Here is a 44,735-nt window from a genome sequence, read left to right as displayed (position 1 = left end):
ATACCGACCTCCAATCGTTAGATTTTTTGGTCTAACTTTTAGGGGTCGGTACACCATCGGAACTGCTTCCCTTTTTTTATGCGGATAACCCACAAAATATTTTCCCGCGTTTATACGATTTTCCTACACCTGTATTCGGTCTGCAATTTCATTTCCCATTGCAAATCTGCTGTCTTTTGCCCCAATAATTACACAGTCACGCATTTTCTGGATGAGCTGTATGCGTTCCCCCTCATCCACAGAGTGGCTATGCAAGAAATCAAGCACTTCCGGCTGACCAAACATCCACTGAATGGTATAGGTTTCACCTGGTGTTGCTTTTGACAATGCCTGCATAGAAATTCCTCCTTTTCTCCTATTGTAGTTTTCACCTGCCCTGTTAGTCAATTGCTATCTTAGTTGCAATCTTCCAACAAATAGTATACGTATATAACAGGAGTAAGATACGGATTTTCTCTTTTATCTTTTTAAAATATCTTCCAAATCCAGACCATAACGTTTGGCAATATCTCTTGCATAACTTAAGCCATCCGGTGTCGTCCGGATGACCCGGTAACTCCGGGTACCCTCTTCTTTACTTTCCATCATTGCCACCAGATTATCGATTTTGCCTTTATTCTCCGGATGCTCATTATAGGTATCCAGCTGTTGTGTCAAATCATGAATATGGGTCACATAAAGGCCACAGCAGCCGATAATTCCGATTCCGGTCAGCACCTCTGATGCTATGTAGCCTGCCTCAAGTCCACTGGTACTGGAAAAAGATTCATCCATCAACAGCATATCCGTATCTGACAGTTGTTTCATGATTTCACTCAGTCTTACACACTCACTTTCCAGTCTGCCCATTCCATAATTATTCTCATCAGAGGATGGAAAATGTGTAAATATTCCAGACACCGGACTCATTACCGCCTCTTCTGCCGGAACAAACAGCCCCAGTTGGAATAACGCCTGCGCCATTCCGATGGAATAGGCAAAAATAGATTTCCCTCCGTGATTTGGGCCGGTTATCAGATAGAATCTTCCTTTTTCATCCAGCTCAAAGGAATTAGACACAATTGTTTCCTCTACGGAATTCACTGCCAGCATGGGATTGTATACATGCTTTAACTCACAGCGTTTCTCCTGCATGGATGCAATCTTCGGTCTGCACATGGCAAATCCCTTTTCTTTCATGGAACGGATAAATTTTACTCCGGCAGTCAGAAAACGGATATCATCCAATAAAGCAATAAACATATTTGTATTAATGTGATAATAATTCTGCACCAGCGGTTCAAACTCCCTCAGCGACTTTGCAAAAATAGTCTGCAAAGCTGCATTCATGGAATAGTCTATAGCATCCTGTTCATCATTGTGCAGCACCCGGCTCAGTGGATAGAGTGCCGACATCAGATGCCATTTATCTTTTTTCCCTTTTTTCAAAAGCCGGTCCATGATAGTTCCTGGATGGAACTGCTCCTCATTGACAGAAATCAGTCCGGCTTCTTTCGGTCTTAAATTGCCATCAAGATTAATACCTACGGTTACGCTTTTGATATGCCCGAAGTTCAGTTCCATTTTCGGAAGTTCCTCATTCAGGCTCTGGTACTCGCTGCTTGCTACGATTGAGTGAATTTCTTTTTTGAAATTCTGCATACCTTCCGAATGAATCTCTGCTTTTTCCAATGCATCCGCAAACAGATTTACAATTTCCTGATACATTTCAAGATATCGCACCGAACGCAGGGCTGAATCCGTCGTAAAATCACTGTTTAATACTCTTCGCATATCATTGATATTATAAATAATGGATACCGCCTTGCAAAATGCCTCGTAAAGTGATGGATTTTCCACCAGATCTTCTACTACGCCCAGACGATACTCTAATACCCGCTCATCTGTAGAGAAGAAATTTTCCAGTGAAAGGTCTGCCACTCCCCGGTAACTTTCCTTAATCAGTATTACCATAGCATCAATTTTTAATGCGTGGATAAATTTATAATCCTTCATGGGAACGGCTTTGTTCCGGTCATAATCCGGTGGATATAATAAATGAAAATCTGTCTGCATTCCACTTACGCTCCTTTTCTCTATTGTGCCCTTCTCTGTCACGCATCTGAACGTGAATATGCATTTTTCATCTGGCTGCTTAATTCAAACAGCACTTTATCCAAAGTATCCTGTGTCTCTTTCTTAAGCATTTCTGCTATCGCATTATTTGCCTGCTGCATCAGTTTCTGTCTATCTGCTGCGTCCGTTTCTTCTGCCAGAAGTGCATCATAGGTATGCAGCAGTTCCCGTCCTTTTGCCATCACATGCATCTGGTAGCGTTCGATGTGAAAAAGGGATCTGTGATAAGAGGCATCTGCCATAGCTGCAATCATACGGCTTGCCCAGTAGAAATTATCTGTAGAAACTTCTCCGGTGGTATTGGATAAATATTCCGGCGTTGTCTCCACTTCCCCGTAAAACGGAACCAACACATTAAATACATTGGATGCAAATGCTACCCACTGTATGATGCTTCCTGTATTTTCGGTAATGTCCGCCTGCTCCGGCCGCATTTCAATCACAGAAAGAAAATCATTCCGGTTAACTCCAATGGAACGGAATGCGCCTTTCATGGATTTTTCCCCATAAGAACCATATGGGTCATACGGTGTTCCCTGAAAATGTGCGGATAATACATATTTTACATCTTCGATCGTTACCTTTTTCTCCGGTTTTAAGCACCATGGAATATCATCGGATGCCGGCGTATAATCAGCCTGCTCCCCATCCCATTTATAGGTATGTGGGTTGAGATAACGCTCCATAAACCAGGCTCTTGGTGTATTGTATACATGATCGGAATCATCATGGGAACCAAATGCATCTCTTGGATTTAAGCTGCCATCCAAAGAAAGATTCAGATGATTTTTCTCAATAAATTCCCGCAAATCCTTTGAGCACATATAGTCCTTCTGTGTAGTAAGGGCATCCTCTAAATCAAAGGTGTCAAGTCCCAGCTGGTTTGGCATTACCACATAGACATCATCCGGCACTCTTCCTGCCATCCAGTGATGTCCGCCAATGGTCTCAAGCCACCAGATTTCATCCTTATCCTGAAATGCAATTCCATTCATCTCATAGGTTCCATACTGCTCCAGCAAACTGCCCAGGCGAATGACACCCTCTCTTGCACTGTGAATGTACGGAAGCACAATGTATACAATATCCTCTTCTCCAATGCCGCCGATAATCTCTTCCCTGCCATTTTCTGCCGGATGGTAGGTCACCAGAGGATCTGCTCCTAAGACGCGGGGATTGGAAGTTATGGTCTCTGTTGCAGTCATGGCAACTTTTGCCTCATTGACTCCACAGGCAGCCCAGACACCTTCCCCGTCTACCGCATTCGGCATTGCCGTGTAACGCATCGGATGCTCCGGCAATTCTATTTTCACATGAGATAATACAGACTGATAGATTGTCGGCTGTTCTTCCGGATGAATTACCACATATTTCTTAGGTGTAAAATGTCCGGCACCGGAATCATCATTTCGTGCAATTATGGTTGCTCCATTATAAGAAGCTTTTTTCCCTACTAAAATAGTTGTACATGGCATATCTGTTCTACCCCTTTTCCTGTTTCATTGAATGTTATTTCTAACGATAGCCCATCTTCGTCTCATAGTTCACGATGGTATCCTCATTGGTTCTCTCTATTTCCGATAACATATCTTCTTTGAAATCGTCCGGTTCAATGGTTCCGTTGTACCAGGATTTTCCATTGAAATATTCCTGCAGTCCTTCATCTAAGAATTTTCTTCCATGTCTTGCATAGATTTCATTTCTGGCAATCCGGAGGTCCTCCTGGGTCAGATTCTCCAAATCAGCTTCCGTTAATAATCGGCTGGCACTCTCCGGAAGAATATATTCTGCTTCCTCTTCTCCAACTGCTCCGTCTGTTCCCATGTCCTCATTTCCAGTTGTATCTTCTTTATTTATTACTTCGGAAGTTTTCTCAGATGCTTCCTGCTGTCCGCTTACATCTTTCCTATCTGTCTGCTCTGTAGACATTTCCGTCTCTGTGGTCTGCTCCGTTGTAACCACCGGCTTATCGGTAATATCATCCTGCTTTGCCGGCTGATTGCCCTTGATAAATAACAATACAATAATTGCAATCAGAATAATAATAATGACTGCTGCACCGATTAATAAATATACCATGGCACCGGAGCCGGATTTCTTCTCAGTTTCATTCTTATTTTTATTTGATATTTTTTCACTGTTCTTTGTTTTTGTTACTTTCTCATTCTTTTTTTGTTGTGGCTGTGGTGCCGGACTTGCCTGTCTTACCGGGGTCTGCTGCTGTGTCGGTGCCTGTTGCGGTACTGAGTTTCTCTGTGGTACCGGAGTCGGTTGATTTACCGGTGCTTTCTGCGGTGTCGGATTTGGCTGGATTGCTCCCGGCTGAAAAGCTTCTACTTTCGTTCCGCATTTGGTACAGAATTTTGCATTTACCGGTAATTCATTTCCACATTTTGTACAAAACATTTTTTTCCTCTTTTCTGCTATTTTATGTTTCTTTTGTTTCAAATTTTCAAATTATTTTTATTATAGATTCTATTGTACAAAAATGCGGGACACCAATTCCGTATCCCGCATTATCTTTTTTATTTTTTAAATTTCTTCCCGTCCTGTTCTGGAACGAATTACGAATAATACGCCAATTAATACCACGATACAAACCGGAAGTGCCAGCCATGAAATTCCTGCCAGTCCTGCTGCCTGCAGGATACCAATCAGGAAATAGCCCAGTAAGCAGACTGCTGCAACTGTCAATGCATACGGAAGCTGGGTTGCTACATGGTTAACATGCTCACAGTGGCCACCGGCAGATGCCATAATTGTGGTATCTGAAATCGGTGAGCAATGGTCTCCACAAACTGCTCCTGCCAGACAGGACGCAATGGAGATTACCATCATCTGTCCGCTTGGGAATACACCAAGGACAATCGGAATCAGAATACTGAAGGTTCCCCAGGAGGTTCCGGTTGCAAATGCTAAGAACGCTGCTACCAGGAAGATAATCATTGGCAGGAAGCCCTGCATTGCATTTGCTGAATTTGCTACCAGATCAGCCACGAATACTTTTGCTCCTAAGAGATTGGTCATTCCGGATAAGGTCCATGCCATAGTCAGAATCAGAATCGGAGCAATCATCGCCTTAAATCCTTCCGGAATACATTCGGTAAATTCCTTAAAGGATAAAACATCACGCAACATGTAATAGATAAAAGTAAATACCAGTGTTACTGCGCCGCCAAGAACCAGTCCGACGGAAGCATCACAGCCAGAGAATGCCTCTACAAAGGAAGTTCCGCTGAAGAAGCCACCGGTATAAATCATGGCTACGATACAGCTTACAATCAACACAGCTACCGGAAGAATCAAATCCAGTACGTGAGAGTTTTCTTTTACAACTTCCTCTTCATTATCTTCATACGGTCTTCCCGGTGTGGTAAACAAATCACCTTTGATTGCATTCATTTCATGGGTTTTCATCGGTCCGAAATCCACGCGCAAAAGAGTAATTCCAATTAACATTACCAATGTCAGCAATGCATATAAGTTATATGGAATTGTCTGGATAAATACCGCAAATCCATTGATTCCGGAATCTGCCGGAACAGAAGAAGTAACTGCTGCTGCCCAGGAGCTGATTGGTGCGATGATACATACCGGTGCTGCCGTTGCATCAATAATATAAGATAATTTTGCACGGGACACCTTGTGCCGGTCTGTAACCGGACGCATTACACTTCCTACGGTCAGACAGTTAAAATAATCATCCACGAAAATCAATACACCAAGAATCATAACGGAAATCTGCGCTCCGATTCTGGTTTTAATATGCCGGGATGCCCACTTTCCAAATGCGGCAGAACCACCTGCACGGTTAAGAAGGGATACCAAAATGCCAAGCATGACAAGGAATACTAAAATTCCCACATTCCATGCATTCGCAAGCTTGTATACCATACCGCCCTCTTCTTGGAAGAAAATGGTATTTATCATCAACTCAAGGTTGAAGTTGGAATACAGCAAACCTCCTGCAATAATTCCTGCCAGAAGTGAGGTATATACTTCCTTGGTAATCAGTGCCAGTCCGATTGCAATAACCGGCGGAAGCAATGATAAAATTGTCGCATAAGCTTTACACTGATAGCTGTCAGCATCAGCAATTGTTCCAGGTGTCTGGCTTGTTACGACCATAAGTATCACGATAATCGCAATAAATACCAGCATACCAATCTGTTTTCTTTTCATTTTCACTGTTTTCGTCTCCATCTCATTGTATTTTCAAAATAACCTACTCTGCCTTAATTGCCCAGCGCATCTTAGTAGAACGTGCCCGTCCGTTCTGCGCACACTCCTGTGCAGATGGGCGGATTACATCTTTGGCATAATCGGCATAAATGCCTGCCCGATAGCCTTCTTTTAATGCTTTCTTTACTAACTTGTCTTCGCCGGAATGGAAAGTTAAAATTGCAGCTCTTCCGCCCGGTTTCAATGCATCCGGCAGTTTCTCCATGAATTCATACAGTACTTCAAATTCACGGTTCACATCAATACGAAGTGCCTGGAAGGTTCGCTGGCAGGTCTTTTTTATCGTATCCTTCTTCTCTTTTTCCGGTAGAAAATCAAGCGTCTTTTCAATGATATTCCTTAACTTTGTGGTGGTATCAATCCGGTTGCCTTTTCGAATCTCATCGGTAATCGCTTTTGCCAGTTCTTCACAGTATGGCTCATCCGAATTTTCATAAAGCATTCCCGCCAGTTCATCCTTTGTAATGGCAGCCAGGCGTTCTGCTGCACTGATTCCGGCTTCCTGGTTCAGCCGTAAATCCAGTGGGCCATCCACTTTAAAAGAAAATCCACGCTTCGGATTATCAATCTGCATGGAAGATACACCCAGGTCCGCAAGAATAAAATCAAATCCGCCGGCTTCTTTTGCAATTTCATCTATCGTACAGAAATTCTGTAATCGTATTGTCAGAATATCTTCTCCAAAACCGGCCTCTTCTAACCGCTTTCTTGTCCTGGCTGATTCCTCCGGGTCTACATCCGTTGCATAGATGTGTCCCTGCCCTTTTAAGCACTGCAGCATGGCTTTCGTATGACCGCCATATCCCAAGGTCGCATCAAAGCCTGTTTCTCCCGGCTGGATTTTTAAGAAATCCAGAATTTCATTTACCATTATGGAAATATGCATTCCGGCAGGTGTGTTTCCTTTTTTTATTACATGCTCAATCGTATCTTTATATTTTTCCGGCTGAAGTTCTTTATATTTTTCTTCAAATTTCTTCGGATATTTTCCACTGTAACGCACCCGGCGTTTGTGGGTTGTCTGGTTTTCCTCTGCCATAATTAAAGAGCCTTCTTGATTGCTTCCATTAATTCATCATAAGTCTCAAATGCAGGCAGTTCCGGATGATCTTTCTTAATCTGCTCGGTGCTGCGGAATAAGAATCCTGCTTTACTCGCCTCAATCATGCCTAGGTCATTGTGGCTGTCTCCGCTGGCAATCGTCTCATAACCAATGGACTGTAATGCTTTTACTGTAGTCAGCTTGGAATTTTCAATTCTCATCTTAAATCCGGTAATCTCACCGTCCTCTGCCACCTCCAGAGAATTGCAGAAAATGGTAGGCCAGCCTAATTTCTTCATCAGAGGTCCTGCAAACTGGGTAAAGGTATCACTGATGATGATAACCTGTGTCATGGAACGAAGTTCATCTAAGAACTCTTTTGCTCCCGGCATCGGGTCGATTTTTGCGATGGTTTCCTGAATCTCTTTTAATCCAAGTCCATGTTCTTTTAAGATGCCAAGTCTCCATTTCATCAATTTATCGTAATCCGGTTCGTCTCTTGTAGTTCTCTTTAATTCAGGGATTCCGCTTGCTTCTGCAAATGCAATCCAGATTTCCGGTACCAATACTCCTTCCAGATCAAGGCATACAATGTTCATGTCCATAATTAATCCTCCATACAAACATATTTAATTCAACAAATTACTTCCCTAAAGTATACCTTATTATGAATAAAAGTACAAGAAAGAACCTCATTTTTCAGAAAGCTAAAGCTTTTCTCATAGCCAATATGTGACAAGCTATGTTAATCTTACCAGAGGTATCGGTACACCATACAAACATTCCGCCATCCGGCTCAATACACTTTATCGCCTTTGGAAGCTTTTCCCTGATTAATTTGCACATATATTCGCTCTTTTTCGCATAGAAAGCGGATACCTCTGCAATATGTTTCTTAATATCATAATTCTTATAATACTCATAAACAATCATCTGTGCAAGAATATTTGTATGTACATCGGTAAACTGTTTTAACAGTGTTCCATGTTCTATAATCTTCTTGTTGGCAATCATAAATCCCACACGAAGCCCCGGTGCCACAACCTTGGAAAAGCTGCTGGAATAACATACAATTACCTCTGTTGGAAATGTAAGCTTCAGTCTTGCGCTGATTTTCCTGAGTGCAACTCTTTCTTATATTTCCTTAAAGAATCTCGACTTTATTTATGATTATTTCTTTCTGGTAATTGTCAAAATGATTCTGATTCCGGTTGGTGTTGCAGCCGTGGTATCACATTTCCTTACTCCGACCGAAACAACCATTCTTACCCTGATGGCATGTATGCCAGCCATGTCCGCCATTCCGATGATGGCAGAAAACTACCATTCCGATGCGGAATTTGCTTCAAAGACCTGCTTTGTCATGACACTTTGCTCCGTCTTTACGATTCCGCTAGTCTTCTTCCTCTTAGAGCTTCTCGGCATCCATATCGGCTGATGATTTATCTTCTTTCTGAAGTGTGATATAATGAGATGATAGTGCGAAGCACGTACATCTTGAAAATCTTCGATTTTCAAGATGCACTGCGTACTAACTTAATAGTGACTTATCAAATGCTTATTTTAACTTTAAGAAATCCTTCAGAAAGGAGTCTCCATGAGTATCTTATCCAACCTATCCAGTAAAAAACGTACCTTTGAAGTAACAGAACCGGACCGGAAATACCTGGCACAGGGCATCTTCTTCATTGCCCTTGGAACCATTCTTATTTCCTGCATTACCGTTACAGAGCTTGATCTGATGCCTCGTTATCTGCTGCTGGCTGCCGGTATTATCCTTGGCATCTTCGGCTGTTTCCGATTATTGAAATTCCATAAAGACGCCAAAGCTTTCCGCGACTACGAACCTGCCTGGGACAAAGGCAGAGGCATGTATGACCGGTTTGCCAAAGAATATAACCAGTGGAACGAAGATGAAACTCCTCCGGTAAGCTGTGATGGTGATATTACATATTTTCTGAAATTACAGCAGGAACGTCTTAAGGAAAAGGGACTTCATATGGAAAACCGTGTCATTCCGGGAAAGGGAAATACTTTTGGTACTGCCTGTCTCACCCACAAGAGTGCCTGGTATACCTCGGATACAACTTATGAAGAAATCCGCCATAAGTTCTCTTTTTCCAACACTTCCGGTGAACTCTATTCCCGTGATACCGAGCAGGTTATGTATGAAACAATTGTACACAGCCCTAACGAACAGCAGCTTCCCTTTATTACCGCAACCTGTCCAAGCTGTGGTGCCGTTAATCTGGTTTCCAATCTGACGGAAGGCTGTCCTTACTGCGGTACAAAATTTCGCATAACGGATTTATTTCCCCGTGTCATGAATTTATCCTTTGTAATAAATCCATCCTCTAACCGGAATATGCAGGTATTTCACAATACCATTTTACTTACCATGCTGACATTTTTTGCTGGATTCTTCCCATTCTTTCTCATTGAAAAACAGGAAATTCTTCCTCTGGCACTGTTCTCTGCTTATCTTGCCGCACTAATTGGTGGCGGATTCTTAGGCTTGCTGTTAGGAGATTTGCTGCTTCTTATGGGGCTTGGCAACCGGGATGGCATGAAACATATTTCGGCTTTTGGCTTTCTGCGTACAAAACGGAAGTTAAAGGATACGATGCTTCGTTATGATCCGAATTTCTCTTATGAAAAGTTTGAAAGCCAGATGATTTCTCTTGTACGCATGGCGGTATTTTCCAATGACCCATCCACGCTTTCTTCCTATCGTGGTGGTACATTAGACGAGCGTTTCAAAGATATCATTGAAATGACTTATACCAGTGGCATGACACTGAGAAATCTGTCCGTGGAAAACAATCAGCTGCATATGACCTTACGAACCTGGTGGATAAATTACAGCGAAAAAAATGGAAATATTTCCAAAACCGGTGACTGTATTGATGTCACTCTTTTGCGAAATATTTCCACTCCGGAACCACCTGGATTCTCCATCAGTTCCGTTATCTGTAATAGCTGCGGTGCCAGCTTTGATGCAGTACGACAGCGGTATTGTCCATTCTGTCACAGCGAATATCATATGGAAGATAAGACTTTTATTATCGAAGATATGAAATTAATCCGATGAACTATTCTTTTTCTTCAAAACCATGCTGCAGAAATTCATTCCATGCAGCATTGGTTTTTTCTAATTCTTTTTTCTGCATAATCGCATTCCGGTCACTTAAAATGGCAAGCATTTCATCTACAATTTCACCCTCCGGCAGATATTCATAGTGTGATAAATACCATAACATCCTCTGTGCCGTAAAATCCGTATTCAGATTCCGGGTAATGACATCACAGAATTCTTCCGGATACCCTCGCTCTGTCATGATATGATAAAGCTCTATACTCTTTTCCGACTTCGGTTTCATTTTCCATTCCTGCCCTTCGTCTCTTAGAATTCATATTTTAATATGGCACAGTTCTTCACGCCAAATGCAGCATATTCTTCATTGGTCATTTCATAAAAATAGGACTGCACAACTCTTGATATGCCATTGTGTGCCACCAGAATATAAGTCTTATCGGAAGCTGTTACTTCATCCAGAAGATTGTAAATTCTCTGTGCCAGATGCAGCATAGATTCTCCGCCGTCATAGCGGGTGATAAACTGTCCCTTTGCAATCTTAAATTCTGTTCCATCCCGCGGTGTGGATTCAAATCTGCCAAAGTTCTGCTCTTTTAAACGAAGCTCTTCCCTTGCCGGAATTCCGGTAATTTCCGAAATATGCAATGCAGTATCTTTTGCCCGGATTAATGGGGAATATAATATTTCATCCGCCTTTATGCCTTCTTCTAATATTTTCTTTCCGGTCTCAATTGCCTGCTTATGTCCAAGCTCAGTCAGTGCAATATCTGTTGCACCACATATCTTATTTTCTACATTCCATATGGTCTGTCCGTGCCGGACAAAATATACATATCCCATACTGTTATCTCCCTTAATGCCTTATTTATGTTCTTCGTCATTTTAGCGGTTCACCGGAAAAATGTCAATTTTCATATGTTTAAACAAATTTGAGGAATAATCAGTTTCCAAGTCACTTATTGTCTAAATAATTTTGACTTATTTCCCATAAAGTAGTAAAATTATGATAAATATTTAGATTTTCGCTTTTACTTTTACTATTGTATAACGCAATTGGTGCCATAGTGCCATTGTATATAACGAAGGAGGAACGTTATGTTTGAGAATCTTAAAATTAGAAAACGTCTGGGGAAGGCATTCCGTATTATCGTGACATCCTGCTCCATCGCAGCCGTCCTTGGTGTGGTTATGCTGATTGTAACCATGACTCTGTATAAGAATGCCCTGAACAATTATGGTTTTTCACAGGGTGACATCGGCAAAGCAATGGTTGCCTTTACCGATACCCGATCTGCCACCCGTGCTATTATCGGATATGATGATGACAGTCTGATTAGTCAGATGTCCGATACCCATGATGAAAGAAAGGCCACTTTTGAACAGTATTGGGAAATCGTAGATGAAGTTACTACCACCAGCAAAGAGCAGGAAATCTATGATTCCATTGATACCAAGCTGGAAGATTACTGGACTACTGAGCAGAAAGCAATTGATACCGGCAAAACAACTGACCCGGGTCAGAGCGCAAAAGCCCAGAATATAATGGTTGATGAAGTAGCCCCATTATATGATGAAATCTATTCCGGAATGAGGGACTTGATGAATACCAAAGTAACAGAAGGAGATCGTTTAGCAGATACACTTTTTGTTGTTTCCCTTATTTTTATCATTATCATTGCTGTAATTATTATCGTATCCATCCTTGTTTCTTCCAAGATGGGAGCTTCCATTGCAAGGGGAATTTCAAAACCTTTAGTCGCACTGGAGAATCGTCTTAGCACTTTTGCACAGGGTAATTTACATGACCCTTTCCCGGAGGTGAAATCCAACGATGAAGTTGCAAGTATTGTAGCCACTTCTACTGAAATGGCCGAAACACTAAACGCACTCATCACTGATGTAGGTGTTCTGATGGAGGGCATGGCAAATGGTGATTACACCATTCAGTCCGAGCATTCCGACAAATATGTCGGTGACTTCGAACAGTTACTGACCGCAATGCGTGGCATGCGTGATGCAATGGTACATACTATCCAGATGATTGGAGAAGCTTCTTCCCAGGTTTCTGCCGGTTCCATGAACCTTGCAGAATCTTCCCAGAGTATGGCAGAAGGTGCTACTGAGCAGGCCGGTGCCGTACAACAGCTTCAGGCAACAATCACTGATATTACAAGTAATATTGAACAGTCCGCTGATCAGGCTCAGATTGCTTATGATCAGGCAAAGCAGTATGCTGCTGAAGCAGAAGACAGCAGTGCTGAAATGAAAGCCATGGTTGATGCTATGGCACGTATTGATGAAACTTCTAAGAAGATTGGAAATATTATTTCTGAAATCGAAGATATTGCTTCCCAGACCAACTTACTTTCTCTGAATGCTTCTATCGAGGCTGCAAGAGCCGGCGAAGCAGGACGTGGATTCGCCGTTGTTGCTGACCAGATTCGTCAGCTTGCAGAGCAGACAACCAAATCTGCTGTAGATACCAGAGACTTAATCGAAGGTGCCCTTCAGGAGATTGCTGAAGGTAATGCTGCTGCAGACCATGCTGCTGAATCTATCGGAAACGTTGTAAATGGTATCCAGCAGATTGCTGAATCTTCCAAGCACATCAGTGATGTTGCTAAGACTCAGGCAAATGCCATGGATCAGGCAGAACAGGGTGTAAACCAGATTTCTGAGGTAGTTCAGTCCAACTCCGCATCCGCAGAAGAGACCTCTGCTACCAGCCAGGAGTTATCTGCACAGGCAACTTCCTTAGATGAACTTGTTGGAAAATTCATCTTACCGGAAGACACTGAACAGTAAAATATACCAAAGCCCGTGAAATCATAAAACAACTTTGATTCCACGGGCTTTTCTTTTATTCCAATTTCTTTATTTCAATTTTCCCTGTTCTTCTGCCAGGCTTCGCAGTTCTTTATTTAACATATTATAAGGTCCGAAATTCTCGCAGGTGCAAATACAGGTTTCACAGCCTGCAAGTATTTTCTTAGCTTCTTCCAGTTGTGCTTCTTCCATCGGATAAAAAGCTTTTGCAGTAATGACTTTTGATGCCAGTGCCGTTGCAACAGGATATTCTACGTCATTTTCAAATAAGATTCCTGCTGCAAATGGAATATGCTCTCTCTGCAGTCTGTAATAGGTTGGTATTGCAGCACCACCGCCTCCGATTACGAATACATTCGGGGCCGCTTTATTTCCCGGCATCTGCATGATTCCAAGCATGGAATCAAAGTTCTTTTCCTCAATTCCATAAAGCTTCTGTACCAGCGAACCCTGAAAGATTTCTTCCGGTGTTCCTATGTGGCTGACGGTGGTTCCATCTACACAGGCTACCATATCCGATACTTTCTGTACCAAGTCAAGTTCATGCAGTGACATCATTACTGCTATATTCCGTTCCCTTGCCAGTTTCCGGATGCTGTTTAAAATATCAAGCTTATAACGGATATCCAGATAAGAGGTAGGTTCATCCAATACCAGGATTGCTGTATCCTGGCAGATGGCTCTCGCCAACATAACACGCTGTCTCTGTCCGTCACTGATTCTTGTAAATGACTGCTCTGCCACCTCTTCCGCATGAACCATGGTAATTGCCTCATCCACCAGTTTCCAGTCCTGCTTATCTAAGATTCCAAGTCTTCCGGTATAGGGATATCGTCCGGTTGCAACCACATCCCGGCAGGACATCAGCTCCGGATGAATATGCTCTGTCATTACCATGGAAAGGCTCTTTGCAATTTCTGCCTCTTTCATTTCCGAGGTTGCTTTCCCGTTCAGGTATACTACACCATCAAGGGATTTCAACTGCTTTACAATACTCTTTAGAATCGTAGATTTACCGGAACCATTCGGGCCAATCAATGTCAATACCCTTCCCGGCTCTGCCATTAGATTGACATTCGAAAGAATGACCTTTTTTCCATATCCAACTGTGAATTTGTCTGTTACAAGCCCCTGTTTTCTTTCAGAAGATTTCATTTTTCCTGCCATGCATTCTTTCTCTGTGGACTCTTTTTTTCCTGCTATCTGTTTTGTCATCCCCGCTCCTCCTGTCTGCGCAGCATCATTACAATTACCACCGGAACCAAAAAGACCGCTGTAACGGTACTGATACTTACTTCTGTCGGTGCAAAGAGTGTTCTTGCGATTCCATCACAAAACAGTGTCACTACCGCTCCCCCCAGAAAGCAGCCCGGTATCAGCACCAGTGGTTTTGCTGTTCCTGTGGCAGATTTTATCAGATGTGGCACCGCAATTCCTACAAAGGAAATCGGCCCTGCAAACGCTGTTACACAAGCCGACAATAAGCTGGATAACAGAATCAGGCTTACCCGGAGCACCGTTATATTAACACCCATATTTCTGGCATAAGTCTCTCCCATCTGATACGCACCAATCGGCTTTGCAAGAAACATTGCCGCAAGAAAGGACAGCAAGGTCAGGATAAATATCATCAGGATATTCGACCAGTTCATTCCGGAGAAGCTGCCCTGGGACCAGTTGTGCAAATTTACGATATTCGAATCATCTGCAAAAGTAACACAGATGTCTGTAATTGCCGAGCAGATATATCCGATTAGAATTCCGCATACAATCAGAAGAGACATTCTATGTACCTTCATGGAAATTAAAAGTACAAATCCCATTGCCAGAAGTGAGCCGGCAAAGGCTGCTGCTACCATTCCAAAAGAACTGATTGTAATTCCCCTTCCCAGAAGATAAATCATTGCCAGTGCTACCATAAGTTTGGCACCGGAAGAAATTCCAAGCACATACGGACCTGCAATTGGATTTCCAAAAAAGGTCTGCAGTAAAAATCCGGAAATGGACAATGCTCCCCCCAGCATGACAGCAGCAAGAATCCGTGGCAGTCTGATATCCCAGATAATATGATAAGCGGTGCCTTCTTCTGTCTGTTTCAGTAAAATATTCCAAAGTTCATCCCATGAAATCGAAATACTTCCAGAACCAATATTCCAGAAAATTAATCCCACCAGCAATATAATAATTGTTATAAAAGAGACTGCATACCGCTTCATTTTCTTTTACCTCAGCTTCTTTAAATATCCTGCTTCTTCTGTATCTGTATTCTGAAATATTTTATTCAGATCTTCCATAAAATCTCCGATTGCCGTGGATTTCTGGAAGAAATTATTTGTGGTACAATAGACATTTCCATCCTGTACTGCCTGAAAATCTGCAAACAGTGCATTCTTCTGCTTCAATTCCTCCAGCGTACTGATTTCGCCTTCAATTGTACTGTTATATATTAAGATATCGGCATTCTTTGCATCTGCATAGAAATCCTCCATCTGTATGTTCATTGTGGAAAGTGCATTTTCTTCTTCGCCCGCCAGTTGTTCCGGCACATAGGTTCCACCGGAAAGAGCAATCATCTGCGCTACATAATCATTTGATTTCCGCACACTGATTGTTCCGTTTGCTGTCACACTGAAAAATGCTACTGTTACATTGCAGCTTTCTTTCTTCATAATCGGCTCTAATTTTTCTAATTCTGCTTCATAGAAAGAATCTGCTTCTTCCTCTTTATCAAATAATACTCCATATAAACGGATCCATTCCAGTCTGCCCAATGGGTGTGATTCATAGCTGGAACGCTCCACAAGTACAGGGATTCCAAGTTCTTCCAACTTTTCTTTTACTTCCGGGTTATGATAAATCATTGTATTTTCAATTGCCAGATTGCAGCCTTCATCCAGAATGAGCTCATAGTCCGGAGTACTGTATTTTCCTGCATATAAAATGTCTCCTTCCTCCATTGCCTGCCTGGCTTCTTCTACATACCAGCCATCTTCCTTCGTTCCGGAAAGCCGGATATCTGACATGGCATCAATCTGTCTTACTAAATCCATGACAGAAGTGGATACCAGATATGTTTTATCCAGCGGCTGCTGTAAAACTGTAACATCCTCCGGTATATTCAGCGGCACTGCCGCTCCCTCCGGAATAAGCAAAAAACGACCGCCATCCACGATCGTAATCATTTTGTACCCGCCATATTCATCAACACTATACTGTGTTGCATAATTTAATTCCATACTCCCGGTCCTGCTGAGAGAACTAAAATCTACGGTATCTGCTTTTTTCTCCTGCTTCTTTGTACCACAGGCACAAAGAGTCAGAAGAAGTATACAGATAACGCTTACTATCATAATTTGTTTTTTCTGCATTTTATTTTACCAGTTTAAAATTCAATGTATATTCAATTTCATGAGGTGTGCTCATTGCAACAGTATCACCCACTACTGCAATGTCACAGTCAAAGCCGGATACCGGAATCGTAAAGGTGGAATTTCCACCCTTGTTCTCATTCAGATACTTCGTTCCATCTACTAACATGTAATCATAGTTTGGACTGCTCCACACAACGGTTGCAGTGATTTTTCCATCTTTTATCACAACCTTCGCCGGTGAATCCACCGTTGCTCTTCCGGTTCCGCCCTCTAAAGTTACTTCTGCCTCATAAGAGCCATCAGCTAATTTTTTTTTTCAGGATTAGAAACAGATACTTTGTGGTCGTACCATTTTCCCTTTGTTCCAATTAATGCAAGGTCAAAGTCTTCATCCACTGCAGGAACCGGAACATCAAAGCCGTATACTTCTTCGCTGGTTCCATCACTGTATTCTACTGTATCTGTAGTCGGCTCAAGAAGCTTGGCTCCATCCTTCTGTGCATCTGCTGCTGTTCCAGCAAATAAATTTACAATGTTCTTAGATGGAAGCGTGATATGTGCTGTCATTTTTCCATCCTTTACCGTAAGTTCTGCCTTGCCTTCTTTTGCTTCATTTACGTGAAACATTGTGCTGTCTGTGTTGAAGTCTACGGTATAAGTTCCATCCTCTAAGGTTGCAGAGGAATTGGAACCACCTGCTGTTGCAAGTGGCTCTGCCTCTAAAGCAGCCTTTGTATGTGCTACATAAATATCCTGGACTGCTTTAATTCTTCCAAGACCTTCAATCTGTGTATCTACACTGTCAAATGCTTTGGATGCTTCAAACTGGCTCTTCCAGGAATCTTCATCATCTCCAGCCATATCGTTGTTTGCGTGGTCTCCGGCAACAACCATTAACGGACGAAGAATTACTTTTTTGTATCCTGCTTCTTTTACTTTTTCAATAACTGCTTCACATGCGGTATCTTCCGGTTCACCTTCTACGGTTCCAACAAATGCATTTTTATAATTCAGTTTCTCTAACTGGGTCTGCATCTGGTCATATGTTACATTTGCAGTATGGGAAGTACCATGTCCCATAAATACAAATGCTGTTCCATCTTCTGCTGCTGCATCCATGCTGTCATATCCTGCAGCCTTAACTGCTTCTGATGTAATTGCTTCTGCAACGGCAGCTTTATCTTCGTTGATTACAGTTGCGTCGCTTCCAACTTCACCTAACAGAGGTTCTGCGATACGGACTGTTTCGAATTTATCCTGATACTTCTCAATTGCTTCTACCAGTTCATCATATTCTGCACCATGCATTAAGTGGGTCGGCTGTACCACAAGATTCTTAACGCCATTGTCTACCGCACGCTCTAATGCCTGATCCATGTTATCGATTTTTTCGTCATCACGGGCCTGTATATGGTTAATAATAATCTGTGCTGTAAATGCTCTTCTTACAGACCAGTCAGGATTTGCTTCCTGTAATGCTTTTTCAATGCCGCCGATATCTGTTGCGCGGCTGTCATTAAAGGATGTACCAAAGCTTACTACCAAAAGCTCATTTTCTCCAATATCATCCTGATTTAAAGGATCATCCTTTGATGCATCTCCGGTATCTCTTCCAAAGTAATCCGGGTCTGCATTTTCTCCGGATACCAGTTCCTTCTGAGCATCTGTCAGTGCATCCCATGCTTCTTTTGCTGCCTTACACTGTGCATCTGTCTCATCAGTTCTTTCCTGCACATAAATTGCATCAATCAATGCTGCTACTTCATCTGCTTTTGCCTGATCATCCTTTTCATCTTCTGTCGAAACAGCTTCTGTTGTTTCAGTTGTCCCTGTTGTTTTCTTATCACCACATCCCGCAAACATGGTTGCAGCCATAGTAAGTGTAAGAACTACAGTCAATGCTTTCTTTTTCATTTTTTTCTCCTTTTCTCATGTTCTGGTTTCACTTACACATGAAAAAACTCCGTTCCATATTGCTATGAACGAAGTAAATGACATACTAACTACAGGAAATACGCTTTACGGATTTCCCTTGTTATCAAACAGTACAGCCAATTACTCGTGACCCGGAATCTCTTCCCGTACCAGATAAACGGCAGGTTTCCTGACTCAAAGATTAACGCTCCGTAATCACCTTCCCAATGTCTGTGCAGCAGTGGCGCTTTTAAAAGCCTGACTACGTTACTCCCTTCTTACAGTGACGAGTTCGTACAGGATTTACACCTGTTTCCCTTTTACCCTGCATATGAATGAATTTCATTGCAGGCACCGGTTATCTTTCTATGAAATCGCTACTATACTAACACACTTTTTATTTTTTCACAAGCCATAGTTCACCCCGCCTCAACAATCTTCACCCTTAAAAAGTTCTCTAGCCTTTCAGCCGATGGGTCAGTACCTTCATAATGGCATCATAATGTTCTGCCTGATGGGGATATGTGCAGTTGGTACAAATCTTAAGTTTTCTGCCATTTGTCTCTTTGTACTCCGGTGTTCCCGGACAATGCTCCATTTCATACATCGGGCAGTAGCAGAACATACAGTTAATCTGCTCAATGTCCCTATGGCAGGGATAATAAGCGCATGCACGATTCTCAAAAAAGCGGCTGCTGTTATGCACCGGCTCATCTTTGGTCTTTACAATCACGATGGTAAAATATCCGCTGTTTTCCGGTATGTTATCCACACCGGAAAAGACTTTTTCTTCCTCTTTTCCACAATCAGAAACACTATACACTTCTAACGGACGGATAGTGCTTTCCTTTTGCAGCATTTCTTTTAACTGCTTCAGCTTCCTTCCGGACTTCATATAGATTCTGGTGCCGGAAAATTGTCTCGATTCTTCTATCTCATAGGAACCGGGAATAATATGAATCTGCTCTTCCTTTTCTCCCAGCGAAATGCCAAGTCTTGCTGCCACTGCACAAAAAGACGGTACACCGCTGACCATTTCCGTATGGCCACCATGCTCTTCGATTTTCTGTGAAAGATAAGTATAGGTGGAATAAATTGCCGGATCCCCCAGCGTTAAAAAGGCAACCTTTTCTCCCCTTGCAAGATATGCTTCTATATTTTCGCATATCTTATCATGGGCTTCTTCTAACTTTTTCTCATCTCTGGTCATGGGAAAATTCCATGCCACAAGCTGATGTTTCCGGATGTCCGGCACCAGTTTTTCTACAATCTGAAAAGCATTACACTCTTCTATCGGTTCGGACGGCACTACTATGGTATCGCAGCATTCTATCACCTGAACCGCTTTATGGGTCAAAAGCTCCGGCTCCCCCGGACCTACTCCGATTCCATATAAAATTCCGCTCTGTGCTTTTTCTTTCTGCATCTGTCTTCCTCTTATTTTAAATTATCTTTTACTTCTATTTATCTTTTTGCTTCAATTTCGATTGTTGATACAATCCTGCCTGCTGATAGAAATGCTCCACAAAAGAAGGGTTGGACGGATAATAAAGATGAGGAAATCCCCACCAGTGATTTTCTCCTTCCCAGACACACTCCCAGCTTCTGTTTCCGGTCGGTTTCTTTGCCACGCAGTCCGTTCCATTTTCCGTACTGTCAAAATAATGGAATTCGTGTCCCCGGATTCCTTCTTTTTCCGGCAGGAAACAGCTCTCTTTCTCGGTAAGCTCCACATAGCCAAAACGCACCAGCTTTCCCCGGTAATCTGCATCTGCATCAATTACGCCCGCCATGGAATATTGTCTGCCTTCCATATCCTTCAGTGATTTATGAAGATAAAGAAAACCCCCACATTCTGCCAGTGACGGAAGTCCGCCCCGGATGGCTTCCCGGATGGCTGTCTTCATGCTGTCATTTTCGGATAATTCCTTTGCAAAAAGTTCCGGATATCCCCCTCCTAACAGTAATCCGCTGATATGCTCCGGCAATTTCTTATCATGCAGGGGAGAAAACGGCACCAGCTCAAAGCCCCTTTTTGAAAGCAGTTTCAGGTTCTCCTGATAATAAAAACAAAATGCCTCATCTCTTGCGATGGCAAGGCGGAGTTTACTTTCATGGGTGTCATTTTTTTTGATATCTGCTCTCTGGAATACCATATCATTTTCATAGATATCTGCTCTCTGATATGTCACTTTGTTTTCGTGACTATCAACTTTTGGGGCTGCCGCATCCTTTTCTCCGGCTCCCCCAATTGCTAAAATCCGCTCTATCGATACCGTTTCTTTTAAGCTGTCTGCCCCGCGGCATACCTGTTCTTTTAAATCACGCTTTTCTTCTGGAAGTTTTAAGCCTAAGTGGCGGCTCTCCAGATGAAGCTCCTTCTGTTCGGTAAAACAGCCCAGCACTTCTATGGATAATTTGGTTTCGATTAACTCTTTTAATGACGCATAGAACATTTTGCTGACCCGGTTTAGTATCACGCCCTTTATGATTCCGGCTTTGTCATAGGATAAAAGTCCCTGTATCAGTGGAAGTATCGTTCTTCCCATGCCATGTGCATCAATTACCAGAATCACCGGCAGGGAAACAGAATTTGCCAGGTGATAGGTGGAACCTTCTTCTAAAATTCCGCCAAGTCCGTCATAAAGCCCCATGACACCCTCTACCACTGCAAATGCATCTTCCGGTGTCTCTTCCATAAATATCTCTTTTGTCTTTGTTTCGCCGGTAAAATATGTATCCAGATTTCCGCCCGGCACACCTAAAATCGTCCGGTGAAACATCGGGTCTATATAATCCGGTCCGCATTTAAATGCACAGACATTGACTCCTGCTTCTTTCAAGGCTTCGATTAACGCACAGGTAATCAATGTCTTTCCACTGCCGCTTTTGGGTGCTGCAAGAACTACTCCTTTACGCTTCTGCATCCGCTTCTCCTCCCTGCAAATCAAAGGAACATATCATAACCGGATTTTCCGCCTTTGGCATATAATAAGAGCCAAGCTCATGATAACGGCTGACCTGCATCTGAATCAGTTCAAAACCACAGACCGGAAAACGCTCTTTCACCTGCTTGAATTCTGCCACCGTCTCAAGACTTATAGCATTCATTACAACTCTTATTCTTCTCTTTTTTGCTGCCAGTACTTCTAAAATTTCCATCAAATGTCCACCGCTTCCCCCGATGAAAACATGGGTTGGCTCCTCTAATCCATTGCATGCCTCCGGTGCCATTCCCCGGATAATCTCCATATTTGCTACCTGAAACTTCTCTTTATTCTGTGCCAGAAGTGCTAGCGCCTCTTCTTTCTTTTCAATGGCATAGACTTTGATTCCTTTGGATAAATGGGCTGCTTCCACAGCAATCGAACCCGTTCCGCTTCCAATATCATAAAGCACCGAATCTTTCTGAAGCCGCAGGCTGCAAAGGCTGACCTGACGCACTTCCCCTTTGGTCATTGGAACTTTCCCACGAATAAAGGCTTCATCCGGGATTCCCGGTGACAAAGTTGCCGGCTCTTCCTGCGCTTCCTGTTCCCTGCGCTTTCCCTGCTCCGCACATTCTTCATTCGCTTTCTGTTCTTCCTTCTCTATCATGACAACATACAATCCTTCCTGTTCTATCTCCCTGCATGCTTCCGGTGTAAGCACCATCAGCTTCTGCTGCGGATAAGATAACTGGTACCCCACTGTAATTCTGCAATTCTCTTTATCCGAAAAAAGTGCTCCTAATTTCCTGATGTCTTCTGCTCCGGATACCAAAAGAAACAGCTGCCCATTTTCATGCAGCCTGTGCAGCACTTCTGCCTGCCAGCCATCCGTATCTGTTTTGCCATGTATACTGTAAATTCCGGCATTTTCCCAGCTTACGCCACAGGCTGCTGCCATCATCTGAATGGAAGAAATGCCCGGAATGCTTTGCAAGGTTCCATGAAGTATGCCCTTTTGCAGCGCTTCCTGCAGACAGATTCTTACCTTGCTCCAGCCACTATAAAAACCAATATCCCCGGAAAAAAGGATGACTACCTTCAGTTTTTCATGCACCGCATACTGTCTGCTCTTTTCCTGAAGCCATGTAAGGATTTTATCCGGCAGATAAAGTGCCTCTTTTTCAAGCTTCGGTGTCACCGCCTCTATCAGACGTTTCGCACCTAATACAAGGTCCGCTTCTGCCAATGCTTCCTTTAACCGGACGGTCATCATATCTGCATCCCCCGGTCCGATTCCTGCCAGCGTAATCATAAGCTCCGCCGGTCTTAAGGAAAGGTTTACCCCTGTTAATGTTTCGATTTTCTCACAGACTGCATCAAAGGAAAGTCCGTCTTCCTCTGCTGCCTCCCGACGAATGACCAAAAGCGGGATATGATTTTTTAAAGCTGCTTCTTTTTTTTCTAAAAAGCCTCCGGTAATGCCGCCCTGCTTTGTTACCATACATTTTATCCCGTACTGATGAATCAGTGCATCATTGAATTCTTCAGAAAAAGGTCCCTGCAGTGCCAGAATCTGTTGTGGCAGAATTCCTTCCCTCCGGCAGATTTCAAGACTTTCCAGCCCCGGCAGTACCCGGACATAAAGACGTTTTTTTACTTCTTCCGATTCGGTATATACGGAAAGTTCCTTGCTTCCTGTAGTAAGAAGAATGTTTCCCTTGATTTCCTTTAATGCTTCTGCACAGGCCTCATTGCTGTCAAAGAAACGAAGTCCTGCTTCTTCTGACGCATGGATGCTCCGTTTCAGCCGTAAGTAAGTGACCTCAAGTCCATCCTCTTTCATTCCGACAACGCAGCTTTTTATGGTTCTGGTCACTTCCACCGCATAGGGATGAGTGGCATCGATTACAAGGTCAAAGGATTCTTTCCTTAGATATTCTGACATAGCTTCTTTGGAAAGGCGTCCTTCCTGAATCTTCACCTCTGGATGCTCTTTCATGACCAGCTTTCCATAATCGGTTGCCACCGATACAGTGTGGGCTATGCCTGCTGCCGCCATCAGCTCCGATAATTTTCTTCCTTCTGTTGTTCCTGAAAAAATGATTATTTTTTTCATTGCTCTATCTTATAGCCTCTTGGTGTGATTAATTTTCCATCCTGAATTCTGGTTCTGGAATTTCCAACAAAAACGGTAGTAAACATATTTACTGTTTTACTCTGTAATTCTTCTAATGTACAGGTAACTGTGCTTTCTCCGTCTCTTCCGATATTTTCCACATAACCGCATGCGCGCTCCGGTTCTATCTCCTGAAGCAGAATCTTACATGCTCTTTCCAAATAGTCTGCCCGCTTCCGGCTGGACGGATTATAAAGTGCAATAGCAAAATCTCCCCGTGCCGCCATAATCAGCCTCTTTTCAATTAACTCCCATGGTGTCATAAGGTCACTGAGACTGATTACACAGTAGTCATGATTTAATGGTGCTCCAAGAACCGCTGCTCCGCTGTTGGCTGCGGTAATTCCCGGTATCACTTCCAGTGAAATCGCCGGATATTCTTTTCCGATCTCATACATCAGTGATGCCATTCCATAGACACCGGCATCGCCGCTGCATACCATTGCCACGCTTTTGCCTTTTCCGACCTCCTCAAAACACATTCTGCAGCGTTTTTCTTCCTGCCGCATCGGCGTGGAAAGAAATTCCTTGTCTTGAAAACGTTCTCCTAGCAAATCAAGGTATACGGTATATCCGATGATTACGTCCACCTGTTCTAATACTTCGATGGCTCTGCCTGTCATCATCTCTTCTTTTCCCGGTCCCATTCCAACAATCCATATTTTATTCTTCATATAAAGTCAGTCTCCAATCTTCTTTTGCTATAGCCAGTGTCATTCCATTTTCCGCTTTTTTCTGAAGCACCAGCCTTCCATTATCCCGGCAGGCTGCCATGGCTGCCCGCTCGCAGACATTGTCTACGCCCACCTGGCTTTCCACAAATACCGATGAATCAAAGGTACCGGACACACGGCTTAAGGTTTCTGCATCAAAGGTGAGAAATGGAATGCCATGTTCTGCCGCAAGTTTTAGAATTGCATTTTCATCCTTCTTTTTATCAATCGAAGCAATCGCCCGTATCTGTTTCCAGTCTACTCCGGCTTCCTTTAAACAGTTTTCTGCAAATGCCTTAAGTTCCTGTTCTTCTTTATTCCTTCTGCATCCGATTCCAAGAATATATTCTTTGGGGATTAAGGTCAATAATGGTTCCTGCTTCTGCCCATCCTCTGGTGTGCCGATTGCCACATCCACTTTGGCGGCATATTCCGGAGCGATTGTCATGGAAAGCTTCCTTTTTTCCAGCACCTTTGCAGAAACCTTCTTAATGCCTTCTTTTTTATCAATGGATAGGTCATGCTTTTTTGCAAATACATCTATGGCAAAGGCATTATTAATGTCGGTCGCTGTGGTAATTACCGGAACTGCTCCTAATAACTCTGCCAGTAAAAGTGCTATCTCATTTGCGCCTCCTACATGCCCGGATAAAAGAGGAATGACATAATTGCCTGCCTCATCCAGTACCAGCACCGGACTGTCTGTCAGCTTGTCCTTAAGAAATGGGGCAATTGTCCGCACTGCAATTCCGCATGCTCCGATAAAAATGATTGCATTTCTTAGGGAAAACTGCTCCTTTGTCCACGCGTTCAGATTTTCCACCTGTTTTCTGCCATGATAAGTATGAATTTCACAGGGAAGCTGCTGCTCTTTCGAAAGTCTTTTTATCTTTTCGGCAAGCTCTGCTCCCTTTTCGGTAAAGCTGATGACACTCCATTTCAATGACTGCATTTTCTTTCCGCCTTCTTATGATTTTTTTGCTGCCCGGAATTCTGTGGAGAAATCTTCTGCATACAGTCTGGATTTGCTGTATCCGCTCTTGTTAATGACATCTCCAACGAGAACCAGTGCCGTTTTGGTAATTCCATGTTCTGCCGCTGTCTGTGCCAATGTTTCTACCGTGCAGATATATATTTCTTCCTCCGGCCAGCTTACCTTATAAGCCAGTGCCGCAGTGGTATCCTTTGAATAGCCACCCTTTATCAGTCGCTCAGATAACTTCTCCAACATTCCGGTGCTTAAATAGATTGCCATGGAACACTGATGGGCAGCAAATGCCTCAATGCTTTCTTTCTCCGGAACCGCCGTCCGTCCCTCCATTCTGGTAATGATAAGGGACTGGGAAATATCCGGCAGGGTATACTCCAGATTCATGGCTGCCGCTGCTCCAAAGCAGGCACTTACTCCCGGCGTAGAATCATAGGCTAGCTTTCTTGCATCCAGCTCCTGCATCTGCTCCTGAACCGCTCCATATATGCTTGGTTCTCCGGTATGCAGCCGCACCACATCTTTTCCTTCCTGCTCTGCCTCCACCATAATTGCAAGGACTTCTTCCAATGTCATCACTGCACTGTTATATACCTGACAGTCTGCTTTGGCATAGTCTAAAAGCTTGGGATTTACCAGTGAACCGGCATAGATAATCACATCCGCTTTCTCCAAAAGATGCATTCCTCTTACGGTAATCAAATCCGGTGCTCCGCACCCTGCTCCAACAAAATGAATCATTCCTTTTCCTCCAACAGTTCTTTTAATAATGCCTCTGCTCCCGGCGTTACACCTAAAAGTCCGATATCATTACTATAAACCATACATTCTATTTCCAGCCCATCTCCGGCACGATGCTTAAGATGGTCTTCAATTTTTTCCATGACATATTCCATGGCAGGTTCTAAAAGTCCGGCTTTTCGAATCCGGTCTACCGCATCCTCTGTACCAATGCAGTCTAATATTTCCCGAAGCAGTGTCACTTCTGCGCCCGCACGGATTGCTGCCGCCGCCAGAAGCTCCATCCGGCAGTCTGCCTCTTTGGAATGGGTGTTCATAATGCCGCCGGATACCTTTATCAGCTTTCCGATATGACCGGTTAAGAGCATTTTGGAAAATCCAAGTTCTTTTACCATGTCAATGGTCTGTCCGATAAAGTTGCTGCATTTTACACTACGCTCCAAATCATAACCATAGGTCCGTTTCATAAATTCCAATCCGTAGTTGCCCGGTGATATGGCAACAATAGAATGACCTTCTGCCCGTTTCTGTTTCAATTCCACTGCTATGGTATCTAGCAATGCCTTATCACTCATAGGCTCCACAATCCCGCTGGTTCCAAGTATCGAGATTCCGCCCTTTATTCCAAGTCTCGGATTAAAAGTCTGCGCCGCAAGATTTTCTCCTTCCGGCACTGAAATTACGACTTTGATTCCGCCCTGAAAATCAAACAGATGGCAGACCTCTGATACTTCTTTTGCAATCATCTGCCGTGGTACCGTATTAATTGCGGCATTTCCTACCGGCTGGTCTAATCCCGGCCGCGTAACCCTGCCAACACCGATGCCGCCATCTATTTCTATCTGATTGTTATTTTCTTCACAAATGCTCACCGCTGCATAAATCCATGCCCCCGTTGTCACATCCGGGTCATCCCCGCCGTCCTTTTGTACCGCGCAGGAAACTTCTGTTTCCTGAATTTTGATATGCTCCACCTTTGCATGGTAGGGAATTCCCTTTGGTGTCTCAATGGTAATCTCTGTTTTTCTTCTTCCACTCAGCAGCATATAGACTGCTGCCTTTGCTGCGGCTGCGGCACAGCTTCCGGAGGTAAACCCATACTGCATCTTTCTTCCCCCTGATTTTACTATCGTCTTAATTGATACAAAATTGCATTGCAGATAGCTGCGGCAACATTGCTCCCGCCCTTTCTGCCCCGGTTAATGATATACGGTACTTCTGTTTCCATAATCAATTCTTTTGCCGGTACCACATTTACGAAGCCTACCGGAACTCCGATAATAAATGCCGGCTGGTAGCGTCCCTCCGTTATCATTTTATGAAGCTCGATTAACGCCGTCGGTGCATTTCCCACCGCAAAAATAACTGGTTTTTCAATGGCTGCGGCTTTCTCCATGCTGATGGTGGCTCTTGTTACCTGCCGCTCTCTGGCAAGCTGTGCTACATCCAAATCCGCCATAAAGCAATGGGCTTCTCCGCCAAATGATGCCAGTATTTTCTTATTGATTCCGGCAAGTGCCATATTGGTATCCGTTACAATATCGGCGCCCTTAAGAATCAGTTCCTTTGCAATTTCTACTGCATGGTCAGAATAACACATTGTCTCTGCATAATCAAAATCTGCGCTGGTATGTATCACACGCTTGGTAACAGGCTCCTGCTCCTTAGGCAATACAATCTGACGCTTTTCTAATTCCTCTGAAATAATCTCAAAGCTGCGTTTTTCAATCTCTCCCGGCAATACAAATTCGATGGGATTCATTTCTCTGTCACCTCTCTTAATGCGCTTATCAGCCGCTCATTCTCTGCCTGCCCTCTTACTGCAATCCGGTAATATCCTTTGGACAGACCTCTGTAATTTTCACAATTTCGAATCAAAATCTGTTTCTTTAAAAGTAACTCATATAATGGCAGCTCTGTGTAAAATAAAATATAATCTGCCCGGGAAGGATACACCCGGAAGCCTAAGGATATCAGCTCTTTTGTCAGAATACTCCGCTGCTCTTTTATGAGTTTTCTGCTTTCCCCGATAAATTCCGTTTCTTTTGCTGCAGCGCATCCTGCCATCTGGGCAAATACCGATAAGTTCCATTCCGGAAGCTGCCTTGTAATCTTCTGACAGACTTCCCTGTTCCGGCAGATAAGATAACCCAGCCGGACTCCCGGTATGGCAAAGGTCTTGGTAAATGCTCTCACCTGAATCAGATTCCTACATTTCATGCCAGCTTCCATTTCTTCATAAAGCTCTGCTTCTTCACAAAACGGCAGAAAGCATTCATCTACCACCACTATTATATCAAGCTCCTGACACCGCTTTAAAATCCCTTTTAAAATCTCCGGTGGAATTAACTGTCCGGTGGGATTATTGGGATTAGCAAGGTATATAAGCTCCGTTTCTTTATCTAATGCCTCAATAAAGTCCTCTCCCAGCACAAAATTATCCTGTTCCCGCAATGGAAAATAACTTACTTCACACGCTTCCGTTCCGGCAGCCCACTCGTAACCATAAAAAGAAGGAACCGGAATCAGTATTTTCTTTGGTTTTAATGCATGAAGAATTGCAGGAAAAAGTTCAGAAGCTCCATTTCCGCACAATATCTCATCTGCCGCTACCTTATCCATCTCAGCAATGGCTGCCTTCAGCTTCTCCTGCCTGATATCCGGATACCGGCTGCATAAAGACACCGCTTCCCTAAGGGCTGCCTCTACAGATGCCGGTATGCCCAGAGGATTGATATTTACAGAATAATCTAACGATATGCAATTACGGTAGATGTCTCCTCCATGTACCATATTCCTGTTCCTTTCCTGAATTTTCATCCTTTCAATCATATAAAGAATAACAATCCCATCACCAAAAGGCAAATGCCTTCACATAAAAATGCAGTCGCATACAAAAGCCGGTTTGCTCTTCTGATGTCCTCGTATTCCACCGGACGCAGTGCATCTCCGATAAACGGCTTTTTCACCAGTTTGCCAAAATACCAGGCATCCCCTGCCAGCTGTATGGACAGTGCTCCTGCACAAACTGCCTCTGTCTGGGCAGAGTTCGGGCTGGCATGATGATACCGGTCCCTTTTATAAATGTAATATGCATGTTTCCTGTTATATTCCTTTCCAAGGAAATACGTCCCTGCAATCATCAGGTATGCACTGATACGGGATGGGATATAATTGCAGATATCATCGAATTTTGCGGCAGCTCTGCCAAAATGAAGATAACGTTCATTCTTATATCCTACCATGGAATCCATCGTATTGACTGCCTTATAAAAAAAGCCCAGAACCGGTCCGCCAAGTGCGGTATATAGCATCGGTGCAATGACTCCATCCGAAGTATTTTCCGCCACCGTTTCAATGGCAGCCTTTGCCACTCCTGTTTCATCCAGCCGCTCGGTATCTCTGCCTACAATCATGGAAACAGCATGTCTTGCCGCTATAAGGTCATTCTCCTTTAAACAATTATATACCTTCATGCTCTCTACTTTCAGGCATTTTGCAGCAAGAATCTGATAGGTCATAATCATTTCCAAGATAACACCTGCCACCGGATGAATCCGGTACGCAAGAATCAGAAGAAGTGCGGTCACCATAAGAACTGTCAGCAAAACAAGCGTAACCATTCCAATGCCTGCTCTTACAAGGTATTTCTCACTGCACTCCTTTTTATTCATTCTTTTTTCCAATATCCCTATAAAATTTCCAATCACCCGGATGGGATGTGGCAGCCAGTATGGATCTCCCAAAAGAAGGTCCAGGCAAAATCCCAGTCCGAACGCAATCATGTGATAAATCATATTGTAATCTCCTCAAGGGAATCTAATTTCCATTCTTCTCCGCAAAGTCTGAGCTTACAGCAGTAGCCGCCTCCATTTTTCACCTGATAATCAAAATAATTTCCTCCTGCAAGAATGTGAAGCAGTGCCATAATTGTGCCGCCGTGTACAACCGCTGTCACGTTCCGGGGCTGACTTTCTGTTATCGGATTTTCTGTCATTTGACTTTCTGCTATCAGTTTTTCAGGCTCCCGGAGTTCTGTTATCTCATTCGCTGATGACGTCTTTGCAGTATCTGCTACTTCTCTGGCAATCTTTTCCTCTATGATTTTTGTTGCAGTAAGAAGTCCTCTATGGCAGCGTTTTATATATTCCTGCTGGCTCTCGCCTTCCGGAAAAGGCAGTGTGCCATTGCTGTCAATCCATTTCTGATAATAGGCATTATTTTTCAAATCTTCGTAATTTTTTCCCTCATATGCGCCAAAATTCATCTCCCGCCATTCTTCTATCGGATAAGCTTTCTTTCCCGGAAAAAGTATACCAGCACTCTCCTGACAGCGCAGCATCGGACTGATGAAAAGCAGCCATGTTTTTTTTAAAATGTCTTTTTCTGCAAGAATCTCTAACTGCTTTCTACCTTCCCCGGATAAAGCTTCTTCTGTTACACCCAAATACCGGTGTTCCCGATTTGACGGGGTCTTTCCATGACGGATAAGCAATAAATTTATTTTAATCTCTGGCTGATTCCACATACAATGCGTTCTACCCTTTCTGCCTTTTCGGCAATCCGGATCTGTAGTCTTCCGGTCTGCTCCCTGTAATCCCGTTCCAGAGCATCCATCGGTACAATTCCGTTTCCAATCTCATCACAGATGAAAATAAGTCCCGGATATGTTTCCAGCAGTTTATCAGCCAACAGCTCCACATCTGTCTGCTGCTCAAGACATTTCCGAATCCACAGGTGTAAATGGTTGATGACCGGATTCTCAAATTCCTGCAGTTCTTTTATCATTCCATCCCAGTCTGCAGGAAGGTTTTCGCCCTCTATCACCTGACCTTTACATTCCGGGTGAAGCTTTAACACATATTCCTTTTTTCCCTGGTAACATCCGCCCAAAAATAATTCCATGATTTTTCCTTTCTAGCCTGCTATAAAACAAAGAATGTGCCACGGCACATTCTCGCGCCTGCGGCGGTTGCTTGCGGCATCTACCTTATACGCCGCAGTGCGCATACTCGCGGAGCGTTTTTTACTATACAGGAAAGCAATTTCCTGTATAGTGAAAAACAACTACCACTGCAACTGCCATGGCATTTTCGCATAATGACACAAAATATCCTGCGGTATCACCATTGATTCCGCCAAATTCCTTCCGGCTTTTCCAGCTATAATAACCATAACAGAGCAATGCCACAACTACTGCTGCAAGCCCTGCCCACAGGTTTACATAAATCATACATCCACTGTAGACAACTGCCTCTATGATGAGGACTGCCAGCACTCTTTTTTTCTGGGCGCTGTCTGCAAAATAAGCAAGCATACCATCCTTTTTTGCTGCCTTCAGGCTCACCACACCAATTCCGCTTAAGCTTCGTGATAACGCAAAGCCAATTCCCACTACAAGAATTGCAGACAATTCCGTAAGCTCCGCATATGCTGCTCCATAAATAAGATAATATAAAACCAGCATCAATACGGAAAATGCGCCAATATGAGGGTCTTTTAAAATTGCCAGCTTCTTCTCCTTATCCTGATAGGAATGAAATGCATCCATGGTATCCATAAACCCATCCATATGAAAGCCACCGGTAACAAGCAGTGGAATTGCCACCGCTATCAGGGTTTTGCAAAGATGGCTTATCCCGGCTGCATTTCCCAAAAAGAACCAGCCGGCTTCCAATACTCCAATGATAAGACCAATCAATGGGAAGAAGCAGAGGTGATACTGCATATCTTCTTTCTTCCAGTCAAACTGCGGCACCGGTATTTTTGAATATATGGAAAATGCAATGACGAATCCTTTTAAAATTTTCATGTATTCCTCTTCTTTCTTAAATTCCATCCTTTTTTATGAAAATCGGAATTCCTGCTACTACTTCAACGACCTGCTCTGCCCGCTCTGCAATCTGTCGGTTTACATCTCCTAACAACCGGATATAATCCATTGTGGATGCATCATAACGGATTCCGTCTTCAAATATCTGATTCGTGACAATAATCAGTATATCACAGGAATCATGCAATGCCGTTACTCCGTTTATAATTTCACCCGAAAGCTGCCTTATTTTTTCTTTATCCATCACAGCAGACAGATTTTCTTCTGAAAACATTTCGTTGGCAACGAGGTTCGACATACACTCCAATAAAACTGTTTTTCCAACTCCTGCTGCAGCTTTTCCGGCTGGCACTCTTTCGGTTGCCACTTTCTTTGCTGCCTCTTTAAGTCTTCTCGGCTGCTCTATCGTAAGAAAGCCTTTTCCTGCCCGCATTTTCTGGTGACGCTCTACTTTTTTCTTTCCTTCTTCATCATACACCTGCATGGTGGCTACATAATAAAGGCTGCCGTTGCCTGCGGCTTTCACTGCCATTTGTTCTGCATATGCGGATTTTCCGCTGCCGCTTCCACCGATTACCAATGCAATCATTCTTCATACCTCTTGTACTGTTCTATCTCAAAATTTGCAAAGGATGCTCCCTGCAAATACACGCCCAGTGCCACATCCAACAGGGACATCATCATCACTGCACCGGTTCCCTCACCCAGTGCCATATCCGCATCCAGTACCGGATCCAAATGCAGCTTTTTCATAATCGCTGTCTCTGCCAGTTCCCGGCTCTTATGGGATGGTATCATATAATTTACGGCACCCTTGCAAAGGGTCTCTGACAAAAGCGCTGCAACGGCACTGATGACTCCATCGATGACAACCGGCATCTGCTCGATTGCTGCTCCGATAAATACGCCTGTCAATCCGGCTATGTCCAGTCCACCTACCGTCTTTAATATGGTAAATGCATCCGCATCACGAAGGGAATATTTTTCTATCGCTTCTTCAATTACCCTGCATTTTCTTTTTAATGCTTCATCCGTTAATCCGGCGCCCTTGCCGGTCACCTGCTCTACCTCTAAATCCAAAAGTGCTGCTGCAACGGCTGTACTTGTGGTTGTATTTCCGATTCCCATCTCTCCTGTGGCAAGTATCTCATACCCTTCTCTGTGGCATTGCTGCACCAGTTGTACTCCGGTTTCTATTGCCTTTAAGACCTCTTCTTCTGTCATTGCAGGTTCCTTGGCAAAGTTTTTCGTTCCCTTTGCAACTTTTCGTGGCAATACTCCGGGAATCACTTCGTCTGTATCAATTCCAATGTCCACCGGAATTACATCCACGCCTGCCACTGCTGCCATCTTTCCTACAGAAGAATTATTTACTCCCATGGCTTTTGCCACTGCAAAGGTTACTTCTTTTCCACTCTGGCTGACCCGCTCTTCCACCACGCCATTGTCTGCACACATAACAAGAACTGCTTTTTTCTGAATGGATATTCTGGTTGTCTTCTCTATGGCTCCAATCTGTGCAATCAGATGTTCAAACTTTCCAAGTCCATCCAGGGGTTTGGCGATTCCATCCAGCTTCTCTTTTACCCTGCGATACCAACTGTCATCTAAAGGCAAAATCTTTATGCTATCCAATTCTGCTTTTGTCATATTCTGCCTCCTGCAGCATTCCATAAACCGCTTCCATATCAAGATATTTCCGCAGTGTATCCGCCAGCAAATCGTACTGGCTCTCCTTATACTGCTGATAATTCATGCCCTGATTATCTTCATAATGCACTCCCTTTTTCTCCGCTAATGCCCGGATAAAAGTAGATGCGATATCTCCTTCATCAAAAATGCCGTGGACATACGTTCCGTAGACATTTCCCTTCTGCACAACGACTGCATCCTGTATACAGGATTCCTCCTGTGCATGCGCATGAGCTTGGGCTTGAGCCTGTGTCTGCTTTGGTTCCTGTATCTGCTCTGTCTTCTGTGTTCCGCCGGTATGTCCCATATGAATCTCGTAGCCCTTGTATTCTTTGCCGGAAAGGGAAGCTAACATACCGGTGAGAAAGTCTATGGTTCCCGTTACCTGACGGCGTACCTTTTCCCGGCTCATCACCGTCTTAAGCGGCAACAGCTCCATGCCCCGTAAGCTGCCGCCTTCCTCTACCGAATAGGGGTCTTCGAGGCTTTCTCCTAACATCTGGTAACCGCCGCAGATTCCAATAACCGAAGTTTCTGCGGAGAGTTTCTTTATCATAGCTTCCATGCCATTTTCGCGCATCCATTTCAGGTCACCCATTGTATTCTTACTGCCCGGCAGAATAATGGCATCCGGATGATGGATTTCCTGCACCGAAGTCACATAGCGCACCGATACGCCTTCCATATGCTCGAAAACATCAAAATCCGTAAAATTAGATATTCTCGGATAACGGATAACTGCCAGGTCTATCAACGCCTCTTTCCGATGCTTGAATTTTCCGGTCAGGCTGTCTTCATCCTCAAGCTGTACCTTCATATAAGGCACCACTCCGCAGACCGGAATGCCGCCTTTTTCCTCTAACATCTGAATGCCCGGTTCCAATATGGATACATCTCCGCGGAATTTGTTGATGATTAAACCTTTTACACGGGATTTTTCCTGCTCTTCTAAAAGCATCAGCGTTCCTAAAAGCTGTGCAAACACACCACCCCGGTCAATATCTCCTGCCAGAAGAACCGGTGCATTTACCATCTCCGCCATGCCCATATTTACAATGTCATTTTCCTTGAGATTAATTTCTGCCGGACTTCCGGCTCCTTCTATTACAATAATATCCGCCTGCTCTTCCAGTTTGTGAAATGCCTTTAAAATATCCGGGATAAGCTTTTTCTTATAGTTAAAATATTCCCGTGCCGGCATATTACCAATGACCGTACCGTTGACAATCACCTGGGAGCCAATATCATTTGTAGGCTTTAAAAGAATCGGGTTCATACAGACCTGCGGCTCGATTCCTGCTGCCTCCGCCTGCATAACCTGTGCCCGTCCCATTTCAAGCCCTTCTGTTGTAATATAGGAATTCAATGCCATATTCTGCGACTTAAAAGGCGCCACGCGGTATCCATCCTGATGAAAGATACGACATAAGCCTGCTGTAATCAGGCTTTTTCCGGCATTCGACATTGTTCCCTGTATCATAATCACTTTTGCCATGTGATAAGTTCCTCGATTTCTTTTGTTTTCTATACTATCTTGCTTCCAGTCCCTGAAGCAGTACCACATAACATGCGAAGTCTCCGATTCGTTTTCGCTCTTCCCCTAACCAATCATCCCAGTCATTGCCCAGCTTATGCTCATACATATAGACGGACAGTTTGTTTTTCGCACTGATCACAAGATTATGACAGCGGGTGCGCTCCGCATCTGCCTGTCCTTTCTCTGCCAGCGATTTCTGGTTCCATCCGTTTCTGATTCGCACATAGTCTACTGCACATTTCAAAAAACGGTCTATGAGTTCCCTGCAGGCTGCATCCGCTTCCCCCTGCTCTGCAATCTGGTTCCAGATCTGCATGGCTTCTTCAAAGGGCAGTGACGTCTCCTGTTTTAAGTACTCTTTGTATGTTGTATACATTGGACATCCTCCGCATATTTTTATCTTAACAGATATATTGTATAACATTCCTTGTTTTTAGAAAAGATACTTTCCTTTTTGATTTATGATTCTGCTTTTCATATTTCTCTTCATCTATGTGCGCTTACTCCAAAGGAATATATTAAGCATCTCTAACCTGCTACCGGCAGTTTTTATATTTATTTAACTACTATTATGGAGATGTCCATTAACCATATAGCCAAATTTTTGTATAATTTTGTTATCAAACAGGGCGGTGTTTTTATGCCAACAATTAAATCAAGTGCTGATTTAAGGAATAATTACAATGAAATTTCTACATTTTGTCATAATTATCCTGAACCAGTTTTCATTACGAAGAATGGAAAAGGTGATCTTGCTGTTATGAGCATTGAATCCTACGAAGAACTGACCAGCCGCTTTGAACTTTACAGTCAGATTAAGGAAGGAATGGACGATATTGCCACAGGCAATACCAGACTATTTTCCGAAGCTATGGCTGATATCAGGAGCCACCGCAGTCGATGAGCTATCAGGTTTATATCACTTCCACCGCAGAACACGATATTATGCGTGCTGCGGATTACATTGAATTTACCCTCAAAAATCCTGATGTTGCAGATAATCTGTTAGATGCTGCGACCGAGTGGATAGACTCATTAGCCGACCTGCCACAGAAGTTTCATCCGGCAGACGATCCAATACTGGCAAGCTGGGGCATTCGTTTTGTGAAAATTAATAATTACCTTGCCTTTTATACGATTGATAAAGAAAAACAGACTGTAATCATCGTCCGTTTTCTCTATCAGAAAAGTAACTGGACTTCCATTCTTCGACAGGGATTTCACCTCGTTTAAGGAATCTGTTTTTATGCAGGTTCCTTTTATTTTTTCAATATATATCATGAGCAAAATTTACTCATAATTAACATTCTCTGCTCATTATATTACCACTCCATTGCAGTGGTCGATCTCATGCTGGATAACCTGCGCGGTAAAGCCGAAATATTTTCCATGTTGTGGTTTAAAATCACCATTCAGATAATCCACCTCTATCTCCTGGTATCTTGTGCAGGCTTTGGCTCCATCCAGCGAAAGACAGCTTTCCTCTGTACTGTAGCCGCCTGACTTCTTCGTAATCACCGGATTCACCATTGCAAATTGAAATGGGCCTGCTGCCACTACAATAATCGCTTTGTTTATGCCAATCATATTTGCTGCCATTCCAACGCAGGTTTCCCGGTTCGCCCGAAGGGTATCCAAAAGGTCTGTTATTACCTGCTTATCTGCAGGCGTTGCCGGTATTGCTTTCTCTGAAAAAATGTGTGTTCCTTTTACTATTTTCCTAACCATAATTTATCTCCAATATCTGAAACTACTCATTGAGCAAAATGCAGACTTTCAAGCCACAATTTTGTTCGCTGCTAATTTAAAATAAATACGTCTGCCTGCTGCAAAGCCTCCTTTGGCATTGCCGTCTGCTCTTTGCGGTTCCAGTATTACGCTGCCTGTTCAAATTCTTCATGTGTCATATAAAGTTCATCCCCTGATTCTGGCTTTATTTTTTTGCCTTTTCTTTTATCCCGTCATTTTACCCTTTTATTTCTCCACGTTTCTTTTATCGATATTCCTGGGATACCTCTAAATAGCTTCGCTTTCCACTGATATAATCTGCATAGGCAAGTTCCGGGTCTTTTCCACAAAATACCGTGCAAAGTCCGCACATCTCGCAGTCTGCAATACATGGAAAAGCATTTTTGATATACTGTCTTCTTTCCGCTTCAGTAGAGGTCTCTATTTCCGGCGCTCTCATATTGCCACCTACCTGACGGTGCCGGAATTGCTCCGGTATTCCTCATTGATTTCCCGCAACTCCTTTACGCCGTTGATATATGGCTCATAAAATGCATCCATGGAACCGCCACCTAAATTATCGCAGCCATTGCAAAAATCACAGGCTCCTCCGCACTGGTTCAGGCCCTCCTGCACGATACGAATCCGCTCTTCCCTGGTTGTATCTTTGATTAAAATACTTTTTATTTCCATTCAGCCATCATCCTCTCCCAACTTTTTGTCTTTCAATATAATTCAAATAATTTCTCTCTTAAGTTAAAGTTTAGCACGAAAAAAGAGGTGCCGCAACCGACACCTCTTGTGGGGTTTTATCCTATTTTCTATTTTAGAATGTTATAAAATATAATGGGACAGGAACTCAAATAATTTCTGATTCGTTTCTTCATTCAGTTCTTCAGCCTGCAGATATTCCGGCAGTGGAATTCCCTGCTGGCATTCTCCGCAAATATCAATGCCAAGTATATTTCCGTTTTCCAGAAAATGCGACAGCAAACGTTCCAGCATCGGAAGTGACATATTCCCCTGACTCCAGTTAGTCTCCGTATATTGTTTATCCAAGATGTCTTTATCTATGGAAATATAAACCGGCAGATTCTTTTTCATTTTCTATATAAAATGGATAGATATCCACCTTATTAACTTAATTCTGTTGTGTTATTCCTAAGCCATTCTGTAATGTCATCAATTACCTTATCCGGATCACAGTAATAACGACGGTCACATATTTCAAACGAAATTGTCCCCTCATATCCTCTGCGCTTCAGATCTTTATAATACTTTTTCATTGGAAAATCTCCGTCTCCGGGAACTGTATGTCCCCGATCGTTAAAATGCACATGAACAAGCTGAGTACCTAAATTATCCATATAGTCATCTATGCTTTCTTCGGCGTAGGTCATCTGATCCAGATCTACCATACCATGTATGTGAGATGAGCCTGTTTCTTCTATCATTCGTTTCAGATCTGAACTTTTTATCAGCACATTTGTTGTTGTTACCTTCAACTCCTCCAGCATCAGCTCCACATTCTTTTTCTCACAATAAGCACCCAACTGCTGCAGAGAATCCCTGCAATACTTCCATGCATCTTCCGGTGACTGATCGAAATATCCAAATCCGGTACTGATCTGAACTTTATGGCAGCCAAGAAATTCCGCCGTATCAATAGCTCGCTGATAATAACGAATACTGGACTCACGTGTTCCTCTATCCTGTGTGCAGAAGTTAACCGGGTATGTACAATTCTCCGGTGTCATTGCCATAACACTTAGGTCTCTTCTCCTAATCTCCTTTTCCAATTCAAGTAATGAAAAAAGGGAATAATCAAATATATTAAACTGTGGTGCACTACAATACAAATCAATACTGTTAAATACTGACTGTTCTACCTTGTCCAGGAATTTCTTCAGCGGATATCTCAAATAATGATAATTCATTGGTGCAAATTTCATTTCTTCCTCCTGTATTCTCCATAATGATTCTAAGATCATGCGCATGTCTTTATTGGTAGTACGTACAATAGTAATTTCATATCTCGCATTTGTTATGTATTACTTTGTATCTGATACAATAGTATATCTGCACAACTTCTTTGTCAATACTATCTATTTTTTTCGTTAAATTGACCAATTTCCCTTATTGTTTTTTATTGTATCTGCATAACAAAAATACATTGTAATACATATTCTATTTCAAAATGTATCTTTTTGATACTTGTAAATGTGCTCATAGATGCATTTATCAATATCATCCAACTCATTTTTGTATTATATTGTTATACTAAAAGCATAGAAGTTTGTATTTTATTTTTCAATATTTTTTCTTTTTTTGCTACAAAAGAACAAATCTGCATATACAAATAGTCTCAAATGTATTATTATATATACACAAAAGTATTCAACTATAAAATCAGATTACAATATCTGTTTTTTTATTTACCGGAAAGGAATTTTCATTAAATGGAACTTGATAATGCCATAGCCACACCACTTTATAAACAGCTTGAAAAACTGATTCTGGACAAGATCACCAATGGAACACTTGCCAGATATAGAATTTTGAGTTTTTGGTTGCTTCTCGCGCACCTTTAAAGTCTCTATGCTTTTGATTCGTTCTTCTGCCGGGACTTTGTAAACTATTTTTCCGACATATTGCATTCCTCCTTCTTAGCATTCATAAATATAGGGCTCATAATCATTGCATCTGTATTCTTCAAAATTTTTTCTTTCCTTACAATTTGGACACCAAATATATTTGTGGTGCCCTTTTTCCCTTGCTTCCGCTTTCTTTCTCGAAATTGGAAACTTTAAGCCACAATCTGGGCAAATGCAGGTAGAAATAGTGTATGATTGTCTTTTCATTTTACCAGTCCTCATCAAACTCATCCATGGCATCATCTACTCCATCGGCATAATCCTTGTCATTCTCGTATCTCTCATCGTCATAATCGTCGTCCATATAGATGTCATCATAACCATCGTCATAAGATTGATATGATGATTCACTTCCTGATGTCGATTTATTCGTATAGTTATTGCTATCAGTATAACTATTAGAGCTGCTACCTGTGCTATTCGAAGAATGTTCTTCAGATGAACTATCTGAAGATTTTTTATTATATGAAGGTGTTTCGCTTGATTTACTTTTTTTACTACTCGGCTTGTGTTTATAGCAATATTCACCTTCGTATGCCCTATCATTGTCACAGCCACTCTTGATGCATTTTTCAGATTCATTTGATACATTAATCATTACAACTGCGCATATGATGCAAACAGCCGCTATGGCAATCATTAATACTTGTGTAAATGAATTCTTTTTCATATAGTTTTCCTTCCTTTCTTTGACTTCCATCTTTTAATGCTTAGCTCTACTTTGATGAACCAGAGCAGCATATTGCAATAACAACAAGTACTACAATCACAATAATTAATAATGCCGGTTGTGTAAATAACCATAGCATTGCAAAAATAAGTACTGCTCCGCCGACAAATTTTCCAATTGCAGCTAAGCCTGAGAAATCACCATCACACGCTGCCACAATTGAACCAATTACAAACAGTAAGAGCAATGCTAATATATGCATATATGCCGCCTCCTCCTTGTTCTTTTCCTCATAATAAAAGCCATCCTTGAAAGACTATCGTTTCGTCTTTCTTAGAATGACTCTATTATTGCAAATTACAAGTCCATAAATCTTCTCTTGTGCATCGAATCTTTGTTCTTTAATTGTTTTTTCATTCCTATTGGTCATTTTATTTTTCCACCCTTATCCTTGGCTTATTAGCCTCTCTGCCTTCCAGCCAAGACACTGTAGCATTTGCAAATATTGCGATTTCAACAAATGCAAATATCGCAACGATTATCACCTTCACAATTATCCTTACTGTAATAACCATAATTTCTATCAATTCTTTTTATTATCTTCTGAAGTTCTTCACTTTCAGATTGTATAATGCCGTCACTTTCAACCATCACCTAATAGGAGCGCTTATGGGGGATATCCTATTTTCTACTTTGGAATGTTATGAAATATAATGGGACAGGAACTCAAATAATTTCTGATTCGTTTCTTCATTCAGTTCTTCAGCCTGCAAATATTCAGGCAGTGGAATTCCCTGCTGGCATTCTCCACAGATATCAATGCCAAGTATATTTCCGTTTTCCAGAAAATGTGAGAGCAATCGCTCCAGCATCGGAAGTGACATGTTCCCCTGACTCCAGTTTGTCTCCGTATATTGTTTATCCAAGATGTCTTTGTCTATGGATATATAAACCGGCAGATTCTTTTTTATTTTGGAAATCTTATTTTTGTCTTCTCCGGCACGAATCTCTTCTGCAGAAAAAGTAAGGAGTTTTTCTGATATTTCCTTACGATTCATCAAGCCATCATTTTCCCGATAAAGCTGCTCTATATCCTTCGCCTGCGGTCCGATTAATATCAGTTGCTGCAACCATGGATTCGTCTCTAACACCTTTTCTGCCCAGTCTCCGCAGCTTGTCATGTGCTCAATCATCGGCTTTTGCATGTCCGTATGATGGTCAAATACAACAAGCTGGAATTCCTTTTGAATCTGGCTTGTCATAATTTCTGTCACATAATGATAATTTCCGGAATCCAGAAAATGGATTCCATGAATTCCATATAGCTTGATTTTTTCTCTGATTTTCTCTTCTGCCTGTCTGGAACAATACAAATCACACTCCTCAATTTCAGAGCAGTCCAGCCAGTGGATGCCGGTATTCTTTGGTATGTTTTCATCGCAATATACATGCGAAAAATCTAAAATCAGATGATTGGTTGTCATTGTTGTGCCTTTCTTAGTCTTGCTACTTTTCCAAAGGGTGGATTCACATCTTCATTATCAATCAACCAGAGAACCGGAATATCAGGTATATCTGCTTCTTCTGGAAATAAACCATATCCATCAGTAAATATAATAATGACAGCTGACAGGTCGTGTTTCATATTACTTTTTATATAATGAAACACAACCGTAAAATCAGTACCACCTCCACCATATGGTATTATTTTTTCTAATTCATTAATATTTTCAAACGAAATTGGTGTGGTTACATCTGTATCAAAGAACCCAAGCTTTCCCTTTATTTTACCATTAAATTGCTCAATAACACCTCTAATTTCTGCATATACTGCTTCAAGCGCATCTTGATTTACTGAACCGGAAGTATCTGCCCAAAACAAAATTTCTTTTGCGACAAAATCTCTTTCGTTAAAATCTGGCAAGTCTGAACTGTTATATCCAAACAATATCTCGTTTCTTACGAAATCATAAATGGCAGCTATTTTGTTATATTCATCTAATTCTATCCATTTACGATTTTTTATGAGAGACTGTATACTCTCTACATCGAAATTTAGCATTTTAGTCATTTCAAGATATTTCTTCTCCATAATATCGCCTCTCTTTCTTCTTATGGCTCTATTATAGAAAACAAACCTCTAATAAACTTTCAAAAATTCGCTATCTTTTACTGTACTTCTCGCCGGAAGTCCCATCATCCTTTTTACTGTAGATGCAAAATGTGGTGGTGAATCAAATCCTGCGTTTAATGCTGCTTCCGTTATCCGTTTCCCAGCTAATAAATCTTGAAATGCTCTTTCTAACTGATGCAGTGTTAAATATTTTTTAAGCGTTATCCCTACCTGTTCACTAAATAAATGAGATAATCGGCTTGCTGAAATACACAATTTTCCAGCATATTCCTCTATCGAATGTTCTTCACAACTACATTGTTCCAATTAATGACACGATTCGTTCGTTTAGGATATAAATACTTATCTACTAAAACTTACGCCAACACTTCTCTTTCAAAAATGCCTTAATCTCATCTTCATTTCGACCTTCATAATAAGCTACAAGAAGACCCTTGAATTCAGACACAATATTCTCCGGCACAACTAACAATCCAATACCTTTTCCAATCATAAAATGATTAGCAAAGATAATAGAAGCTCTCTTATTACCATCAATAAAAATCTGTGTCTTCATACAATAAAGCGTAAGCTCAATTGCAATATCAACGTCCTCAAGTCCTGAGTTTATAATTTCATCTATTTTCTCTTTTACATCCAACTCATTTGGAATTGGAGGCACATAGCTTGAACCACCAATCGTAACAGGAACAGCTCTAACGGAACCACCATTTTCGAAGAACCCTTCATTTACCAGGCGTGCTATATGACTTACCATATAATAATTGCAAGGAGAAGCCACTACATCCGGATCCACAATAAACTCCCACGCATGCTTCAAATTTAAGATTTTTTGGACATCAGTTGCTTTTACTCCGTTAACTTCGCCATTTTCCAAAATAGTTTCTGTCTGTGGAAATGTAGTGGAAACACCTTCCAATACAGCCTGATCATAAATCAGACTTTTGACATTAGCTCTAGCAAAGTCAATATTAAGCTTTACTCTTGGTGACAGTTCGCTTTCTGTATATCCAAGCTTTGCTAAGTCCTTTTCGATTTTTCTAAGTTGCTTTTTAACCGCTCTTATTTGCTGCGATTGATTAACTGCAAGTGCGTAGAGCTCCTCAGAATATTTATCTATATAATTTGATTTGTATTTTCCAGCTTCTCTTTTTCTAACATAAATATATTTCTGATCATTTACAGTCTTGATTTCAATACTTCCATCAAATGCAGAGATATTAATTTGAGCCTGCAAATCAGCTTTTTCATTTAGTAATCTTTGGATTTCTGTTATATTACTCATTCATCCATCTCCTTTTAGGGTGATTTTATGATTATATATTTGCACTTTTTCACCCTAAATTCAATATATTTTTTAAATTTAGGGTGATTTTTTATTATATTTTTTTCAAATTCACCCTAAATCATATCGGACAGGTTTATTTCTTACTCGCCACCTGCAGAGGTGGGAGTCTTCTCCGATGAGATAAAAATGTTTTAGATTCGTTTCTATCTTTTGTATTCGAAAGCATCCCCTGTGAATTTAGTGCTAATTGTGTTGGATCCTTGGGACATCCGCGATTTACAACTCTAGTAAATGAATCTCCTGTACTAATCATCATAACATCATAATTCCCAGTTTCCTTATTAGTTATTTCAACCATTCGGTAATGTTGTAATTTTTGAACTTCCACTGTCATCCTTTGCTCTATAAAAATATTCCTGTCCATTTAGTTTTAATTGACCCATCATAATTCTGCATCCTCAAATTCTCCTTTATTATTAAAATCTTTGTTCTATATGTAATTAAGCCCCATCCGACAGATTTCTCTATCCAATGGGGCTTCTATGTCATATCGTCTGATTCCACATCATTATATTGTTTTCTTACATCAAACTCTGCATCGTTTGGCGTAAAATTGGCGTATTTTTGTAATTTTACAAATTTCCACCAATAAGGTACATCACGTTTTTAGTAGAGCTTTGCACCTGCTGGAATGTGGTTATCAACCATAAGAAGATGAAGTTCTTCATGAAGCATATTTTGGAGTAAATCCTGCTGATCCTTTTTCATCACTTACTGATGAAGGCAGGGAAAAAGCTATGGATTATATTAATCTGCTCCACGCATCCGGAATGTATGAAAAGCAGACTGCTAAGATAATTCCATTCCGAAGCATTGATATTTTTGAAAATGCTGTATCAGCCGGAACCGGTAACTTCCTTGTAGACGGACCGAAAGAGACTGTATGTATAGATGAATCTATCTTACCGGAAGATACTACTTTCGGTGTCCGTATTAGTGGTGACAGTATGGAACCTGAATTCCACGATGGTCAGATTGCATGGG

General features: G+C 42.1%; 49 protein-coding genes, 1 pseudogene and 1 riboswitch. Of the genes and pseudogenes, 6 read left to right on the top strand and 44 right to left on the bottom strand.

Translation table 11 applies throughout. The features are described from left to right. Window positions 1-123 precede the first annotated feature (123 nt). The 8 genes from DWV68_RS07470 to DWV68_RS07435 all read right to left on the bottom strand — a co-directional run bounded on the left by DWV68_RS07470 (window position 124) and on the right by DWV68_RS07435 (window position 8,473). Complete coding sequence (locus tag DWV68_RS07470; RefSeq protein WP_022244126.1) at window positions 124-336, bottom strand: FeoA family protein; 213 nt, start codon at window positions 334-336, stop codon at window positions 124-126. Between the two features lie 123 nt (window positions 337-459). Then, window positions 460-2,055: a MutS-related protein gene (locus tag DWV68_RS07465; RefSeq protein WP_118665380.1), complete on the bottom strand. Its 1,596-nt coding sequence runs from the start codon at window positions 2,053-2,055 to the stop codon at window positions 460-462. A 38-nt stretch (window positions 2,056-2,093) separates the two neighbouring features. Continuing rightward, complete coding sequence (locus DWV68_RS07460; protein ID WP_118665378.1) at window positions 2,094-3,590, bottom strand: C69 family dipeptidase; 1,497 nt, start codon at window positions 3,588-3,590, stop codon at window positions 2,094-2,096. 40 nt (window positions 3,591-3,630) lie between these two features. Then, complete coding sequence (locus DWV68_RS07455) at window positions 3,631-4,521, bottom strand: YARHG domain-containing protein (RefSeq protein ID WP_118173613.1); 891 nt, start codon at window positions 4,519-4,521, stop codon at window positions 3,631-3,633. Window positions 4,522-4,647: 126 nt separating this feature from the next. Further along, on the bottom strand, window positions 4,648-6,297 hold the full coding sequence (locus DWV68_RS07450) for a Na+/H+ antiporter NhaC family protein (RefSeq protein WP_118665388.1): 1,650 nt from the start codon (window positions 6,295-6,297) through the stop codon (window positions 4,648-4,650). 43 nt (window positions 6,298-6,340) lie between these two features. Further along, the gene (rsmH, locus tag DWV68_RS07445; RefSeq protein ID WP_022244131.1) at window positions 6,341-7,396 is read right to left on the bottom strand and encodes a 16S rRNA (cytosine(1402)-N(4))-methyltransferase RsmH; all 1,056 of its coding nucleotides are present in this window, start codon (window positions 7,394-7,396) and stop codon (window positions 6,341-6,343) included. A gap of 2 nt (window positions 7,397-7,398) precedes the next feature. Continuing rightward, window positions 7,399-7,998 (bottom strand): bifunctional phosphoserine phosphatase/homoserine phosphotransferase ThrH, encoded by a 600-nt coding sequence (gene thrH / locus DWV68_RS07440; protein WP_117697433.1) that lies wholly within the window; start codon window positions 7,996-7,998, stop codon window positions 7,399-7,401. A gap of 100 nt (window positions 7,999-8,098) precedes the next feature. Continuing rightward, window positions 8,099-8,473 carry an aminotransferase class I/II-fold pyridoxal phosphate-dependent enzyme gene (locus tag DWV68_RS07435; RefSeq protein ID WP_255415054.1) on the bottom strand — a complete coding sequence of 125 codons (375 nt, stop codon included), beginning with the start codon at window positions 8,471-8,473 and terminating at the stop codon, window positions 8,099-8,101. A 121-nt stretch (window positions 8,474-8,594) separates the two neighbouring features. Here DWV68_RS07435 and DWV68_RS07430 point away from each other — a divergent pair, with 121 nt between their 5' ends. Both DWV68_RS07430 and DWV68_RS07425 read left to right on the top strand, forming a co-directional pair. Then, window positions 8,595-8,837, top strand: a complete 243-nt coding sequence (locus DWV68_RS07430; protein ID WP_117841943.1) for a hypothetical protein — start codon at window positions 8,595-8,597, stop codon at window positions 8,835-8,837. Window positions 8,838-8,996: 159 nt separating this feature from the next. Continuing rightward, complete coding sequence (locus DWV68_RS07425) at window positions 8,997-10,490, top strand: hypothetical protein (RefSeq protein ID WP_118665376.1); 1,494 nt, start codon at window positions 8,997-8,999, stop codon at window positions 10,488-10,490. Window position 10,491: 1 nt separating this feature from the next. On the opposite strand, the gene DWV68_RS07420 is transcribed toward DWV68_RS07425, so the two are convergent. Both DWV68_RS07420 and DWV68_RS07415 read right to left on the bottom strand, forming a co-directional pair. Then, complete coding sequence (locus DWV68_RS07420; RefSeq protein WP_197420827.1) at window positions 10,492-10,779, bottom strand: hypothetical protein; 288 nt, start codon at window positions 10,777-10,779, stop codon at window positions 10,492-10,494. Window positions 10,780-10,802: 23 nt separating this feature from the next. Beyond that, entirely contained in the window at window positions 10,803-11,336 is a 534-nt protein-coding gene (locus DWV68_RS07415) for a histidine phosphatase family protein (RefSeq protein ID WP_118057653.1), read from the bottom strand. Window positions 11,337-11,591: 255 nt separating this feature from the next. Between DWV68_RS07415 and DWV68_RS07410 the strand changes: the two genes are divergently transcribed. After that, a complete protein-coding gene (locus DWV68_RS07410; RefSeq protein ID WP_118057652.1) occupies window positions 11,592-13,301 on the top strand; it encodes a methyl-accepting chemotaxis protein in 1,710 nt (569 codons plus the stop codon). Window positions 13,302-13,370: 69 nt separating this feature from the next. Here DWV68_RS07410 and DWV68_RS07405 read toward each other — a convergent pair whose 3' ends face one another. The 22 genes and pseudogenes from DWV68_RS07405 to DWV68_RS07300 form a co-directional block, all read right to left on the bottom strand. After that, window positions 13,371-14,477, bottom strand: a complete 1,107-nt coding sequence (locus DWV68_RS07405) for an ABC transporter ATP-binding protein (protein WP_118057664.1) — start codon at window positions 14,475-14,477, stop codon at window positions 13,371-13,373. Window positions 14,478-14,533: 56 nt separating this feature from the next. Next, window positions 14,534-15,538 carry a FecCD family ABC transporter permease gene (locus tag DWV68_RS07400; RefSeq protein WP_022244138.1) on the bottom strand — a complete coding sequence of 335 codons (1,005 nt, stop codon included), beginning with the start codon at window positions 15,536-15,538 and terminating at the stop codon, window positions 14,534-14,536. A 6-nt stretch (window positions 15,539-15,544) separates the two neighbouring features. Next, window positions 15,545-16,672 carry an ABC transporter substrate-binding protein gene (locus DWV68_RS07395; protein WP_243004367.1) on the bottom strand — a complete coding sequence of 376 codons (1,128 nt, stop codon included), beginning with the start codon at window positions 16,670-16,672 and terminating at the stop codon, window positions 15,545-15,547. 19 nt (window positions 16,673-16,691) lie between these two features. Then, window positions 16,692-16,940 (bottom strand): hypothetical protein, encoded by a 249-nt coding sequence (locus DWV68_RS07390; RefSeq protein ID WP_022244140.1) that lies wholly within the window; start codon window positions 16,938-16,940, stop codon window positions 16,692-16,694. 464 nt (window positions 16,941-17,404) lie between these two features. Then, window positions 17,405-18,607: pseudogene (locus DWV68_RS07385) on the bottom strand (sirohydrochlorin cobaltochelatase); the annotation flags it as partial. Between the two features lie 163 nt (window positions 18,608-18,770). Next, window positions 18,771-18,981, bottom strand: a riboswitch (cobalamin riboswitch). Window positions 18,982-19,064: 83 nt separating this feature from the next. Then, window positions 19,065-20,033: a precorrin-2 C(20)-methyltransferase gene (gene cobI / locus DWV68_RS07380; protein WP_118083005.1), complete on the bottom strand. Its 969-nt coding sequence runs from the start codon at window positions 20,031-20,033 to the stop codon at window positions 19,065-19,067. A 34-nt stretch (window positions 20,034-20,067) separates the two neighbouring features. After that, window positions 20,068-21,534 carry a cobyrinate a,c-diamide synthase gene (locus DWV68_RS07375; RefSeq protein ID WP_118057649.1) on the bottom strand — a complete coding sequence of 489 codons (1,467 nt, stop codon included), beginning with the start codon at window positions 21,532-21,534 and terminating at the stop codon, window positions 20,068-20,070. Next, window positions 21,521-23,653 (bottom strand): precorrin-6A reductase, encoded by a 2,133-nt coding sequence (cobK, locus tag DWV68_RS07370; protein ID WP_118057648.1) that lies wholly within the window; start codon window positions 23,651-23,653, stop codon window positions 21,521-21,523. Before cobK ends, DWV68_RS07375 begins: the two co-directional genes overlap by 14 nt. Then, window positions 23,650-24,387 carry a precorrin-3B C(17)-methyltransferase gene (cobJ, locus tag DWV68_RS07365; protein WP_118057647.1) on the bottom strand — a complete coding sequence of 246 codons (738 nt, stop codon included), beginning with the start codon at window positions 24,385-24,387 and terminating at the stop codon, window positions 23,650-23,652. The genes cobK and cobJ overlap by 4 nt, the downstream gene beginning before the upstream one ends. Beyond that, a complete protein-coding gene (locus DWV68_RS07360; protein WP_243089488.1) occupies window positions 24,377-25,378 on the bottom strand; it encodes a cobalt-precorrin 5A hydrolase in 1,002 nt (333 codons plus the stop codon). Before DWV68_RS07360 ends, cobJ begins: the two co-directional genes overlap by 11 nt. A gap of 15 nt (window positions 25,379-25,393) precedes the next feature. Continuing rightward, window positions 25,394-26,155: a precorrin-4 C(11)-methyltransferase gene (gene cobM / locus DWV68_RS07355; RefSeq protein ID WP_118057646.1), complete on the bottom strand. Its 762-nt coding sequence runs from the start codon at window positions 26,153-26,155 to the stop codon at window positions 25,394-25,396. Next, the gene (cbiD, locus tag DWV68_RS07350; protein ID WP_118057645.1) at window positions 26,152-27,261 is read right to left on the bottom strand and encodes a cobalt-precorrin-5B (C(1))-methyltransferase CbiD; all 1,110 of its coding nucleotides are present in this window, start codon (window positions 27,259-27,261) and stop codon (window positions 26,152-26,154) included. Before cbiD ends, cobM begins: the two co-directional genes overlap by 4 nt. 20 nt (window positions 27,262-27,281) lie before the next feature. After that, on the bottom strand, window positions 27,282-27,917 hold the full coding sequence (locus tag DWV68_RS07345) for a precorrin-8X methylmutase (RefSeq protein WP_022244149.1): 636 nt from the start codon (window positions 27,915-27,917) through the stop codon (window positions 27,282-27,284). Then, window positions 27,914-28,948 carry a pyridoxal phosphate-dependent aminotransferase gene (locus DWV68_RS07340; RefSeq protein ID WP_118057644.1) on the bottom strand — a complete coding sequence of 345 codons (1,035 nt, stop codon included), beginning with the start codon at window positions 28,946-28,948 and terminating at the stop codon, window positions 27,914-27,916. Before DWV68_RS07340 ends, DWV68_RS07345 begins: the two co-directional genes overlap by 4 nt. Window positions 28,949-28,983: 35 nt before the next feature. Beyond that, the gene (gene cbiB / locus DWV68_RS07335; protein ID WP_118057643.1) at window positions 28,984-29,952 is read right to left on the bottom strand and encodes an adenosylcobinamide-phosphate synthase CbiB; all 969 of its coding nucleotides are present in this window, start codon (window positions 29,950-29,952) and stop codon (window positions 28,984-28,986) included. Beyond that, window positions 29,949-30,683 carry a histidine phosphatase family protein gene (locus DWV68_RS07330; protein WP_118057642.1) on the bottom strand — a complete coding sequence of 245 codons (735 nt, stop codon included), beginning with the start codon at window positions 30,681-30,683 and terminating at the stop codon, window positions 29,949-29,951. Before DWV68_RS07330 ends, cbiB begins: the two co-directional genes overlap by 4 nt. Further along, a complete protein-coding gene (locus DWV68_RS07325; protein ID WP_118057641.1) occupies window positions 30,656-31,060 on the bottom strand; it encodes a bifunctional adenosylcobinamide kinase/adenosylcobinamide-phosphate guanylyltransferase in 405 nt (134 codons plus the stop codon). Before DWV68_RS07325 ends, DWV68_RS07330 begins: the two co-directional genes overlap by 28 nt. Before the next feature lie 124 nt (window positions 31,061-31,184). Next, on the bottom strand, window positions 31,185-31,967 hold the full coding sequence (locus tag DWV68_RS07320) for an adenosylcobinamide-GDP ribazoletransferase (RefSeq protein WP_118057662.1): 783 nt from the start codon (window positions 31,965-31,967) through the stop codon (window positions 31,185-31,187). Window positions 31,968-31,983: 16 nt separating this feature from the next. Continuing rightward, window positions 31,984-32,577: a bifunctional adenosylcobinamide kinase/adenosylcobinamide-phosphate guanylyltransferase gene (locus DWV68_RS07315; RefSeq protein ID WP_118057640.1), complete on the bottom strand. Its 594-nt coding sequence runs from the start codon at window positions 32,575-32,577 to the stop codon at window positions 31,984-31,986. After that, the gene (cobT, locus tag DWV68_RS07310) at window positions 32,574-33,638 is read right to left on the bottom strand and encodes a nicotinate-nucleotide--dimethylbenzimidazole phosphoribosyltransferase (protein WP_243089486.1); all 1,065 of its coding nucleotides are present in this window, start codon (window positions 33,636-33,638) and stop codon (window positions 32,574-32,576) included. The genes DWV68_RS07315 and cobT overlap by 4 nt, the downstream gene beginning before the upstream one ends. Further along, window positions 33,616-35,175 (bottom strand): cobyric acid synthase, encoded by a 1,560-nt coding sequence (locus DWV68_RS07305; protein ID WP_118057638.1) that lies wholly within the window; start codon window positions 35,173-35,175, stop codon window positions 33,616-33,618. Before DWV68_RS07305 ends, cobT begins: the two co-directional genes overlap by 23 nt. Before the next feature lie 34 nt (window positions 35,176-35,209). Beyond that, entirely contained in the window at window positions 35,210-35,593 is a 384-nt protein-coding gene (locus tag DWV68_RS07300) for a hypothetical protein (protein ID WP_118057637.1), read from the bottom strand. 264 nt (window positions 35,594-35,857) lie between these two features. On the opposite strand from DWV68_RS07300, the gene DWV68_RS07295 reads away from it, so the two are divergent. Together DWV68_RS07295 and DWV68_RS07290 are read left to right on the top strand one after the other, a co-directional pair. After that, window positions 35,858-36,121 carry a type II toxin-antitoxin system Phd/YefM family antitoxin gene (locus DWV68_RS07295; protein ID WP_118057661.1) on the top strand — a complete coding sequence of 88 codons (264 nt, stop codon included), beginning with the start codon at window positions 35,858-35,860 and terminating at the stop codon, window positions 36,119-36,121. Beyond that, window positions 36,118-36,450, top strand: a complete 333-nt coding sequence (locus DWV68_RS07290; RefSeq protein ID WP_118057636.1) for a type II toxin-antitoxin system RelE/ParE family toxin — start codon at window positions 36,118-36,120, stop codon at window positions 36,448-36,450. Before DWV68_RS07295 ends, DWV68_RS07290 begins: the two co-directional genes overlap by 4 nt. An 84-nt stretch (window positions 36,451-36,534) precedes the next feature. Here DWV68_RS07290 and DWV68_RS07285 read toward each other — a convergent pair whose 3' ends face one another. The 12 genes from DWV68_RS07285 to DWV68_RS07230 all read right to left on the bottom strand — a co-directional run bounded on the left by DWV68_RS07285 (window position 36,535) and on the right by DWV68_RS07230 (window position 43,688). Further along, the gene (locus tag DWV68_RS07285) at window positions 36,535-36,945 is read right to left on the bottom strand and encodes a peptide deformylase (protein ID WP_118057635.1); all 411 of its coding nucleotides are present in this window, start codon (window positions 36,943-36,945) and stop codon (window positions 36,535-36,537) included. A 265-nt stretch (window positions 36,946-37,210) separates the two neighbouring features. After that, window positions 37,211-37,405, bottom strand: a complete 195-nt coding sequence (locus tag DWV68_RS07280; RefSeq protein ID WP_118057634.1) for a hypothetical protein — start codon at window positions 37,403-37,405, stop codon at window positions 37,211-37,213. An 8-nt stretch (window positions 37,406-37,413) separates the two neighbouring features. Next, window positions 37,414-37,638 carry a hypothetical protein gene (locus DWV68_RS07275; RefSeq protein WP_117841920.1) on the bottom strand — a complete coding sequence of 75 codons (225 nt, stop codon included), beginning with the start codon at window positions 37,636-37,638 and terminating at the stop codon, window positions 37,414-37,416. A 141-nt stretch (window positions 37,639-37,779) separates the two neighbouring features. Beyond that, a complete protein-coding gene (locus DWV68_RS07270) occupies window positions 37,780-38,049 on the bottom strand; it encodes a hypothetical protein (RefSeq protein ID WP_176935823.1) in 270 nt (89 codons plus the stop codon). A gap of 32 nt (window positions 38,050-38,081) precedes the next feature. After that, the gene (locus tag DWV68_RS07265; protein WP_118057633.1) at window positions 38,082-38,897 is read right to left on the bottom strand and encodes a sugar phosphate isomerase/epimerase family protein; all 816 of its coding nucleotides are present in this window, start codon (window positions 38,895-38,897) and stop codon (window positions 38,082-38,084) included. A gap of 910 nt (window positions 38,898-39,807) precedes the next feature. Further along, entirely contained in the window at window positions 39,808-40,269 is a 462-nt protein-coding gene (locus DWV68_RS14545) for a hypothetical protein (RefSeq protein WP_197420826.1), read from the bottom strand. A gap of 46 nt (window positions 40,270-40,315) precedes the next feature. Continuing rightward, on the bottom strand, window positions 40,316-40,531 hold the full coding sequence (locus tag DWV68_RS07250; protein ID WP_118057631.1) for a hypothetical protein: 216 nt from the start codon (window positions 40,529-40,531) through the stop codon (window positions 40,316-40,318). 169 nt (window positions 40,532-40,700) lie between these two features. Beyond that, a complete protein-coding gene (locus DWV68_RS14400) occupies window positions 40,701-40,856 on the bottom strand; it encodes a hypothetical protein (RefSeq protein WP_197420825.1) in 156 nt (51 codons plus the stop codon). 114 nt (window positions 40,857-40,970) lie between these two features. After that, window positions 40,971-41,753 (bottom strand): arginase family protein, encoded by a 783-nt coding sequence (locus DWV68_RS07245; protein WP_118665372.1) that lies wholly within the window; start codon window positions 41,751-41,753, stop codon window positions 40,971-40,973. Further along, the gene (locus tag DWV68_RS07240; protein WP_118665370.1) at window positions 41,750-42,361 is read right to left on the bottom strand and encodes a VWA-like domain-containing protein; all 612 of its coding nucleotides are present in this window, start codon (window positions 42,359-42,361) and stop codon (window positions 41,750-41,752) included. The genes DWV68_RS07245 and DWV68_RS07240 overlap by 4 nt, the downstream gene beginning before the upstream one ends. Before the next feature lie 48 nt (window positions 42,362-42,409). Next, complete coding sequence (locus DWV68_RS07235) at window positions 42,410-42,709, bottom strand: helix-turn-helix transcriptional regulator (protein WP_118639648.1); 300 nt, start codon at window positions 42,707-42,709, stop codon at window positions 42,410-42,412. Between the two features lie 43 nt (window positions 42,710-42,752). Further along, window positions 42,753-43,688 (bottom strand): Fic family protein, encoded by a 936-nt coding sequence (locus tag DWV68_RS07230; RefSeq protein ID WP_118639647.1) that lies wholly within the window; start codon window positions 43,686-43,688, stop codon window positions 42,753-42,755. 800 nt (window positions 43,689-44,488) lie between these two features. On the opposite strand from DWV68_RS07230, the gene DWV68_RS07220 reads away from it, so the two are divergent. After that, window positions 44,489-44,735: S24 family peptidase (locus DWV68_RS07220; protein ID WP_243089485.1), on the top strand; the 247-nt coding region annotated here is incomplete at its 3' end.

Source organism: Roseburia sp. AF12-17LB (genome assembly GCF_003479605.1).
Classification (GTDB): Bacteria; Bacillota; Clostridia; order Lachnospirales; family Lachnospiraceae; genus Roseburia_C; species Roseburia_C amylophila.
The sequence above is the reverse complement of the archived record's forward strand: the minus strand, read 5'-3'. Positions and strand labels throughout refer to the sequence as shown.

What these genes read in the sequence shown, in the direction of transcription:
- DWV68_RS07415 (WP_118057653.1), bottom strand. Translation starts at nt 11,336, where the DNA reads ATGGGATATGTATATTTTGTCCGGCACGGACAGACCATATGGAATGTA.
- DWV68_RS07470 (WP_022244126.1), bottom strand. Translation starts at nt 336, where the DNA reads ATGCAGGCATTGTCAAAAGCAACACCAGGTGAAACCTATACCATTCAG.
- DWV68_RS07270 (WP_176935823.1), bottom strand. Translation starts at nt 38,049, where the DNA reads ATGAAAAAGAATCTGCCGGTTTATATTTCCATAGATAAAGACATCTTG.
- DWV68_RS07465 (WP_118665380.1), bottom strand. Translation starts at nt 2,055, where the DNA reads ATGCAGACAGATTTTCATTTATTATATCCACCGGATTATGACCGGAAC.
- DWV68_RS07245 (WP_118665372.1), bottom strand. Translation starts at nt 41,753, where the DNA reads ATGACAACCAATCATCTGATTTTAGATTTTTCGCATGTATATTGCGAT.
- DWV68_RS07360 (WP_243089488.1), bottom strand. Translation starts at nt 25,378, where the DNA reads ATGCAGTCATTGAAATGGAGTGTCATCAGCTTTACCGAAAAGGGAGCA.
- DWV68_RS07285 (WP_118057635.1), bottom strand. Translation starts at nt 36,945, where the DNA reads ATGGTTAGGAAAATAGTAAAAGGAACACACATTTTTTCAGAGAAAGCA.
- DWV68_RS07425 (WP_118665376.1), top strand. Translation starts at nt 8,997, where the DNA reads ATGAGTATCTTATCCAACCTATCCAGTAAAAAACGTACCTTTGAAGTA.
- cobI (WP_118083005.1), bottom strand. Translation starts at nt 20,033, where the DNA reads ATGCAGAAAGAAAAAGCACAGAGCGGAATTTTATATGGAATCGGAGTA.
- DWV68_RS07420 (WP_197420827.1), bottom strand. Translation starts at nt 10,779, where the DNA reads ATGAAACCGAAGTCGGAAAAGAGTATAGAGCTTTATCATATCATGACA.
- cobJ (WP_118057647.1), bottom strand. Translation starts at nt 24,387, where the DNA reads ATGAAGAATAAAATATGGATTGTTGGAATGGGACCGGGAAAAGAAGAG.
- DWV68_RS07280 (WP_118057634.1), bottom strand. Translation starts at nt 37,405, where the DNA reads ATGAGAGCGCCGGAAATAGAGACCTCTACTGAAGCGGAAAGAAGACAG.
- DWV68_RS07405 (WP_118057664.1), bottom strand. Translation starts at nt 14,477, where the DNA reads ATGAAATCTTCTGAAAGAAAACAGGGGCTTGTAACAGACAAATTCACA.
- DWV68_RS07290 (WP_118057636.1), top strand. Translation starts at nt 36,118, where the DNA reads ATGAGCTATCAGGTTTATATCACTTCCACCGCAGAACACGATATTATG.
- DWV68_RS07395 (WP_243004367.1), bottom strand. Translation starts at nt 16,672, where the DNA reads ATGATAGTAAGCGTTATCTGTATACTTCTTCTGACTCTTTGTGCCTGT.
- cobT (WP_243089486.1), bottom strand. Translation starts at nt 33,638, where the DNA reads ATGACAAAAGCAGAATTGGATAGCATAAAGATTTTGCCTTTAGATGAC.
- DWV68_RS07345 (WP_022244149.1), bottom strand. Translation starts at nt 27,917, where the DNA reads ATGAATCCCATCGAATTTGTATTGCCGGGAGAGATTGAAAAACGCAGC.
- DWV68_RS07240 (WP_118665370.1), bottom strand. Translation starts at nt 42,361, where the DNA reads ATGGAGAAGAAATATCTTGAAATGACTAAAATGCTAAATTTCGATGTA.
- cobM (WP_118057646.1), bottom strand. Translation starts at nt 26,155, where the DNA reads ATGATTCATTTTGTTGGAGCAGGGTGCGGAGCACCGGATTTGATTACC.
- DWV68_RS07400 (WP_022244138.1), bottom strand. Translation starts at nt 15,538, where the DNA reads ATGAAGCGGTATGCAGTCTCTTTTATAACAATTATTATATTGCTGGTG.
- DWV68_RS07275 (WP_117841920.1), bottom strand. Translation starts at nt 37,638, where the DNA reads ATGGAAATAAAAAGTATTTTAATCAAAGATACAACCAGGGAAGAGCGG.
- DWV68_RS07455 (WP_118173613.1), bottom strand. Translation starts at nt 4,521, where the DNA reads ATGTTTTGTACAAAATGTGGAAATGAATTACCGGTAAATGCAAAATTC.
- DWV68_RS07315 (WP_118057640.1), bottom strand. Translation starts at nt 32,577, where the DNA reads ATGATTGCATTGGTAATCGGTGGAAGCGGCAGCGGAAAATCCGCATAT.
- DWV68_RS07340 (WP_118057644.1), bottom strand. Translation starts at nt 28,948, where the DNA reads ATGGTACATGGAGGAGACATCTACCGTAATTGCATATCGTTAGATTAT.
- DWV68_RS07295 (WP_118057661.1), top strand. Translation starts at nt 35,858, where the DNA reads ATGCCAACAATTAAATCAAGTGCTGATTTAAGGAATAATTACAATGAA.
- DWV68_RS07375 (WP_118057649.1), bottom strand. Translation starts at nt 21,534, where the DNA reads ATGCAGAAGCGTAAAGGAGTAGTTCTTGCAGCACCCAAAAGCGGCAGT.
- DWV68_RS07230 (WP_118639647.1), bottom strand. Translation starts at nt 43,688, where the DNA reads ATGAGTAATATAACAGAAATCCAAAGATTACTAAATGAAAAAGCTGAT.
- thrH (WP_117697433.1), bottom strand. Translation starts at nt 7,998, where the DNA reads ATGAACATTGTATGCCTTGATCTGGAAGGAGTATTGGTACCGGAAATC.
- DWV68_RS07320 (WP_118057662.1), bottom strand. Translation starts at nt 31,967, where the DNA reads ATGAAAATTTTAAAAGGATTCGTCATTGCATTTTCCATATATTCAAAA.
- DWV68_RS07250 (WP_118057631.1), bottom strand. Translation starts at nt 40,531, where the DNA reads ATGCATATATTAGCATTGCTCTTACTGTTTGTAATTGGTTCAATTGTG.
- rsmH (WP_022244131.1), bottom strand. Translation starts at nt 7,396, where the DNA reads ATGGCAGAGGAAAACCAGACAACCCACAAACGCCGGGTGCGTTACAGT.
- cobK (WP_118057648.1), bottom strand. Translation starts at nt 23,653, where the DNA reads ATGAAAAAAATAATCATTTTTTCAGGAACAACAGAAGGAAGAAAATTA.
- DWV68_RS07430 (WP_117841943.1), top strand. Translation starts at nt 8,595, where the DNA reads ATGATTCTGATTCCGGTTGGTGTTGCAGCCGTGGTATCACATTTCCTT.
- DWV68_RS07410 (WP_118057652.1), top strand. Translation starts at nt 11,592, where the DNA reads ATGTTTGAGAATCTTAAAATTAGAAAACGTCTGGGGAAGGCATTCCGT.
- DWV68_RS07450 (WP_118665388.1), bottom strand. Translation starts at nt 6,297, where the DNA reads ATGAAAAGAAAACAGATTGGTATGCTGGTATTTATTGCGATTATCGTG.
- DWV68_RS07265 (WP_118057633.1), bottom strand. Translation starts at nt 38,897, where the DNA reads ATGAAATTTGCACCAATGAATTATCATTATTTGAGATATCCGCTGAAG.
- DWV68_RS07330 (WP_118057642.1), bottom strand. Translation starts at nt 30,683, where the DNA reads ATGTGGAATCAGCCAGAGATTAAAATAAATTTATTGCTTATCCGTCAT.
- DWV68_RS07460 (WP_118665378.1), bottom strand. Translation starts at nt 3,590, where the DNA reads ATGCCATGTACAACTATTTTAGTAGGGAAAAAAGCTTCTTATAATGGA.
- DWV68_RS07325 (WP_118057641.1), bottom strand. Translation starts at nt 31,060, where the DNA reads ATGGAATTATTTTTGGGCGGATGTTACCAGGGAAAAAAGGAATATGTG.
- DWV68_RS07300 (WP_118057637.1), bottom strand. Translation starts at nt 35,593, where the DNA reads ATGTATACAACATACAAAGAGTACTTAAAACAGGAGACGTCACTGCCC.
- DWV68_RS14545 (WP_197420826.1), bottom strand. Translation starts at nt 40,269, where the DNA reads ATGAAAAAGAATTCATTTACACAAGTATTAATGATTGCCATAGCGGCT.
- cbiB (WP_118057643.1), bottom strand. Translation starts at nt 29,952, where the DNA reads ATGATTTATCACATGATTGCGTTCGGACTGGGATTTTGCCTGGACCTT.
- DWV68_RS07305 (WP_118057638.1), bottom strand. Translation starts at nt 35,175, where the DNA reads ATGGCAAAAGTGATTATGATACAGGGAACAATGTCGAATGCCGGAAAA.
- cbiD (WP_118057645.1), bottom strand. Translation starts at nt 27,261, where the DNA reads ATGCAGTATGGGTTTACCTCCGGAAGCTGTGCCGCAGCCGCAGCAAAG.